At 46.4% G+C, this 57,671-nt stretch carries 49 protein-coding genes (1 of these 49 cut by a window edge); 14 read left to right on the top strand and 35 right to left on the bottom strand.

Annotated features, from left to right (window positions below):
• The 12 genes from F3I09_RS23140 to F3I09_RS23195 all read right to left on the bottom strand — a co-directional run.
• A protein-coding gene (locus tag F3I09_RS23140; RefSeq protein ID WP_149697429.1) for a cupin-like domain-containing protein crosses the window boundary here: on the bottom strand, window positions 1-615 show its 5' portion. The gene continues 261 nt to the left of window position 1, outside the view; the window shows 615 of its 876 coding nt (coding positions 1-615); its start codon is at window positions 613-615; the stop codon falls past the left edge of the window.
• A 251-nt stretch (window positions 616-866) separates the two neighbouring features.
• A complete protein-coding gene (ftsY, locus tag F3I09_RS23145) occupies window positions 867-1,829 on the bottom strand; it encodes a signal recognition particle-docking protein FtsY (protein WP_149697430.1) in 963 nt (320 codons plus the stop codon).
• 124 nt (window positions 1,830-1,953) lie between these two features.
• The gene (locus F3I09_RS23150) at window positions 1,954-2,127 is read right to left on the bottom strand and encodes a DUF4295 domain-containing protein (RefSeq protein ID WP_089835999.1); all 174 of its coding nucleotides are present in this window, start codon (window positions 2,125-2,127) and stop codon (window positions 1,954-1,956) included.
• Between the two features lie 109 nt (window positions 2,128-2,236).
• A complete protein-coding gene (rpmG, locus tag F3I09_RS23155) occupies window positions 2,237-2,419 on the bottom strand; it encodes a 50S ribosomal protein L33 (RefSeq protein WP_012790733.1) in 183 nt (60 codons plus the stop codon).
• 31 nt (window positions 2,420-2,450) lie between these two features.
• The gene (gene rpmB, locus F3I09_RS23160; protein ID WP_149697431.1) at window positions 2,451-2,687 is read right to left on the bottom strand and encodes a 50S ribosomal protein L28; all 237 of its coding nucleotides are present in this window, start codon (window positions 2,685-2,687) and stop codon (window positions 2,451-2,453) included.
• A 243-nt stretch (window positions 2,688-2,930) separates the two neighbouring features.
• A complete protein-coding gene (locus tag F3I09_RS23165) occupies window positions 2,931-3,518 on the bottom strand; it encodes a carboxymuconolactone decarboxylase family protein (RefSeq protein WP_149697432.1) in 588 nt (195 codons plus the stop codon).
• Window positions 3,519-3,604: 86 nt separating this feature from the next.
• The gene (locus tag F3I09_RS23170; RefSeq protein WP_089836006.1) at window positions 3,605-4,168 is read right to left on the bottom strand and encodes a peroxiredoxin; all 564 of its coding nucleotides are present in this window, start codon (window positions 4,166-4,168) and stop codon (window positions 3,605-3,607) included.
• 890 nt (window positions 4,169-5,058) lie between these two features.
• Window positions 5,059-5,790 (bottom strand): bacillithiol biosynthesis deacetylase BshB1, encoded by a 732-nt coding sequence (bshB1, locus tag F3I09_RS23175; RefSeq protein WP_149697433.1) that lies wholly within the window; start codon window positions 5,788-5,790, stop codon window positions 5,059-5,061.
• A 41-nt stretch (window positions 5,791-5,831) separates the two neighbouring features.
• Window positions 5,832-6,302, bottom strand: coding sequence for a hypothetical protein (locus F3I09_RS23180; protein WP_149697434.1), 471 nt, complete (start codon window positions 6,300-6,302; stop codon window positions 5,832-5,834).
• A 119-nt stretch (window positions 6,303-6,421) separates the two neighbouring features.
• On the bottom strand, window positions 6,422-6,688 hold the full coding sequence (locus F3I09_RS23185) for a hypothetical protein (RefSeq protein ID WP_188133928.1): 267 nt from the start codon (window positions 6,686-6,688) through the stop codon (window positions 6,422-6,424).
• 224 nt (window positions 6,689-6,912) lie between these two features.
• A complete protein-coding gene (locus tag F3I09_RS23190) occupies window positions 6,913-7,533 on the bottom strand; it encodes a DUF4294 domain-containing protein (RefSeq protein ID WP_149697436.1) in 621 nt (206 codons plus the stop codon).
• A gap of 201 nt (window positions 7,534-7,734) precedes the next feature.
• On the bottom strand, window positions 7,735-8,706 hold the full coding sequence (locus F3I09_RS23195) for an AraC family transcriptional regulator (protein WP_149697437.1): 972 nt from the start codon (window positions 8,704-8,706) through the stop codon (window positions 7,735-7,737).
• A 93-nt stretch (window positions 8,707-8,799) separates the two neighbouring features.
• Here F3I09_RS23195 and F3I09_RS23200 point away from each other — a divergent pair, with 93 nt between their 5' ends.
• Window positions 8,800-9,963, top strand: coding sequence for an NAD(P)/FAD-dependent oxidoreductase (locus tag F3I09_RS23200; protein ID WP_149697438.1), 1,164 nt, complete (start codon window positions 8,800-8,802; stop codon window positions 9,961-9,963).
• Between the two features lie 1,059 nt (window positions 9,964-11,022).
• Here the strand turns inward: F3I09_RS23200 and F3I09_RS23205 are convergent.
• From F3I09_RS23205 to F3I09_RS23215, 3 genes are all read right to left on the bottom strand, one after another.
• Window positions 11,023-12,027 carry a carboxylesterase gene (locus tag F3I09_RS23205; protein ID WP_149697439.1) on the bottom strand — a complete coding sequence of 335 codons (1,005 nt, stop codon included), beginning with the start codon at window positions 12,025-12,027 and terminating at the stop codon, window positions 11,023-11,025.
• 67 nt (window positions 12,028-12,094) lie between these two features.
• The gene (ccsA, locus tag F3I09_RS23210) at window positions 12,095-14,605 is read right to left on the bottom strand and encodes a cytochrome c biogenesis protein CcsA (protein WP_223233349.1); all 2,511 of its coding nucleotides are present in this window, start codon (window positions 14,603-14,605) and stop codon (window positions 12,095-12,097) included.
• A gap of 84 nt (window positions 14,606-14,689) precedes the next feature.
• The gene (locus tag F3I09_RS23215) at window positions 14,690-15,082 is read right to left on the bottom strand and encodes a cytochrome c maturation protein CcmE (RefSeq protein ID WP_149697440.1); all 393 of its coding nucleotides are present in this window, start codon (window positions 15,080-15,082) and stop codon (window positions 14,690-14,692) included.
• Between the two features lie 317 nt (window positions 15,083-15,399).
• Here F3I09_RS23215 and F3I09_RS23220 point away from each other — a divergent pair, with 317 nt between their 5' ends.
• From F3I09_RS23220 to F3I09_RS23230, 3 genes are all read left to right on the top strand, one after another.
• The gene (locus tag F3I09_RS23220) at window positions 15,400-16,443 is read left to right on the top strand and encodes an agmatinase family protein (protein ID WP_149697441.1); all 1,044 of its coding nucleotides are present in this window, start codon (window positions 15,400-15,402) and stop codon (window positions 16,441-16,443) included.
• A gap of 120 nt (window positions 16,444-16,563) precedes the next feature.
• Window positions 16,564-17,154 carry a hypothetical protein gene (locus F3I09_RS23225; RefSeq protein WP_149697442.1) on the top strand — a complete coding sequence of 197 codons (591 nt, stop codon included), beginning with the start codon at window positions 16,564-16,566 and terminating at the stop codon, window positions 17,152-17,154.
• A 47-nt stretch (window positions 17,155-17,201) separates the two neighbouring features.
• Window positions 17,202-18,497, top strand: coding sequence for a radical SAM protein (locus tag F3I09_RS23230; protein WP_149697443.1), 1,296 nt, complete (start codon window positions 17,202-17,204; stop codon window positions 18,495-18,497).
• Between the two features lie 448 nt (window positions 18,498-18,945).
• Here the strand turns inward: F3I09_RS23230 and F3I09_RS23235 are convergent, their stop codons facing one another.
• Window positions 18,946-20,190 carry an MFS transporter gene (locus F3I09_RS23235; protein WP_149697444.1) on the bottom strand — a complete coding sequence of 415 codons (1,245 nt, stop codon included), beginning with the start codon at window positions 20,188-20,190 and terminating at the stop codon, window positions 18,946-18,948.
• 156 nt (window positions 20,191-20,346) lie between these two features.
• On the opposite strand from F3I09_RS23235, the gene F3I09_RS23240 reads away from it, so the two are divergent.
• The 3 genes from F3I09_RS23240 (at window position 20,347) to F3I09_RS23250 (ending at window position 24,202) form a co-directional block, all read left to right on the top strand.
• Window positions 20,347-21,234, top strand: coding sequence for a hypothetical protein (locus tag F3I09_RS23240; RefSeq protein WP_149697445.1), 888 nt, complete (start codon window positions 20,347-20,349; stop codon window positions 21,232-21,234).
• 129 nt (window positions 21,235-21,363) lie between these two features.
• On the top strand, window positions 21,364-22,833 hold the full coding sequence (locus tag F3I09_RS23245) for a DUF5723 family protein (RefSeq protein ID WP_149697446.1): 1,470 nt from the start codon (window positions 21,364-21,366) through the stop codon (window positions 22,831-22,833).
• Between the two features lie 82 nt (window positions 22,834-22,915).
• Window positions 22,916-24,202: a folylpolyglutamate synthase/dihydrofolate synthase family protein gene (locus F3I09_RS23250; protein ID WP_149697447.1), complete on the top strand. Its 1,287-nt coding sequence runs from the start codon at window positions 22,916-22,918 to the stop codon at window positions 24,200-24,202.
• A 123-nt stretch (window positions 24,203-24,325) separates the two neighbouring features.
• On the opposite strand, the gene F3I09_RS23255 is transcribed toward F3I09_RS23250, so the two are convergent.
• The 6 genes from F3I09_RS23255 to fbp all read right to left on the bottom strand — a co-directional run bounded on the left by F3I09_RS23255 (window position 24,326) and on the right by fbp (window position 30,183).
• On the bottom strand, window positions 24,326-25,726 hold the full coding sequence (locus F3I09_RS23255; protein ID WP_149697448.1) for a hypothetical protein: 1,401 nt from the start codon (window positions 25,724-25,726) through the stop codon (window positions 24,326-24,328).
• A gap of 255 nt (window positions 25,727-25,981) precedes the next feature.
• Window positions 25,982-26,539, bottom strand: a complete 558-nt coding sequence (locus F3I09_RS23260) for an NUDIX hydrolase (RefSeq protein WP_149697449.1) — start codon at window positions 26,537-26,539, stop codon at window positions 25,982-25,984.
• A 22-nt stretch (window positions 26,540-26,561) separates the two neighbouring features.
• The gene (locus tag F3I09_RS23265) at window positions 26,562-27,095 is read right to left on the bottom strand and encodes a YfiT family bacillithiol transferase (protein WP_149697450.1); all 534 of its coding nucleotides are present in this window, start codon (window positions 27,093-27,095) and stop codon (window positions 26,562-26,564) included.
• A 180-nt stretch (window positions 27,096-27,275) separates the two neighbouring features.
• Entirely contained in the window at window positions 27,276-28,040 is a 765-nt protein-coding gene (locus tag F3I09_RS23270) for an ABC transporter ATP-binding protein (protein ID WP_149697451.1), read from the bottom strand.
• 501 nt (window positions 28,041-28,541) lie between these two features.
• The gene (locus tag F3I09_RS23275) at window positions 28,542-29,072 is read right to left on the bottom strand and encodes a CAP domain-containing protein (protein ID WP_149697452.1); all 531 of its coding nucleotides are present in this window, start codon (window positions 29,070-29,072) and stop codon (window positions 28,542-28,544) included.
• A 103-nt stretch (window positions 29,073-29,175) separates the two neighbouring features.
• Entirely contained in the window at window positions 29,176-30,183 is a 1,008-nt protein-coding gene (gene fbp, locus F3I09_RS23280) for a class 1 fructose-bisphosphatase (protein WP_149697453.1), read from the bottom strand.
• A 177-nt stretch (window positions 30,184-30,360) separates the two neighbouring features.
• Between fbp and F3I09_RS23285 the strand changes: the two genes are divergently transcribed.
• From F3I09_RS23285 to F3I09_RS23295, 3 genes are read left to right on the top strand one after another with little or no spacing between them, the layout of a single operon-like run.
• Window positions 30,361-31,626, top strand: coding sequence for an aspartate kinase (locus tag F3I09_RS23285; protein ID WP_149697454.1), 1,266 nt, complete (start codon window positions 30,361-30,363; stop codon window positions 31,624-31,626).
• 60 nt (window positions 31,627-31,686) lie between these two features.
• Entirely contained in the window at window positions 31,687-31,884 is a 198-nt protein-coding gene (locus F3I09_RS23290) for a hypothetical protein (protein ID WP_149697455.1), read from the top strand.
• A gap of 4 nt (window positions 31,885-31,888) precedes the next feature.
• Window positions 31,889-34,306: a TonB dependent receptor gene (locus tag F3I09_RS23295; protein WP_149697456.1), complete on the top strand. Its 2,418-nt coding sequence runs from the start codon at window positions 31,889-31,891 to the stop codon at window positions 34,304-34,306.
• Here the strand turns inward: F3I09_RS23295 and F3I09_RS23300 are convergent.
• Entirely contained in the window at window positions 34,303-34,743 is a 441-nt protein-coding gene (locus F3I09_RS23300) for a CBS domain-containing protein (RefSeq protein ID WP_149697457.1), read from the bottom strand. The two genes, F3I09_RS23295 and F3I09_RS23300, sit on opposite strands and share 4 nt — an antisense overlap.
• Before the next feature lie 187 nt (window positions 34,744-34,930).
• Between F3I09_RS23300 and F3I09_RS23305 the strand changes: the two genes are divergently transcribed.
• Window positions 34,931-36,061, top strand: coding sequence for a glycoside hydrolase family 105 protein (locus tag F3I09_RS23305; RefSeq protein ID WP_149697458.1), 1,131 nt, complete (start codon window positions 34,931-34,933; stop codon window positions 36,059-36,061).
• Window positions 36,062-36,100: 39 nt separating this feature from the next.
• Window positions 36,101-38,047 (top strand): glycoside hydrolase family 97 protein, encoded by a 1,947-nt coding sequence (locus F3I09_RS23310; RefSeq protein WP_149697459.1) that lies wholly within the window; start codon window positions 36,101-36,103, stop codon window positions 38,045-38,047.
• 119 nt (window positions 38,048-38,166) lie between these two features.
• Here F3I09_RS23310 and F3I09_RS23315 read toward each other — a convergent pair whose 3' ends face one another.
• The 9 genes from F3I09_RS23315 to F3I09_RS23355 form a co-directional block, all read right to left on the bottom strand.
• Window positions 38,167-39,972: a beta-galactosidase gene (locus tag F3I09_RS23315; protein WP_149697460.1), complete on the bottom strand. Its 1,806-nt coding sequence runs from the start codon at window positions 39,970-39,972 to the stop codon at window positions 38,167-38,169.
• A 159-nt stretch (window positions 39,973-40,131) separates the two neighbouring features.
• A complete protein-coding gene (locus F3I09_RS23320; protein ID WP_149697461.1) occupies window positions 40,132-43,680 on the bottom strand; it encodes a hypothetical protein in 3,549 nt (1,182 codons plus the stop codon).
• Window positions 43,681-43,931: 251 nt separating this feature from the next.
• Window positions 43,932-44,393, bottom strand: coding sequence for a hypothetical protein (locus F3I09_RS23325; RefSeq protein WP_149697462.1), 462 nt, complete (start codon window positions 44,391-44,393; stop codon window positions 43,932-43,934).
• A gap of 107 nt (window positions 44,394-44,500) precedes the next feature.
• The gene (locus F3I09_RS23330; protein ID WP_149697463.1) at window positions 44,501-46,198 is read right to left on the bottom strand and encodes a GMC oxidoreductase; all 1,698 of its coding nucleotides are present in this window, start codon (window positions 46,196-46,198) and stop codon (window positions 44,501-44,503) included.
• 82 nt (window positions 46,199-46,280) lie between these two features.
• Window positions 46,281-47,978, bottom strand: a complete 1,698-nt coding sequence (locus tag F3I09_RS23335) for a GMC oxidoreductase (protein ID WP_149697464.1) — start codon at window positions 47,976-47,978, stop codon at window positions 46,281-46,283.
• 52 nt (window positions 47,979-48,030) lie between these two features.
• Window positions 48,031-48,606, bottom strand: coding sequence for a gluconate 2-dehydrogenase subunit 3 family protein (locus tag F3I09_RS23340; protein WP_149697465.1), 576 nt, complete (start codon window positions 48,604-48,606; stop codon window positions 48,031-48,033).
• Window positions 48,607-48,767: 161 nt separating this feature from the next.
• Complete coding sequence (locus F3I09_RS23345; RefSeq protein WP_149697466.1) at window positions 48,768-49,544, bottom strand: murein L,D-transpeptidase family protein; 777 nt, start codon at window positions 49,542-49,544, stop codon at window positions 48,768-48,770.
• 432 nt (window positions 49,545-49,976) lie between these two features.
• Complete coding sequence (gene hppD, locus F3I09_RS23350; protein ID WP_149697467.1) at window positions 49,977-51,113, bottom strand: 4-hydroxyphenylpyruvate dioxygenase; 1,137 nt, start codon at window positions 51,111-51,113, stop codon at window positions 49,977-49,979.
• 384 nt (window positions 51,114-51,497) lie between these two features.
• Window positions 51,498-52,082 (bottom strand): TlpA disulfide reductase family protein, encoded by a 585-nt coding sequence (locus F3I09_RS23355; protein WP_149697468.1) that lies wholly within the window; start codon window positions 52,080-52,082, stop codon window positions 51,498-51,500.
• Window positions 52,083-52,234: 152 nt separating this feature from the next.
• Here F3I09_RS23355 and F3I09_RS23360 point away from each other — a divergent pair, with 152 nt between their 5' ends.
• Window positions 52,235-52,831, top strand: coding sequence for a TetR/AcrR family transcriptional regulator (locus F3I09_RS23360; protein WP_149697469.1), 597 nt, complete (start codon window positions 52,235-52,237; stop codon window positions 52,829-52,831).
• 23 nt (window positions 52,832-52,854) lie between these two features.
• Window positions 52,855-54,003 carry an NAD(P)/FAD-dependent oxidoreductase gene (locus F3I09_RS23365; RefSeq protein WP_149697470.1) on the top strand — a complete coding sequence of 383 codons (1,149 nt, stop codon included), beginning with the start codon at window positions 52,855-52,857 and terminating at the stop codon, window positions 54,001-54,003.
• Here F3I09_RS23365 and F3I09_RS23370 read toward each other — a convergent pair whose 3' ends face one another.
• The 3 genes from F3I09_RS23370 to F3I09_RS23380 form a co-directional block, all read right to left on the bottom strand.
• The gene (locus F3I09_RS23370; protein ID WP_223233350.1) at window positions 54,004-54,141 is read right to left on the bottom strand and encodes a fatty acid desaturase; all 138 of its coding nucleotides are present in this window, start codon (window positions 54,139-54,141) and stop codon (window positions 54,004-54,006) included.
• Between the two features lie 220 nt (window positions 54,142-54,361).
• Entirely contained in the window at window positions 54,362-55,354 is a 993-nt protein-coding gene (locus F3I09_RS23375; protein WP_149697471.1) for an aldo/keto reductase, read from the bottom strand.
• Window positions 55,355-55,541: 187 nt separating this feature from the next.
• Window positions 55,542-56,699 carry a homogentisate 1,2-dioxygenase gene (locus tag F3I09_RS23380; RefSeq protein WP_149697472.1) on the bottom strand — a complete coding sequence of 386 codons (1,158 nt, stop codon included), beginning with the start codon at window positions 56,697-56,699 and terminating at the stop codon, window positions 55,542-55,544.
• Window positions 56,700-57,671 lie beyond the last annotated feature (972 nt).

Here is a 57,671-nt window from a genome sequence, read left to right on the forward strand (position 1 = left end):
AAGCGCCTGCGCCTGCTCCAGTGCCGGGAAATGGTCAGTATCCAGCCGTTCATGCCAGTTCACAAAACTGGCGGCACTCTCTACCGTAAAAGGCATACGGTAAATGTAGGGCGACTGCCTGTTCTCCAGCAGCAATACCCGCTTCCGGCCGATAAACTGGGTATGAAAGATATGCGACATATCTATGTCATAATGCATATGGGCTATCGAACCAGCCCCTCCTACAAACAACATGGGGTACTTTTTCAGAAAACCGGAAGCCAGCTGGTCAGGCCAGGTAAAATCATCCACCAGTTGCGGTACATGCTGAAAGATGTTAAAAAGGAAGATCCTCAGTTGCACAGGTCCCTTTTTAACCATGTCAAGGTATTCTCCGAAAGGAATATAGGCATCGGCGCCATTTACCAGGGTCCGGGCCCCGGCACGTTCATTATTGTATAATGCGACCGTTTGATGCCCTACGATGGATTTGAAATAATCCCAGGTCCATTTCTCATAAGCTGGCCAACTTCTGCTCAGGCCTGTCATTACCACTGGTCTCCTCGGTTCAAAATACTGTTTTCTGAATACTTCCGCGGAGATACCCGCTACGCGATCTATGGAGGTTAAATGCATAAAGAACAAACATTAAGAAGTCCTAAAACAATAATTCCTTTAGATTAAGTATGCTGAGGTTTAATAGCCCATAATGTGCCGGGTCAAGCAAACACCGCAATAATAGTGCCGCTGCTGTCGGTAATAAAAAGAAGACCTGGGTTTTCGGCCCTAAACACTGTAATAATAATGCCCAGCTGTAGGGTAACAAAAAAGAGACCTGTTATGGTCTCTCTTACTATTTTAGAACAACTAACACAATCTGTTAATTATCAGTCATTTAAACTAAATAAAGAATCTACGAATTCTTCCTTATTGAATACCTGCAGATCTTCCATCCGTTCGCCGATACCGATGTATTTTACCGGTATTTTGAACTGGTTGGCGATAGCCAGTACAACACCACCTTTGGCAGTACCGTCCAGCTTAGTGATAGCCAGTGCCGTTACTTCCGTAGCTGCGGTGAAATGACGGGCCTGTTCCAATGCATTCTGCCCGGTAGAACCATCCAGCACCAGCAGTACTTCATGAGGTGCGTCGGGTATTATCTTTTTCATCACGCGTTTGATCTTGCTCAGTTCATCCATCAGGTGTGCCTTGTTATGAAGACGCCCTGCGGTGTCGATAATGATCACGTCTGAGTTTCTGGAAGCCCCGCTCTGTACGGTATCGAAGGCAACAGCCCCCGGATCGGATCCCATTTGTTGCTTTACGATAGGTACGCCTACCCTATCACTCCAGATGGTCAGCTGATCAACAGCGGCAGCCCTAAAGGTATCTGCAGCGCCCAGTAGTACGCTCTTGCCCGCCTTTTTAAAGTTATAGGCCAGTTTACCGATGGTGGTTGTTTTACCTACCCCGTTCACGCCTACTACCATGATCACGTAAGGCTTTTTACCCTCCGGTATATCAAAATCACGGAAACCGCTGTCCGGGGCATCCACCAGCAATCCTGCGATTTCCTCCTGCAGGATCTTGTTCAGCTCACCGGTACCGAGGTATTTATCTTTCGATACGCGTTTTTCTATTCTGTCAATGATCTGTACGGTAGTATCTACCCCAACGTCAGCAGATACCAGCGCTTCTTCCAGGTTGTCCAGTACTTCTGTATCAACACTGGCCTTTCCGGCAATGGCCCTGCCTATTTTGGTGAGAAAACTCTCTTTTGTCTTCTGTAATCCCTGATCCAGGCTTTCTTTCTTCTCCCTTGAAAATAGCTTATTGAAAAAACTCATGACGATAGTCGATTGTTAACGGTGCGTAAGTTACAGAAAATACTTGACGGGGTACCATTTTGAGAGAACACAAAAAGCTGTCCTGATAACGGACAGCTTTTTTAGTATAATTGGTAAAGCCGAATTACTTCTGGTTCATGTGCTCCTGAACCTTATCCTTGTGCACGATAGCTTCTTTAAAAGTATATGCACCGGTTTTAGGAGAACGTACCGCTCTGATCACTTTAGTCCACACTTTAGATTCCGCGGCTGCCTTAGCATCTTTTACTTTCGCGTTCTTGGAGGCTGCTTTTGCCATAATATTCTAGATTAAAAGTTAATGTTAAAGTCAAAGGTTACCTGTTAATTGCTAATCGCGAAGGAATGCACTAACATGCTAACGATTAACGCTCAACAATAACGATCAATTACTTAATTTCTTTGTGTACAGTCACCTTTCTCAGGATAGGATTGTACTTTTTCAGCTCCAGACGCTCTGGAGTGTTCTTCTTATTCTTGGTGCTGATGTAGCGAGATGTACCGGGCTGACCAGAAGTTTTATGTTCTGTACATTCCAGTATCACTTGCACCCTGTTACCTTTTTTTGCCATTTTGTATACAAATTAAGTTGAATGCTTACAATTAGATGTGTTGTCCAGCTGCACGCAAGTCCTTTACTACTGCATACAAACCATTCTTGTTGATAGTTCTTAAACCATCAGCAGATACTTTCAAAGAAATCCAGCGATCCTCTTCCGCCAGGAAAAAACGCTTTTTCTGCAGGTTAGGCAGAAATCTTCTCTTTGTCTTAATATTAGAGAAGGAAACATGGTGACCCGTGATCGGCTTCTTTCCTGTCACCTGACATACTCTTGCCATGATAGAAAAATTTTGGATTGCAAAAGTCGCTCTTTTTTATTGATTTTGCAAATAATTACAATCCGATTTTATTAACAATAACGGAATGTGTAAATGTAAATTACAAATCACACTTCCTAACCAATTGAATATCACTAGTTATAATCATTTAAAAAAGACTTCAAACCAAGATATCCACATTTTAAAAAAAACATAAAATCAGCTATCTATTTTACAACAGGGCCGCTTTTATGGCAATTACAGTTACAAAAGTACAACTAAACTTCTCAGCACAGCACCTAATCTAACACCTTCCAGCACACGCTGTTGGGAAGTACCATGTTTCAGCAGCGCCTCTTCATGGGAAGTCACACACATCTCACAACCATTCAGTGCAGATACCACCAGGCTTACCAGCTCAAAGAATTCCTTACCTAAAACCGGGTTGGCCATAATGCTCATACGGATACCCGCCGGTGTTACAGTATAAAACTCCTTATTTACGAAGTGACGGAAACGATAGTACACGTTGTTGGCATTCATCAGGGAAGTACAGCTGTAGATCTCAGCGATCTCCTTATCTGTAGCGCCTTCCTCTGTAGCCAGCTTTTCAAAAGCTGCCTGCAGTTCCGCATGTTTCTCATTGGCGGCTACAGACAATCCCAGCAGGAAAGCTTCCTTTTTGGTGAGTGTAGTAGCTGATAATGAGTTGGTTACATTTATTTTAAGATCTTTCAGATAACGGGCGTCTGTATTAGCCAGGGTACGCAGGCGATCGGAAAGATTAGCTTCCGTCAGCCCTACTGCCTGCAATAACTGCACAGCCGTATCTGTATTTGAAGTTGCGAACATAATATTATTTTTCTAAATATTTAGCAGAAATAAAAAGTCCATAGCCGGACCCTGTGAAGGGAACATAGACTATGGACCATTAAAAATTAGTTAGCCTTGCTGGTCAGTGTAGCTTCACCTTTTTCCCAGTTGCAAGGGCACAGTTCGTCTGTCTGCAGAGCATCCAGTACGCGCAGTACTTCCTTCACGTTACGACCTACGTTCAGATCGTACAGGGAAACCCAACGTACAATACCTTCCGGATCAACGATGAATGTAGCGCGGTAAGCGATCTTCTCGTTAGCTTCCAGGATACCCAGTTCGTCGGCCAGAGACTTGGAAGTGTCAGCCAGCATTGGAAACTGCAGACCACGCAGATCATCGTGATCTCTTCTCCATGCAACGTGTACATATTCAGTATCAGTTGAAGCACCGATCAGGATAGCATCACGATCAACGAAATCCTGGTAGTGTTTGTTGAACTCAGCGATCTCCGTAGGACAAACGAACGTAAAGTCCTTTGGCCACCAGAACATCACCAGCCATTTGCCGGAATTCTTCAGTTCTTCGGAAGACAGTTCATAGAACTCCTTACCTTTTTCGATAGATACTACTGCAGTCTTCTTGAACTCAGGAAATTTTGAGCCTAATGATAATGTTACATTCTTCATTGCGCGTATATGATTTATTTACGTTAATACATTGCTTACATGACGCCACGGGCCTACCGGTATCCTGTTCATATGATACGCCGGTTGGTTTTGCTGAATATCGTGTTTACGTGATATCTCGCTGCCTTACATTCACCTGAATGGCTATATGTCTTCGCTGGTTAATTCGGGTGCAAAATTGCGGCTCTATTCATTATTAATCAAATAGATTTTAAAATTCCTGACATTGAAAATCTCTATATAGGGCTAAAAACTGCTATCGTATTGCAATTCCCGTTTTTTCTCTGTACAAAACCTGCGCATTAATACAATCTTAACATAAATTCCAGCCAAACGGAACAATTTGGCACGTTATTTAGTTATTATATAGAACCCGAATTTTAACAAAAAATAATAAAACGACAGGCTATGAAACTAAAAAACGTACTCTTGGTGATCTTTACGATTGGAATTGCACTCATCCCGTTAATTAAAAACAGTCTCGGCAAAAATGATGAATTTGACGCTACGCAAGACCTGTTCATATAATGGTTAACGCGCAAGATGGTGCCATGTCCTGTAATGTTCGGCTTCTCCCCGGAGAAGGTGGCATCTTATTGCAATAATTTCAACAAGGTTCCCTGCCGGCGCAGGGTAAAATATATAAGCCCAGCCTAAGGCCGGGCTTTATTATTTGTGATAATTCGTGTTCAGTTGGTTGGGGCCCAGATCTACAAACACGCCCCCGGGGTTGCCTCCCGCGTTACAAACACGCAATCCCTACGGGGTTGATTGATGTTTTGTTGTGGTCGGATTTCCGGGTTTATTTCCCGGAACACAGCATTTAACCGTACCGATAGCCGGGGATGCTCAAACCCTTGAAAATAATGCAGTTAGGTGCCCAGTGAATATCACGTAACATTGTTAATGACATCCTTAAAACTACTGATTCCCAGTACTTTAGCCGTTTTAAATCCTTCTGCATGAGACACCCCGACTATCTTCCCAAACGTCACATCCCGGTTGATCACACTATCGAAAAACGCGTTGGAAGAAATATATGTCTGTGGTTCCTTGTCTGATCCCTCCCCCAGAAACTGTGTCTTATAACATTTAATCGCTTCTTTCTTACGCTCGATCACCGCGCTCGTATCTACCACGAAATCAGGGCGTTCATAACGGTCCTGCATAAAGTGGAAGACCTGCTTCGGACGCCATGCCGCCTGCAGCTTTCCATCTTCAAATGTCTCAACCTTTCTCAAACCCGCCAGAAAACAGCTATCCGCAATCAGGCGGGCTGCCCTTCCATGGTCCGGGTGACGGTCTTCAAACGCATTGGCCAGTACGATATCGGGCTGGTACTTACGAATTGCTGCGATTAGTTTCATTTGCTCTTCCGTATCGTTACGGAAAAAGCCGTCGCGTAATCCCAGATTATCCCTTACGGTTAATCCCATTACTTTGGCAGCTGCTGCCGCCTCTTCTGCTCTTGTTTCAGGAGTACCGCGGGTACCCAGCTCTCCCCTTGTCAGGTCCAGTACGCCTACCTTCATCCCCTGTGCCGCATGTACCATGAGGGTACCTGCACAGGCCAGCTCCACATCGTCAGGATGTGCAGCTATCGCCAGTATGTCTAGTTTCATCGGAAATATCCTTTCTTTTGGTGGAGTGCAAAGATAAGGGTTTACTTCGTCGTCTTGCTTTGGATCAGCACCCACAAAACCTTGTCATTGGGTTGATAGTCGTCTACAAGGCCTTCTACCATGTGAGGGGACATGACAACCAGGCTTAGTATGTTTTTCCGCTCCATGGCCGCCAGCATCTGCGGTACACTACTATTAATCATGGAACCGTCCAGCACATACTGAAAACAGGTATCACTTCCATACGACTTCAGCTCAATTTTATACGCCGGATTGATTTCACTGAACATCCGGGTATAACGTTTACGGGCAAAATCGACGGTTTCTATGAAAATCACCCCGTTCTCACCCCGGGGGCCATACTTTTCCTTTAGTTTCGCGCCTTTTACAATGTCAATCAGGGCTATTTTACTAGGGTCTAGTCCTTCCATTCCCTTTTTACTCTCTACACTGTCTATGAAGATCAGGGCGTTCTCCGGAACACCTGGTATTGAACTCAGGTCTTGTGCCATAGCAGCAGTCCTCCATATAAGAAGGCATACAATAATGATAAATCGTAAATGCATTCGTGAATTTACGGCAGAATTGTCAGAAAGCCGCCGCCCCCGGTATAGATGGCAGGAAAGCTATGTCACTCGGCTCTCAGGCTTTTTACGGGGTTCATCATCGCGACCTTCACTGCATGATAGGAAATGGTCGCCAGCGTCAGGCCAATATTCCCCAGGCCCGCCAGCACAAATATCCACCAGGGGATAGATATCCGGTAGGCAAATGCCTCCAGCCAGTTACTCATCACCAGCCAGGCCAGTGCCGTTGCCAGCAACAGGGCCAGCCCTATCAATTTGAGAAAATCATTCGAAAATAAGAGGATGATGTTTATGACTGATGCTCCAATCACCTTACGGATGCCAATTTCTTTGTCCGCTGCACCGTCAGTAAGGAGATCAGTCCCAGTAATCCCACACAGCTGATCACAATAGCAACCTGATGCGCCATGTTCTGTTTTTGAAATAGCAAAAAAGCAACTGCGGAAAGGTTCTTAACAGGCAGAAAATGAAGTAGTAGTAAAACAAACAAGGCAACCCGGGTAAAATGCTGAAATACCTTGAAAATAACGCGTGATCAATTATACGCTCTGTAACCCCTATACATCTCGATCTCCTGGATAATCGCCTCGATATCCTTGTCTTCCTGAACATCGTACTCACTCTTCAGGTTACCACCAAAGAAGAAAGCCACTGTCTGCCACATCCTGGCAGAAAATCCACCTTTCAGTTCCTTGATGATCTCATAACAGTTCTCTCCCGTTTCCCGGTTGATCAGTTTCATGAGCACCTTACCCTGGTACACAGAGAGGTTTTCCAGTTTGTCCCCGAACTCTGCCTTCATCTTTTTCTCGATGTCAGCCAGGTATTTCTTCCGGTCCCGTTTCTCCGGCAGGGAGGCCAGGTGACTATTCACATCTTTCAGGATACGGGCGGCTGATTTGGCGTATGGGTATGTTACATACACCGCGTTACGCAGTCGGGTCCAGGCTTCTCTTTGTTTACGGAATTTTTTGGGGAGCTTATCTACCACTTCCACGATCTGGAGAGTGATGAAAGGGATGGTATCGGCGCCTACTACAACAGCACTCACCGCAATACTGTCCGCCCCGCGGCGCGTCTGAGCACAAACCTTATTGCGCCCTGCAAGGCACATGAAGCTGGCTGACAGGATGATAAAAGCGATGAGACGACGCATAAACTCCTAAACTAATCTTAAAATTATACTAAAGATATGCTAAAAAGTCGATTGATGACATTATCTTATTGCAGCCCATCTCCACCCCTGAAATGGCAATGTTTCAGTGATAATTTTCAGCATTCAGGCCAGATAAAAAGGGAATTCAGACCACTCTCTCCCCACATCCTGGAACCAGGGACTTCTGCCCACCTGTTATACTCAATTCGTGTATAAAGCTGAATACTTCTTCGGTTTGATGCCTGTATGCGCTTCAAAAACCCTTGAGAAATGACTCAGGTTAGTAAATCCCAACTGATAGCCTACCTCCGAGACGGTCAGCCGCTTTTCTCTCAGTAATTGAGCAGCTTTCTGCATCCGTGCAGACTGGTAATATTCAAAGACTCCTTTTCCGAAAGTCTGTTTGAAAAGCTTTCGTAGTTTGGGTTCACTCATACCCGCTTCCCTCGCCAGGGCGGCGATAGCTGGTGGTTTATCGTGATGCGATTGTAATTTGTACTTAACAGCATATATCGCTTTGATATCGTCAATGTGCATAGCGCTCGCAGGTACCTCTTCCCGCTGCATCAGGATTACAAAAATATAGCACAGCAGCTCTTCACATTTCAATTTATAGTAATGGCTCTCAAGGCTTTCCGGAACGGGTTGGTGCAGCATTTGGCCGGCGGTATTGATTATTTCGGAAGAAATGCCGGTTTCAAGCACAAAGTTATCACCGGCCTCTAAAACACTTGCCACCACCGGATGACCTATTTGTCCAAAAAGCTGATGCAGATATTGTTTGGAAACTGCAATTGTCACACTTCCGAAAACCGTATTCGAAGGCATAGCAATGATGGAAGAGACCGCATGTTTGCAGATAAATACATTCACCTGTTCAGGCAATAATTTTTCGCCGGGCTGTGTCAGCGACGGAAAAATGCCGCTAAGCAGAAAGACAATATCCTCCTGCCCTTCTGCCAATTCATTTGTCCGTTCTACAAAAACATCCTCTTTCAGATAATAATGGCGGATCATCATACGCAGATCGCTACCCCAGGAAAAGCCGGTGATGTAACCCGCTCCCCTGCTTTCAGGGATATATATAAAACGCCCGCTGACAGTGGCTCCAATAGCCCGGGCAAGTTCAAGCGCAATGCCCGACCGATGCTTATCAGTGACGGATATTTTCATTTACGACTATTTCATTAACGATTACGGCTATTTTGATCGTAAAGGTAAATATAATTTTGCAGGCATTAGAAGAATTACTCAATACAATAACATATGTTGTTAGAAAACAAACAGGTGGCCATCGTAGGCGGTGGTCCGGGAGGCTTAACACTAGCAAGGCTTTTGCAGCTTAAGGGTGTAGATGTAAAAGTCTATGAAAGGGACTTTAATAAAGACGCACGCGTGCAGGGTGGTACCCTTGACCTGCATTTTCAATCTGGCTTGAAAGCACTTGAAGATGCCGGGCTAATGGATGCTTTTAAAGTCAATTACAGGCCGGGCGCCGGCAAGGGGCGCATTGTTGATGAACATGCAAAAATATTCTACGATGAGCATAACCAGGTATCCGACGAAGATTTCAGTAATGAATGGTTCAGGCCAGAAATTGACAGAGGCCCCTTAAGGGATATTTTATTACATTCTCTTCAATCTGATACTGTTGTCTGGGATAGTCAGTTTGTTGCTATGTCGAAGCCTGGCGATGCATGGAAACTCGAATTTAAAAATGGCACGACCGCTATCGCGGATATTGTCATAGGCGCAGATGGAGCCAATTCTAAAATCCGTTCTTTCATTACGCCTGTCAAACCTTTTTACACAGGAGTAATAATCGTGGAAGGAAGTGTATACAATGCAGAGACAATGGCGCCCAGCATGCATCAACTACTAAAAGGCGGAAAAATCTACGCTTTCGGTGCTGAGAAATATTTACACGTGTCTTCAAAGGGAGATGGCAGCCTGGTATTTTACATCTGTACTAAAGAGGATGAAAACCGGGTACAAACCAGCGGGATAGATTTTTCGGATAAGCGGCAGGTCTTAGCATGGCTCAAAAAAGAGTTCCGGGAATGGGATAATGTATGGCTTGAGTTATTTGAAAATGCAGGTCTGCCGCTCATACCACGTCCGCAATATTGCATGCCATTCGATCGAAGCTGGAGTACATTACCGAACCTTACAATGTTGGGCGATGCGGCTCATCTTATGCCACCTTCCGGCTCGGGCGTAAATATGGCCATGCTGGATGCATTGGAATTAAGCGAATGTCTTACAGGTAATGACTTTGAAGATATTCCCGCAGCCATTGCGGCCTATGAAAAAGAAATGCAAACAAGAGCAGCCAAAGAAGCACAGGAATCACTGGAAATGACACAATGGATGCTTGCAGAAGGAGCCCTGGCTAAGATGGTACAGATGCTTAGTCAAATTCAGGATTGAAACGCAAAGAAGCTTCAGCGATAAAAATCTAAAGCCCTCCGGATTTCGGGGGGCTTAGATTTTTTTTATAGTACAAACCTGATAGGCCATAGTGCGTGGCGCCCTCACCGGTGATTATCCCGGCATTCTATTTGAGCCGATAAGGCCCGATAAAAGTCACTATACCCTCCAATGGAATGGTTAGGTATTCTCCCCGGTACAACATCCTTCACGATGTTCCATTAATAAGGCTAATGAACTCCCTCTTTTTCCGGGTTTTCCATATTTCCCTCACGACCAAACCCTCTGCGGTCAAATGATTCACGAAAACTTCCATTCAAAATGCTTGTTTGGTACATGTTTTCTCGTTTTTTCCATATCACTTCACCGGCATTTCCATATCACTTTACCGTCATTTCTATATCGAAGGGATATACATATGAGCCTAAAGTGATATCCAGATGACGGTACAAGGATATGGAGATATAGAGACCAGTGCTTATTCAGTCTGGGATTGAGGTAAAAAGGCATGGTAAAACAGAGGCTCTGAAAGCATGGTGAGAGGGTTGTTGAATTGTTACAGGTCCAAGGTCCAACTTAAAAACATAGCAAAAGCAGGGTAAAGGCAGGGCAAAGTCAGGATAAAGGCTCCCGGATTATGGTTCAGATTGAAAACGCATCATGGGGTTCCAAACATTGTTAAATAGAATACGGAGCACGATGCATAAGGATGAAAATGTGGCAGCTATGATCGAAATAGTCAGCCGGGAAGCAGCGGCGGTTCCAGGTGGAGACCACTGGCCTTAGTTTTTTGAAGTATGCTAATACGCCCTACCAGGAGTTTAATGAGATATTCCAAAGCCCAATACGACCATCAGCGTTTCATAGCAAGGAACTTCTAAAAACTACAGCCAGTGGTCCACCTGGAACCGAAGCAAGGATCAGCGACTTTGCTTTCTTCTTTTGTACACAATGATACCAATTGTTACTACTATGGCAATTACGATAATGAATATCGGCCCCGGGCCAATTGTAATTAAATCCATTTTACAAATTTTAAAAATGTTTGATTTTTCGCAACTACCTCACTGGAAATAACCCCAGTTTCCTCTCCGCAAACGAATCAATCGCTTTTTCTACCGAAGGAATATCTTTCCCTGTCAGATAACACCCCATCACGTGCGCCCCTGCATTAGGAATAGCAACCGCATCTTTCAATGCAGCCGGTGTTCCCAGCTGCTGCTCCATATCCAGGATGGCAGATACCCTGACCGTTGGGTCCTGGTGCTCTTCATCCTTGTAATAATACAGGTTCAGCGCCGGCTGTTTCACCGCCCGGAATACAGACGGCTCCATAGTGGTCTCCAGCAGGTTTTGCAGCTCGGAGATTGCTTCCAGGCGGTATTTACTATACCAGTACTTGCTCACCTCCGGATTTTCCGGAACAGATTGCCGGTATTTGCCTTTGCTGACAAACCGGGCCAGTTGCAATCCCCAGGGATTATTGCTCAGGAACGCCAGATCATTATTGATGGCGATGTTGGGCGACATATTAATGATCGCAAATATATCATTCGGATAGGTAGCCGCCAGTTTTAAACCCAGGGTGCTACCTGTGGAGCAGGTTACCAGGATCACTTTCTCTCCCAAAGCCTTCCCGATACTCAGGGCCTCTTTGGCATCATTCCAGAGGCCGGTGGCTGTCATGGTCAGGAGTGGTTCGGAGGTATCCAGGCCATGACCATCCAGGCGGGACAGATACATGTTACAGCCATATCTTCTGGCAAAGTCGCGATGTACAGGATCGCCCTCTTCCTGGCTGGCGGAAAAGCCATGCAGATATACCACGCTGTAAGGTGTTTTATGACGCAGGGAATCATACCATACAATACGGGCTTCGTTGTTGGGCTTTAGCTTGTGTTGACGCTCTTTGACACTAATATAATGTTCCAGGGCCTGGGATTGCTGGGGTACAGCGGGTAACAGAGGATCGTACCGGGGACTAACTGGTCTTGGACCCAGGTAATATATAATTACCAGGATTGAAACTACAATAAGGGATATTCGCAGCCAGCTGCTTTTCATAGATGTGTGGTGTTATTTTGATCCGGGGATGCAGGATGTTCTGGCCCCTGCATCCCGGATCAAAACGTTATGACTTAATAGTTTTTGCCTTATTCGCCTTCACCCTGTATACGATACTCATTACAAATCCGACGATCATGATCAGAATGCCTATCCATAGTACATTGATGAATGGGAAGATAAAGGCTTTCATCACAATATAGTCCTTAAAAGTATCCGATTCTTTTACTTGTAATAGGATCTTTTTTTCTTTCGGCAGAATCTTGCTGAAGCGTACATATAACGACAGCGGCGCTACGGTATCAGCGACGGATATCTCACGGGTACTGTCACGCAGGCAATATACCGGCAGCAGGTTATACTGTTCGTTATTTTTGGTATACACTTTCAGCTGTGCACCCACAGCAAGATCATTTGGCTCCGCCTGGTAATTCCGGTTGTTCGGCTGTGGCTGTATGCCTTCCAGGATCATATAACCGTTAGCAAAGAATACCGAATCGCCCGGCGCTACTTCATGAGAGCTGTACTGGGCAGTGTCACTGGCTTCATCCTTGATAGGCACTGCTGTGATATAGGTGAAGATATCTTTTGTCAGATAGTGTCTGGAATCAGGATTCGGCGTTAACTGCTGCTGGCCCCTGTTGCTCAGGAAGGCATCAGGATGCAGCGTGAATTTCTCCAGGATATTTCCATTCTCCGGGTCACGACGTTCGTACCTCACCAGGTAGTAAGTTTTCGCATCACCGGCAGCCAGGGAGTCTCCCGCATAAGTCACGTGGTAGTCGCCCATCTGCACCGGGAAGTTCTTAGGCAGCATCAGGTTTTCCCTTGGATTCTCCTTACTTTCCTTTCCGAAGAACCCACCGTCCAGCATCTTCATACGGTCGATAGAGATCACTTCGCGTTTGGAAGCGGAGATCAGGATACCCAGCAGCACCATACCGAAGCCTACGTGCGCTATGGAAGCACCCGCCGCTCTCAGTTTGCCTTTCTGGCCGATGAATATATATGAGGCATTACCGACGATAGCATATACACTGCAGAACAGCATGATATAAATAGCCACCAGGAAGCCGGCGCCGTAAAGATCATAGTTGATATTGCCGAAGATCCCTATCAGGCCTGTTATCACAAGACTCAGGATGGTCGGGATGGCTATTTTCTTCGTAAAGAAGCCTTTCGGCGTATCCTTGTATTTCAGGTATTGTACTACAGCGGTCAGCAGGCCCAGTACAATGGCGATCCAGATCTGGATCTTATTGTAGTGGAATACGCCGTCGGACGGTGGGGCAATATCCTGCTGCAGATTCAGCAGTTTTTTGATACCCAGTCCGTTAATGATCTTGTTCCATACCGGGATGGAAGTCGTAAAAGTGATCTGTATAGCGCCGATCATCAGCACCAGAGATCCGATGAACAGCCAGAACTCACGTGAGTAAGTACTTTCTTCTTTCACAACAGAAGGGATCTCCTTCCTTCTCGCGATCAGCATCGCGAAACCGGGCACCACAAATACCACCATGTACAGCAACAACTGACCACTCATACCCAGATCGGTAAAGGAGTGTACGGAAGTATCGCCCAACACACCGCTACGGGTCAGGAAAGTGGAATACAGGATGAGGATGAAGGTGATCAGGAAAAAGAAAAAGGTAGACTTCAACGCATGACCGGAGGATTTAAATGCCAACAGGGTGTGAATACCTGCTACCAGCGTTAACCAGGGCACCAGGGAGGCATTCTCTACAGGGTCCCATGCCCAGTAACCGCCAAAGGTCAGTGATTCATAAGCCCAGGCGGCACCCATCATGATACCTGTACCCAGCACCATGGCTGAGAACAGTGACCACGGCAATGCCGGTTTGATCCATTCTTTGTATTCGCGGGTCCACAGACCGGCAAAAGCATATGCGAAGGGGATAATGGTAGAGGCAAATCCCAGGAACAGCACCGGCGGGTGGATCACCATCCAGTAGTTCTGCAGGGAAAGGTTCAGGCCATTACCATCGGTGATGAAGTCGAGGTAGTTTGCGTTGGATACCCAGGGCAGGCCCAGGTTCTCTTCCGCCTGACGCAGCAGCAGGAAGGGGTTGCTACCCACGCGATACCCTAATATATAGATACCGATCAGCATACTGCCCAGGCATACCTGTGCAAAGGACAATACGGTCATTACAGGCGCTTCCCATTTCTTACCTACGCGTAAGAGGATCAGGCCCAGCACACTGTGCCAGATGGACCACAGCAGGAAGCTTCCTTCCTGGTCGGCCCAGAAGCTGGACAGGAGGTAACTTACCGGCAGATCGCGGGAAGAGTTCCTCCATACATATTTGTACTCGAAATAGTGATTGTATAAAGCGTAATACAGACTGCCGAAGGTGGTGAAAACCGCCAGCGCCTGTATGATGAAGGCCCAGCGGGCCAGTTTCTTCCATGAATCTTTTAACAATTCCTCTTTGGACTGCACCGACATGAAATAGCTGACGGTAGCTACCATCGATGCAACAAAAGCCAATACCGCTGAAAAATGCCCTAACTGTCCGGGTAACAGATGTTCCCCTATGTAATTTGTATTCAAAGCCTGCTAGTATGAAAGCCCGTGAACGGCAGTCCACGGACAATAGAATGAATAATGATTTTCCGCAATGATCCCGCGGGCTACCTATGCTTTGCCAATAGCCACCTGGTCATTCTTATATTTGGACGGACATTTCATCAGAATCTTGCTGCATTTGAACTCTCCGCCTGACATTTTACCGGTCAGTACCACGCTTTCCGCCTTCTCGAAATCAGTTGGTTTGGTGCCATAGAAAACAACAGGTCTTACTTCCCCTGTTTTATCAATTACATAAAAGCGGAATAAGTTGGCATCCCTCTGTGGATTGTATTCCATTACTTTAGTGGTATCCAGTTTTCCGATCACCTGGAATTCTTTTCCCTCTTTCTGTCTCGCAGTGGCAAAAGTCTCATAAGTACTGAAATCGCCTGCTACCGTTACAATTATTCCTATAGCCACAGCAATAAGTATCAGCAGGATAATGTTAGATTTCTTCATATCGCAAATAATTCAGATTCTTCCTTAATGCATTCCTTTGTTAAAAAAGCCGTACACTTTGTGTTACAATCAATATACAGTCTAAATCAACCGCAAAATTACACCAAATTGAAGTTCAAGTTCATTTTTTTACATAAAAGAAGACATGATATTTGTCATAAAAAGGCCATACATCCATGCAGGCCCAACAGTGGACTGTATCCTATGGTCGGTGGTGCATAAATTACTATCTTTGCGCCGGAAAAATCGTTTTAAACGGTTGATCCCCTACGACAGGACCTCCTCGGGGTGGCCTCTTTTTATCAAATTACATTATCATGGCGGATTTATCTCAATTTGATCCCAATTCGGTCAGCCTGTTGTCCAACAATATATTCGGGCTGCCTACAACTGAGGAAGATGCGAAACTGGTATTATTACCTGTTCCCTGGGAAGTAACGGTTTCTTACACCCACGGCACTGCCAGGGGCCCCGAACAGATCTTCAAGGCCTCTCATCAGGTAGACCTCTACGATGCAGATGTGAAAGATGGATGGAAAAGTGGCTTTTTCATGCGCGACATTGACAAACAGCTCCTGCTGCGCAGTGATTACCTCAGGAAAGAAGCGGAACTCTACCTCAAATTCCTCACCGAAGGTGGCGATATCAGTGATAATGAATTCCTTAAGAAAACGCTCGTAGATGTAAACGCCGGTACCGTTGCTATGAACGAATGGGTGTACCGCCATACAAAAGAATTACTCAGAAATGATAAACTGGTGGCGCTGGTGGGCGGTGACCATAGTACTCCCCTCGGCTTTTTTAAGGCGATCGGCGAGTACAAGGGCGATTTCGGCATCCTCCAGATCGATGCCCACTGCGACCTGCGCGAGGAGTATGAAGGCTTTCAGTATTCCCACGCCTCCATTATGTATAATGCCATCAAGGAAGTACCTCAGCTCACCAAACTTGTACAGGTTGGCATCCGTGATTACTGCGAAGAGGAAGTGGACTACATCAATGACAGCAATGGTAAGGTAGTGACCTTCTTCGACAAGGACATCAAAACCCGTCAGTATGAAGGAGATACGTGGAAAATGATCTGTGACGATATCATTGCCGCATTACCGGACCAGGTATATATCAGCTTTGACATAGACGGCCTGGATCCCAAGCTCTGCCCGCATACCGGTACACCTGTAGCAGGTGGCTTTGAAACAGAACAGCTGTATTATCTTTTCAGGAAGGTAATAGAGAGCGGCCGTAAGCTGATCGGCTTTGACCTGAATGAGGTCAGCACCTCTGTTAATGAGTGGGACGCCAACGTAGGAGCGCGGGTACTGTTCAAACTGTGTAACCTGCTGGTATGTTCGAATCAATGACCCGGGATTGAAACCCGGGACTACAAACACTTAGCCCCTACAGGGCTGTTCGTAGCGCAGGCCAAACAGTATTATATAAGACAAACGATTAATTAAGCCCGACAGCTGATCAACGACGATATGAAACAATATAAGTTACGGATACTTCACCCTAATGCGGTAACACGTCTTCGCCTGCAACCAGTAATGCATGGCCTTGCAGGCATCCTGTTTTTAATGAATGGAATAGGTGTTTACAACAGCCCTTCTCCCAACTGGAGTATGGCCATCTTTTTTATACTGCTGGGGTTAGCGAGCCTGGCCTTCCCGTTTTTCATGAAGCGCTTCCGCAACATACAGGCGGCCAACAGCCTGGCGCGTACGGTACAGGCCTTTGTGAGCCTGACTGGTTGCCTTTATTTTCTGAGCCATATGCAACCGCTTATCGGCGCGCTGCTGTTCCTGACAGGTATCGCTTCTGCCTATATCGGATGGGCCGAATACAAGATCTTCCAGCCCTGTTTTGTGAAGATAGACATGATGGGCGTACTGCTGCCGGGCACCTTTTCAGACAAGCTGATTGGCTGGAACCAATTGAATAATGTAATTTTGCGGAATGACCTGCTCACAATAGACTTCAAAAACAATAAAGTATTGCAGCTTGAAGTACTGGACGAAACAGGCGCCGTTACGACGGAAGAAATGAACGCATTTTTCAGAAGCAGACTCTGATCACTGCAAGGGAATATTACCAATTCAACAAGAAACGATTTGATCATTTGAAACAGTCTCCATACATACTTTACTCTGACGGGAAAGGCAACATCTTTGAAGATACAACTATGCTCACCACCGGCCGTAGTGGCTGGGATGCATGGCCTATCGAGCCTGACGAATGGATAGAACTGCCCGATGGCGGTTCACTGTACGAGCTGCCTGGCCGCCGTGGTATAGGTATCAACGCCCAAACAGGCGAAATGGAGCTCTGTGATAAAGGATGGGCTGTAGCCGCCTTCATTCCTCCTGCACATACCGGCTATTACCTGGCTGCATATGAAACCATGCCGGATGCACCTACCCTTCCGCTGTTCTGCTATACCGCAGTGGGCTGGCTGGATGGGAAATTTTACGTGCCTGCTACCCGTATTGAACAGGACATCCGCCAGGAATGCGCCGGTTTCGACGACAAAAAAGTAAAGCAGGGCGTAAACCAATTGCTGGAAGCATACCCGCATAACCGCCTGGTAAAACACCTGGCCGACAATTGTGCACTGACATATCATTGTCCTGCTGCCCGTAACTATTTCATGGGCCGCTGGGAGTGCCCGATACCTTCTTCTCCTGCCTGTAACGCCAACTGTATCGGTTGTATCTCTTTCCAGCCGGAAGAAGAAAGCATCGTCTCCACACAGGACCGCCTGCGTTTCAAACCTACAGCGGAAGAGATCGTGGAATATACTGTTCCCCACCTGGAAACAGCGCCTTTCCCTATCGTTAGCTTCGGACAGGGCTGCGAAGGAGAACCGCTGCTGATGTGGGAGACTATCCGCGATTCCATCATCGAAATACGTAAACACACTCCTAAGGGAAGTATCAATATCAATACCAACGGCAGTAAGCCCGACGCAGTGCGTGAGCTCTGCAAGGCAGGTCTGAACAGCATCCGCGTAAGTACCAACTCTGCGCAGGAGAAGTTCTATACACCTTACTACCGTCCAAACAACTATGTGTTTGAAGATATTATCGAGAGCCTGAAAGTAGTGCGTGAATTCGGTGGATGGACGAGTATCAACTATTTCACCTTCCCTGGTATGACGGACAGTGTGGATGAATATGAAGCGCTGCGTAAACTGATCAGGGATACCGATCTCCAGATGATCCAATGGAGGAACTTCAATATCGATCCTGACTGGTACTTAGGCCGCCTCGGTGTGACCGAAGTAGGCGACTGCCTGGGTATTAAACAGTTACAGGAGCTGATCCATGAGGAATTCCCTCACCTGAAATACGGTTATTTCAATCCTCCCATTGAAAGGATCAAGGGCGACTATACTCAGGACTTTGCACATTACTAATAAGCGACATTGAGCTCAGGAAGCGATGTATTTCTTACGCGGCATTGAGCTCAGGAAGCGACGTATTTCTTACGCGACATTGAGCTCAGAAGGAACGATGTATTTGTAGCGCGGGGTGCAACCCGGGATTCTGAATAGGCCCCCGGATCGGGAACCGATGTAACGCCGGAACCAGAATGGGTGCCCCCCGATCGGGAATATAAAACGTTCATGTCCACCTCTGTGTCGGGGATACGCCCTGTATACATCGTATTTAATGCGTACTGCATAAACGGATCATTCGCGGCAATAGGCTCCGCAGGAGCCCCGTGTTTGTAGCCCGGGGTGCAACCCCGGGAATCGAAATGCCCCCCGGGAAAATGGGGCAACGCATTAGACGCGTTTCCCGCAAAATCAGTTGGGAGAGGGATAGCAGTTACAAACATTCGCGAAGCGCTATCTATAACAACTATCGCGAAGGCTCGTGTACAACAGTCGTCATACTATTAGCTACTACCTTTTTGTATAAGAAATAAAAGCCGGCGCCTGTGCTCATACACAGGACCGCCGTGCAATACCACCAGGCGGAAAAGCCGAAGCGACCTACCATATAAGACCCCAACGTAGGCGCACAAATGCTGGAGATCGAAAATGCCATGGTATATAAACCCGCGTATTGTCCGCGGTTATGCTCACCACTGCGATGCACGAAGAAGGAATTCATAAAAGGAATACTCAGCATCTCTCCTATCGTAAACATCAGGATAAAGATCAATCCCGCTGCCGCAACGGGTGGCAGAATATTAAAGCTCAGGTATCCCAATCCTGCCAGCACTACACCACGGGTAATGTATTGCAGACTATGCATCTTTCCTTCCAGTTTATACACCAGCACCATCTCGATAAATGCCACGATCAATCCGTTCAATCCCATCAGCATACCAATATGCGCTTCCTCCATATGCACAATGGATTTCAGGTATAAAGGCACCATTGTGGACAATTGCAGGAAACCTGTCGTGAATATAGTGATCAGGGAAATGAAAGCGATATAGATCCAGTCTTTGTATACACTGGGAGCACCCGGAACTACCGTACAATCCGGCGTTGCCTTTGCCTGCGGTTTCGCGTTTACAGGAGGTAGCAGGAAGCGCATCACGGTCACCGCTATGATACAGGTCAATCCATCCACCCAAAACAGCAGATGATAACTATAGCCCGCCAGTATACCGCCTAATGCAGGCCCTACAGACCATCCCAGGTTGGAGGCCAGCCTGTTCAGCGAGTAAGAACGCGTACGGTTCTCTACAGAGCTGTAATAAGCCGTAGCCGCCACGTTGGCCGGCCTGAACGTATCGCCTACACAGCTGAGCACGAATATGCAGATACAGAATTGGGGTAATGTCTGCATCTGTCCCAGTACGAGGAAGATCAATCCCTGCATTAATAAGCTCCAGAACTGTACGGGGTAAAAACCGATCCTGTCAGACAATCTTCCCCCGATAAATGAGCCGCAGATAGCTCCCATACCGAAACAAGCCATCACCATACCCGCCTCCTGCACGGAGAAGTGTAATTTTTGGGTGAGGTAAACCGTCATAAAGGGAATTGCCATCGCACCACTGCGATTGATCAATAAAACAACCGCCAATAACCAGGTAGAAGGAGATAAGCCGGCATATGCTTTTCTATACAGAGAAAAAATGAGTGACATCGTATCGTAAAACTCTAAGGCCTACACAAAAGTAGTTCAATAAACCCGATGCCCGTAATAATAATTCTACCTGGAAAACAGTTATTAAGTTGATAAAGCTCCAAACTGAGACAGGCAGACGATGTACACTTTAAAAAATATCCTTACTTTTGGTGTATGCCGAAAAAAGAAGACAATACAGACAAGAACTTAAAAGCAGCGGGCGCCACGATTGCCGTACACGCATTGGTGTTAGTTGTGCTGCTGCTGGCAGGCTTCTCTGCCCCGCCCCCATTACCAGATCAGGATCTTGGTATGGAGGTAAATCTCGGTACTTCGGATGATGGTATGGGAGAAGAACAACCCCTCAACCCGAATCCACCCAGCACTGGTGAAGCCAGCGCTTCCACCCCGCAGAATGAGCCTGTGCCTTCTGCAGACAATGCTACACAGGAAGATATCGCTACCCAGGACAATGAGGATGCCCCTGAGATCACCAAACCGGAAAAACCGGTAGAAAAACCAAGGGAGACACCTAAAAACCTGGAGCCAAAACCGTCCAAAACACCACCTAAAAAGAATTCAGATAATCCTCCGGCGCCAGTACCGCCTTCGCCGAAGCCTAAAGCCGTTTATAGCGGTGGAAGCTCCAGCAGCAGCAATAGTGGTAACAATGCCCAGAGCAGTAATAACTCTACCGGAGAAGGTAATACCGGCAAACCCGGCGACCGCGGACAGATCAATGGTAATCCTGACGGCGGCGGTTATACCGGTGGCGGTCTGGGTGGTGGACGCTCTGATTTCCGCCTCAACGGACGTTCCTTATTGAGTAAACCCTCTCTCACCTACGATGGTGATGAATCGGGTTATATTGCCATCAATATCAAGGTGGACAGACAAGGAAACGTGATCGCGGCATCCCACTCCCTGAAAGGATCTACGCTGAATAATTCCCGTCTGATAGAGATTGCCAAAAGAGCAGCTACCCAGTTAAAATACAACGTCAACGACGATGCTCCAGAAGTGCAATTCGCACTTATAAGATTTTATTTTAAAGTACAATAATTATATTTAAATATATTTGCATAGGAAAAGACTGACCGTCTTTTCCTATTTCTTTTGTCGTGACCGCCAATAAACGGCCAGGTTTTTGCGTTATTGGGGAGAAACCGAACTGCCAACTAATTACTGTTTATGCCATTTAGACTGTTTAGAGCCGCCTACTTGTTATGTGCTATTATCGTTATGTCATTATTCGGGCCGTTCAAAGCCCAGGCTCAATTTACTTTAGGGGGATATTCCAATAGCCACTATGCTGGTATACACGGTGTTCCAAACAACCCTGCTTCAGCTGCAGGTACACACTATAAATGGGATGTCAACATCGCCGGTATCAACGCTGCTGCCGGAAATACGTATATCCGTTTCCCACGCTCTATCCTGCTGCATCCACCGGATTCACTGGAGTCGCTGAAAAAGAACCGTGACTATTTCCTGGACACTACCGGTTCCGGTAAACAGTTTGGCTGGGGCAATATAGACCTGATGATGCCTTCTGTGCTCTATTCTATAGACGAATTGCAGTCAGTAGCATTCACCTGGCGTGTACGCGCCATGGCGAATGGCGGTAACGTGACTACTGAGGTGGCCAACTTCTTTGCACAGGACTTCCCGAATCCAAGCTTTGCAAAGCGTCGGTACGATATGGAAATCGCCAATGGCAGCTTCCATTGGTGGAACGAATTTGGTTTCACCTACGCCCGTGTGCTCAAAGATGATGGTTCGAACGTACTGAAGGGAGGCGTTACCCTGAAATTATTATCAGGTGTTGCGGCTGGTTATGCGCAGGTTGATAATGCTACTTTCATGATGAATTCCCGCACAAGTGGCGAGATCAATGACGGTACGCTAAAAGTAGGCTACAGTGAAGGGATTGCCAATTGGGAAAGACCTAATGCCAGCAACTATAAAGTGTTTGGTAACATGGGGCTGGGTATGGACATCGGTGTTACTTACGAATGGCGTGAAACGATGGATGGTCTCACCGGTTACGATGACTCACAGTGGAATCCTGAAGCCGACGACTACCGCCTGCGTTTAGGCGTGTCCATTACCGACCTTGGTGGTATCACCTATAAAAAGGCGCCTAATGTTACTGACCTGGACCTGCGTACAACAGATGTCAATCCGGATGATCTACGTCTCCGTAAAGGCGAAAGCTGGCAGCAATATTACCGTCGTATCCAGACTTACTTTACGCCGGTTGCTTCTGCTGAAAAATTCCGTATGAATACGCCTGCGGCATTAAACCTTACGGCGGATTATAATATCGATGGCCGTTTCTTCGTCAACGCTGGCGGCAGAATTGCCCTCAATGCCGGCAAATATGATCCGAGCAAAACTTACGTGGTGTCTTACTTCCAGGTAACGCCCCGTTATGATTCCCGTTACATCGGTGGCTACCTGCCGCTGTCTGTCAACAGGAATGGTCAGTTTGATGCGGGTCTTGGTCTTCGCCTGGGACCGCTGGTGATCGGTTCATCTACCATGTTGTCCAACCTGTTCCAGAAAAACAAGAACCGCCTGGATGGCTTCATTGCCCTGCGTATCATCCCTATCAAGCGGGGTGAAGGCAAACTGGGATGTCCTGCAGCTCAGTTCTAAGTATTTTTAACGATAATTTTCCCGGTTAATTTACATTTGATGCCGGAACAAATAACTTTGTTCCGGCATCATTATTTAGTATATGAACTACCAGGAAACGCTAGAATATCTTTATGAGCGGCTACCCATGTTCACCCGGGTAGGCGCAAGCGCCTTTAAAAAGGACCTGCATAATACGATCGAATTATGCAAACAGCTGGGCGATCCCCAGCATCAATTCAAAACCGTCCATGTAGCAGGGACCAATGGCAAAGGTTCTACCAGCCATATGCTGGCGGCCGTCTTCCAGCAGGCGGGCTATAAAACAGGTTTATATACCTCTCCTCACCTCCTCGACTTCCGCGAAAGGATCCGGATCAATGGAGAAATGGTACCGACCACCTTTGTGACTGAGTTTGTAGAGCAGCTGAAGCCTACTATCGAATCTCTCGAGCCTTCTTTTTTCGAACTGACTGTAGCAATGGCTTTCCAGTACTTTGCGCTGGAACAGGTGGATATTGCTATTGTCGAAGTTGGTCTTGGCGGCAGACTGGATAGCACAAATATTATCACGCCAGAACTGTCTATCATTACCAATATCAGCTATGACCACATGCAGATACTGGGTAATACCCTGCCGGAAATAGCTTCCGAAAAAGCGGGTATTATCAAGGCGGGTGTGCCGGTGGTGATTTCAGAAACACAGTCTGACATTGAGGCTATATTCATTGATAAAGCCAAAGCACTCGGAGCGCCTATTCATTTTGCAGATCAGGAATGGCTGGTGCAGCAGTCTGAGTTTTCCGAGGGCCATCTCAAACTGGGATTACAGCATACTCATAACGGAGATCTTAAAACTATCCGTACTGATCTCACCGGTCAGTACCAGATGAAAAATATCATGGGCGTTTTATCGGCGGTGAAGATCTTGCAACATGCGGGTTGGGAATTGCCGCCGCAGACGGTGATGACAGCACTGTCGCATGTTAAAAAACTGACTGGTCTGCGTGGCCGCTGGGAGATCATCTCCCGTGATCCGCTGACGATCTTTGATGTGGGTCATAATCAGGCGGGGATTACAGAGGTAGTTCAACAGTTAGAGCATATGGTATACCGTCACCTGCATATTGTGACCGGTTTCGTGAAGGATAAAGAAGTGAGTAAGGTGTTGCCCTTATTCCCTCCTGCTGCTACCTATTACTTTTGTAAGGCGCAGATACCGCGCGCAATGGATGAGAAAGAACTGGCGGAAGCGGCGCATCAGCACGGATTACGCGGACATGATTATCCGACAGTGCAACAGGCGTATCAGGCTGCGAAGCAGCATGCGCATAAGGATGATATTGTGCTGGTGTGTGGGAGCTTTTTTGTTGTGGCGGAGGTGATGTGATGAATGAGCTGACTACATCGGCTGCTTTTACACACATGGTAAGATCTATTCGAAAAAGGCCCCGGAACGCTATACTTCCGGGGCCTTTTTATTATTGAGATATGCTGTTCGCCGCCACCAATATTAATCTTTTGAAACCGCCACCCACGCTGAACCAGTGCTTCGCACTGTTGTACAACCTAATGCTGGTATAGTATTATCCTCTCCTGCCCCAAGACCATTAATATTTACAGTATTGGTTGCATGTAGATTTTTAATGCGGATCTCCCGCCTGGGGAATGAAGCTGCGCCAGGCAAATTTACAGAGGCTGTTCCTGTCGTATAATTTACATATACCATACCAATGCCTGAACTTACTGTTCCACTTGATGTTGTAATGCTTTGATCCTGTGGCTCATATGGTATATACCGGGAAACACCGTCCTCTTTCAGCACTATCTGGTAGCGCTCATCGTCCGTACCCGAAAAGCCTTTCAATGATATGGCGTCATTGATGGTACTACTATAACCAGAGGCAGTATAGTCTCCTGCCAGTTGATAGAATTTTCCAGAGGTGGGATTGGAAAGACTAATATCAGCTATTGCAGCACTGGTTGATGTTAACATAGGACCAAGACAAACAGTGCCAATACCATAACCGCCAGTTACAAAATAATCCTCGTACATCAGGACACCGATAAAATAATTCTTTACGCATTGTTTGATAGATGCAGTATCGGTTGACAGATTGATCTTGTTGGTAACAGCGCCCGGTTCCAAACGTGCGCCAATAAAGAAATTGTAATGTGCATGTTCTGCATAAAGCCCGTTCACCAGGCCTTCAAAACCGGTATGATAAAAATAATTCTGATTGTAAGTATTATACTGTCCCTGATCCACTCCCTTAATAAACCGAATGCCATAATTACCGCCGTTTCCTGGGGTAGTACCGTTGCCCAGCTGGCCGCCATAAAAAACATTGGAATTACTCCAGGGGCCGCTTTGGTTATCTGTTCCTTTAGCTGTAATATCTATCTGCGAATAATTAAAAGCAATACGGCTGTACCAGATCTTGTTATACTGAGAACCATTGGCATTAGTGCCGTTACTTAGCCCTCCTACTTCAAGACCTGTGTAAAAGTCACGTATAAAGCTGAGGCGCACATCGCAATTATAAGCGTTTCTTAAATACAATCCCACACCTGTATAGGAAGCAAAATTACCGCCGGAATTACCACCATATAGTTGGCCCTGCAGGTTGATCTCATGCCGGTTACCCTCCACTATTATACCATAGCCGGCTGAGAAATGAAGATCGCCTGTTACGAGCAGATTGTACTTCTTTGAAGTTGAGGCGAGAACAAGATCGGCATTAAAGCCCCATTTCCCGTCAGGGATTACAATGAGCTGGTCATCTGCCGCTGCACTGACCATAGCGTTAAATGCAGAAACATTAGTGGCTACAGACCCGGGAGAACCAATACTTACCCAGTCAGCAACGCCGCCATAATCAACAATTGATAAAGCATTCAAAGGATTTGCCATGATTTGATTTTTTAATTAAAAATGGGGTTATATAATTCAATACGAACTATTGCTTATTGATGCTCCGGACATCGCTTAAGGAGATATCCTGAAAGGAAATGTGGAGTCGGGTTAACAGGTACAAAGTTATTATATGCTGCTGAAAAGTACCAGCAGTTAGAATTAGCGGATAATCAATACTGTTATATTTTTCTATAATGGAAAAGCCGCCATATCAGTAGATATGACGGCTTTTAATATTGTCATTAGTAATAACTATAACTTCAATTCTTTCAACTTCAACAACGCATAGAACAGGCATGTTACGTGCAGGCTTTGCAGGATCTTATTTTCCTTCAGCAGTTGTTCTACATCTTCCAGGTCCATCAGCACGACTTCGATCTCTTCATGTTCATCCAGGTCCTGATCCTGTACTTTTCTTCCGCCTGTAGCCAGGAACATGTGCGTGAGATTATTGCTGGATGCCGGATTCGGTGCTACTGCTCCTAATGGGATCAGCTTTTCGAAATCGTATCCTGTTTCTTCCAGTAACTCCCTGCGCATCGCAAATTCCGGATCGGGATCAGTATCATCCATTGTGCCACCGGGAATTTCCAGTATAGTCTTTCCTATCCCCTGTCTGAACTGCCGCACCATCACAATACGCCCATCGGCTGTTACTGCTACACAATTCACCCAGTCATTGTATTCCAGTACATAGTAAGCGTCTACAATCTTTCCGCCGGGAGTTTCACATGTGTCCTTACGTGCTGTTAACCAGTTGCTTTTGTAAATGTATTCAGAACTTAATGTCTTCCACTCTAAAGATGCCATAATTCTTCGGTTTGACGATTTATTACCAGTTATTTCTCTCCTTCAGTCTTTCTATATGTGCAAGGTGATGTTTGCCGTGCCAGGAATAGGTACCGGCAACAGCCTTTAATACAAAGGTCTTTCCGCTTTCAGGATGAACAAAGGTACGCTGCCATTGCTCTTCTGTCAGATTCTCCATCAGGTTCACCCAACGTGTATGTAAAGCATGTAATAAGGTCAGTGATATATTGATCGGCGTCTTTGCCACATCCGGCAGCTCCGCCCAGGCAGCTTCGTTATATGCCTTGATAGTAGGATTATCCTCTGTCAATGCCCACTTGAAACGTGTCAATGCGTTGGTATGACTATCTACCAGATGGTGTACTACCTGCACCACCGTCCAGCCATCAGGCCTGTAAGGTGTTGCGAGTTGTGCGGCATCCAGGTTCTGAACTGCTATTTCCACCAGCGATGGCAAATACCTGATGTCGTTGATATATCCCTTTAGTACGGCAGCACTGATTTCAGCAGGCGCCTCATATTTTCCAATAGGATATTTTAATTGCTCAAGATCCATTATCTAGTTATTAGGAATTAAAATTGAACTATGTGTGAAGCAACATCCTGAATTATTATTCGGAACTGATTGCCATTTGCAATTTGCATTTTACCCAGTGTTTGCAACCAGGGGCTACAAACACGGGAATCCTACGGAGGCGTATTGAATCAGACATCATGATAATTGCAGAAGTATCCTCTACTCTTCTCTCAACCCCTTTCCTGTCATATGGATAAACACATCTTCCAGGTTTGCCTTTTTCACCTCTTTCTTTCGCTCAAAACCGCCCGCAACCAACTGATCAATCAGGGCATCAGGAGATTCCAGCGCGATGATACGTCCGCTATCGACAATAGCGCAACGGTCGCACAGGAATTCTGCTTCATCCATATAGTGAGTGGTGATGACAACTGTAGTACCTTTTGAACGTACTTCCAGGATCAGGTCCCAGAGGTTGCGTCTTGCCTGCGGATCCAGACCGGTAGTAGGTTCATCCAGGAAAATGATCTTGGGCTTGTTGATTAGGGTTGTAGCGATGGAAAACCGTTGCTTCTGCCCGCCGGAGAGGTTTTTAAACTGGGCTTTGGCCTTGTCTTCAAGGTTGAAGGAGGCTAATAGTTCTTTTGGATTCACATCCTGGTTATACAGGCCGCAGAAGAGGGTGATCAGTTCAGTCAGATTGAGTCTTGGATAGTAACCGGAACTTTGCAACTGTACCCCTATCACCTTTTTAATGGCTTCCGGGTCCTTGTCCAGGTCGATACCGTCCACGATCACCGTTCCCGAGGTCTTATCCCGGAGTGTCTCAATGATCTCAAGGGTGGTGGATTTACCCGCCCCGTTGGGACCTAATAATCCGAAGATCTCATGTTCGTATACATCGAAGCTGATGCCTTTAACTGCCGTAAAATCGCCGTATGTCTTTACCAGGTCCTTTACTTCAATAATCTTCCTCTTTTCCATGCGTCTAAATTAATGCAAATAGCGACAGGCTGCAAGCCCATACGGTAAAAAGCAACTTTATGACGATAAAAGAAGGAATTATGACAATCTCAGGGCCGGACATATTGGTTGAGAGAACAACTTAAAACGTTATCAGAAATAGAAAACCAGGCATTGTATTGCCCCTGATAGGAAGGACACAAATATCATCGTTGGGAGAGCATAAGTAGCTGCGGTTTCAGATGGGAATGCCGGGCCTTCGGCTCTCCGGTGACACGACCGACGCTGTTCAATCTGTATTCAAAATCCTATTCGCTTGACAACGCCCAATAGTCTTCCAGAGAGGCGCCGACCGACATCCCATACTGAAACCGGGCTACTTAGCGTAAATAAGATAATTACCAACATATTCAAGACAAAGAAGCGCCCTTTTCCAGTTAGACTTAATTGGACATAACCAACTAAAATTCAACCGAAAAAGGGCGCTTAAATGAATATTCCGACGCCTTGCAGGCTACCCGCTTATTTCTTTACAAAAAACTGCGTAAAGTAAGTGATGCTCCCTTTAGGCGCAGCCCCAATACCGATCATATTGAAGTCGCCCAGCATATTGCGGCGGTGACCAGGACTTTTAATCCAGCCATCCACAACACCTTTCGCATCCAGATTCCCGTAGGCAACATTCTCACCCACGCCAGATACACCATGGAACTTCAGTGTCACAGCGTCATTACGGATCTCAAACTGGTCATGTCCGAAAGCAACCTTACCAGATGCCATGTTCTCACTATGCTTCTGGGCCAGCAGGGAACAATAAGATTCCAGTTTCAGCGGAGGCAGTCCTTTCGACGCCCTGAACTCATTCGTGTAATAAAGGATATCCTTTATCAGCTTGGCTTCCCCTCCCGCAGGCGGGTCTTCACTTACAGCTGCCGGAGGATTCCCCTTAGCAGGTGCTGTTTTGGCTGGTACTGCCGACCTTGAACAGGAAAATACAAGCAGATGAAAGGCCAGAGAAAATAAAAATACGGTCAATGTGAGCTTCCGGGTCATAGTAGTGTGTATGGTAATAGATAATGAATAATTTACATTAGACAAATATAACTAGTGCTGGTTTAGCAATAGTTATACCAAAAGCTCATATTTCACTTTTTTACTAACTATTTACTATTCGTTGCCATACATCCATCATGTTTTTTGATCCTAAAAAGACGGGGACCCGCTGGTGTAATTTAGATGGTTTCAGCTCCAGGAGGCGTTGTCTGCCGGTAGCCATAGCCAGTCCGCCAGCTTTCTCCATGATGAAGGACATGGGATTGCACTCATAACATAAACGCAAACGCCCCCCTGCATATTTTCCAAAGGCCGGATACATAAAAATACCTCCCTGGATGAGCGTACGGTGTACCTCAGCCACCATACACCCTACAAAACGGTGACGGTAGATCTTGTCATGCGCATCTTTGGCCAGGAAATAGTCGATCGCCTTACGGATCTTATCCTCATAGAGATGGTAGTAACCGATATTGACGGAAAAGATGTCGCTTTCTCCGGGGCACTTCAGGTTCGGATGCGACAGGCAGAATTCCCCGATGGAAGGATCGAGGGTAAAGCCCTGTACGCTACGCCGGGTAGCATATACCAGCATGGTAGAGGAACCATAAATGACATATCCTGCGGCGATCTGCACATAACCCGGCTGGAGGAAGTCTTCCAGTTCGCAGACACTGCCTGTTGGCGTGAGCCGGCGATATACTGAAAAGATGGTCCCGATAGACACATTCACGTCTATATTACCCGATCCGTCCAGGGGATCCAGCAATACGACGTACTTAGAGTTTTTGGAGTACTCATCGTCAAATGCAATGAAGTTCTCCTCTTCTTCCGATGCCACGCCGCAGCAATAGATGCTGCTGCGCAGGGAGCTGATGAACTGATCGTTGGCGAATTCATCCAGCTTCTTGACCGATTCCCCCTGTACATTGATCTTTCCTGCCTCTCCAAGGATATCGGCAATACCGGCCTTGTTCACCTCCACATTGACCCGCTTCGCGGCCAGACCAATATCACGCAGTAAACCAGATAGTTGTCCTGTTGCACCGGGGTAGTTCCTAAGCTCCTGGATAGTAAATTCGTCCAGGGTCATTACTTTTCTGTTGTTCATGTATAATGGATTAGTTTTTCTCATAACTGTGAGCTGCCACATGCATTCTTCCTTTAGCTAATTTACCGAAACAGGCGCTATTTTAATGGAACTGTCATTTTCAGGTAAACAAATTTTAAAACAAATTTAAAGTTGCCTTACTTTGCCCCGTATTTTTTCACGGAAGATTAAGCATATATGAAGGTTTTCAAATTTGGCGGTGCAAGTTTAGAAAGTGTTGAACGTATTCAACAGGTAGCTGCTATCGTACAGTCATTCCCGGACCAGCAACTCCTGATCGTAATATCGGCCATGGGTAAGACGACGAATGAGCTGGAAAAGGTAGCCCAGAACTTCTATCTGCGTAAACGTGAAATTGCTGCCCAGCTGCTGCATAACATTGAGCAACAACACCTTGATGTGGCAGACAAACTGTTGGGTACCCGTGATAATCCCCTCTTCGACCAGTTACAGCAGTTCTTTACCGAAGCGGAATGGACCCTGGGAGAAAAACCAGTCCGTTCATTCGACTATTATTATGACCAGCTGGTAAGTCTGGGTGAGTTGCTCAGTACTGCCATTGTCAGCGCATATTTTAACCTGGCAGGCGTAAACAACGTATGGCTGGACGTAAGGGATATATTCCGTACTGACGATACCTTCCGCGATGCTAATATCGACTGGACAGTAACCGGCCAGAACGTACAGGAAAAGGTGTTACCGCTTCTTAAAAAGAACAATATCGTGATCACACAGGGATTCATTGGCAGTACCGACCAAAATGAAAGTGTGACCCTGGGCCGTGAAGGCAGTGACTATTCCGCAGCCGTATTTGCTAACCTGCTGAATGCTGAAAGCCAGACCATCTGGAAGGATGTGGAAGGCCTGAAAAATGCGGATCCAAAATTATTTCCCAATACGATCAATATACCCGAGATTACTTACAGTGAGGTGATTGAAATGGCCTACTACGGCGCACAGGTCATCCATCCGAAGACGATCAAACCGCTGCAGAACAAGCAGATCCCCCTGTATGTAAAGAGCTTTCTGAATAAAGATCTTCCCGGTACCGTTATCAGGGAAGAATCCGACACAAAGCAGCTACCGCCCATCATAGTATTGAAGAAAAATCAGGTACTGCTGACCATCACTTCCCGCAACTTCGACTTTATTACGGAAGACCGGATCAGTGACATTTATGAGCGCTTTCACAAGCTGAAGATCAAGATAAATTTAATGCAGAATGCAGCCATCAGTTTCTCCTGCTGTATCGACAATAGCCCTGAAAAGATCGAACAGCTGATGAAAGAGTTACATGATGATTTTAAAATCTCATATAACGAAGGTTTGGAATTACTGACCGTTCGTTATAACCAGGACGGCCTGCTGGAAGAACTGAGTAAAGGCAGGACTGTGCTGTTGGAGCAACGATCACTCATCACAATTCAGCGCTTACTGAAATAATTTTTCATACCTTTTTGCAACCTTTTCTGTACCCGGTCGTCTATTTTAAAAACAACCTGCATGAAAAAGGTATCCATATTAGTCATCATAACCCTGGGTATCCTTGCCATTATTGCACTGGAGGGCAGGGCTTTGCATCAACTGAGACCGGAACATGCAGGCACCAACCCTGAAATGCTTCCTTTCTACCTGCTCAGCATAGGGCAAGAGTGGGTAGCACCAGTTAAGACAAAGTCATGCCGTCACTCTGAGATCTGAACTTATGAAAAGAATTTTGCTTATCATGTTCCTGGCCATCGCCGGTACAGGGACCATCTATGCCCAGCATGTTTCGGGAAAGATTACTGTTAAAACCGCGGAAACAAACGGGCAACCCCTTCCCTTTACAAACGTATTGTTACGTCATGTAAAGGACTCCTCCCTGGTAAAGGGAGAGCTCAGCTCCCAGGATGGTAGCTGCTCCTTCGATAAAGTTACCGAGGGCAGATACTTTATAGAAGCTACCTTAATGGGCTATACCTCCGCCAGTACATCGGCCTTCACCATTGATGCCAGCCACCAGCTTGTTCAATTGCCCACTTTAAGTCTGTCACAGGCCAGCAAAACACTACAGGCAGTAAATGTAACCGCACAGAAGCCTTTCATTGAAAGAAAGAACGGTGCTACCGTACTAAACGTGGAAAGCAGCCTTGCTGCTTCCGGCGGTACTGCCCTGGACGTTTTAAAAAGAGCACCAGGAGTGCAGATAGACAAAGACGATAATATCATCCTCCAGGGTAACCAGGGTGCTACTATCATGCTGGACGGTAAGCTGACCTACTTGTCCGGCGAACAGCTGGCCAATCTGCTGAGAAGCCTTCCTTCAGAGAATATCGCCACCATAGAGATCATTACCAGTCCTTCCGCCAAATATGATGCCGCCGGAAAAAGCGGCATCATTAACATCAAAACCAAGAAAACCATTATCACCGGTATCAATGGCTCCATTAACCTGGGTGCAGGCGCCGGTAAATATGGCTTCTATAATGCAGGCATGAACCTGAACTGGAGAACGGAAAAATTCAATGCCTTCGGTAGCTACAACAACGGTAGCAGAGGCTTCTTCCAGACCCGCTATCTGGCACGTCATATCCAGGGAGATGTTCCGCAGTTCTTTGAACTAAATGCATTTAACAGACGCCGTTTCAAGAACAATAACTATAAAGTGGGGCTGGATTATTTCCTCAATTCCAAACATACCATCGGTGTAATGATGAGAGGATATGATAACTCCTTCCAGCAGGAGGGTTTCAACCACACGCCTATCACCAGCAACGGTAAACTGGATTCGACACTGTACGCCGGAACCACTTCCAGGAACAAATTTTCCAATGTCTCTTTTAACCTGAACTATAAAGGCCAGCTGGATACTTTGGGAACAGAGATCGGCTTTGATGCCGACTGGGCAAGATTCAGGGACAATAACCGCATGACGCTGACAGACAGCATGTCTTATGTTGTAAATCCTGTTAAAAACACGCATGCTATCCTCAACAGACCAGTTAATGAAGTGACCATCCGGAGCGTGAAAGCAGACCTCATACTGCCATTCAACAAGACCACCAAAATAGAGACCGGCTTCAAGTTCAGCTCCGTTAAAACGGATAATGATCTCAGGTATGATTCCCTTATAAACGGGAAGTACGTGAACGCCATTACCCAAAGCAATCAGTTCATTTATACCGAGGATGTGTATGCCGCGTATGCCATCTTCAAAAAGACGATCCATAATACAGATCTCCAATTGGGTCTGCGTGCGGAACAAACAAAATCTGACGGTTATTCCGTTACGCTGCAATCACATGTGAAACGGTCTTACCTGGACTTCTTCCCCAGCTTCTCGCTGGATCAGAAACTGAGTGAGTCGCATAAGATCGGGCTGAACTATTCCAAGCGTATTTCCAGGCCGAATTACGGCGACCTGAACCCCTTTGTATTCTATATTGATAAATACAATTACTTCAAAGGAAATCCTTACATGCTGCCGGAGTACACACACAAGGCGGAGGTGAGTTATACATTCAAACAGAAATACGTGATGGCCCTGTCTTACAGTCAGACCAAGAACATCGTGCTGGAGTATATGATACAGAATGATACAACCAAAGTAACGACTTACTACGACAGGAATTTCGAACGCAGTCATGTGTATAATGTCTCACTGACCATTCCGATCGATCCTTTCAAGTGGTGGAATATCACCAACAACATCAATGGCAACTACAATTACTATAATATCAAGGATAGTATTGTCAACCTGAAGACCAATACATTCGGCCTGAACTATCAAACCACACACACATTCACATTACCGGACGACTGGAAATTTGAGATCAACGCGTATTATGAGAGTCCGTTCGTATGGGGAGTATACAAAATAAAGCCTTCCTATGCCATCGGCTTAGGCGTACAGAAGCAACTGATGAACAAAAAACTGAACATCAAACTGAACGTCTCTGACATCACCAACAGAGAACAATTCCGCGGTAGCGCCAAGTTTGACAACATCAATATGTACATCAACAACCGTTGGCAGAACAGGCGCGTGAACCTGGCACTAACATGGAACTTTGGTAACAGCAATATTAAGGCAGCCCGCGACAGGGAAACGGGTAGCGAACAACAAAGGGTAGGCGGTTAACGCGTACCCTTTATGTAACCTTCCAGGTTGTCAATAATGAACTGCTGTTCATCAATCACATATTTTACGACATCACCAATGGAGATCATGCCGACCAGTCTTTGCTGGTCATCTGTAACCGGTAAATGGCGGATATGTTTATCCGTCATTTTTACCATACAGTCCTGAATACTGTCGTCTTCCGTCACCGTGAAAGGATTTTCCGTCATAATTTCGCTGATCAGCGTTTCTTTGGATGCCCTGCCTTTGAGGATCACCCGGCGGGCGTAGTCACGTTCTGAAAAGATGCCCACTACTTTGTCTTTGTCGCTGAGGACGACCAGTGCCCCTACATTCTTGTCTACGAGCACGCTTAAAGCGTCAAACACAGTATCATTTGGCTGGATTGAATAAACCACATGGCCTTTCACCCGAAGGATGTCACGCACTGTTCCCATAACGAGGTATTTTAGGTGTGAAGAATGGAATATGACCCTATATTTCTAAGTTAAGATTTTCTCTTCAAATTTGCCTCCGTCATATAAATTTTCCCCCACATCTTGCATTGAGAATATTAATATATTACTTTACGCGATCGTTCGTCATTTTTATGTTACTATTTACAACCCTGATAATTAGCATTGTATGCGCAAATTGAGAATACACCTGGCAATCACGGCCTTAACCGGCCTGCTGGTACCGTTTGGTACTGTATCTGCTCAGAAAAGTTTTAAAGACTGGCCAATGGGGACAGAGCCAGCAGCAATTGGGTTATTTGTTGCCAACCACTATGTGGCTGGTCCGTTTTCGAATTTTGGCAATCCCGGCCTCCCGCAATCTATTACCTATCCCGAAGTATGTACCTGGTATGGCGCTCTTCAGTTTGCAAAAGCGAGCGGTAACAAGGAACTGGCAGAAAAACTGGCCGCACGTTATGAACCATTACTGGCGCAATCCCACAGCCTGATGCCTAAGCCAGACCACGTAGACCACAGCGTATTTGGCGCTGTTCCACTGGAACTGTATGTGCAGACCAACCAGTCCAAATACCTCGAAGAAGGTAAAAACTTTGCTGACAAACAATGGGAACTGCCCGAAAATCCCCTGCCCAACCAGCAGGAACTGCAATCCAAAGGCCTGTCCTGGCAAACCCGCATGTGGATCGATGATATGTACATGATCACACTGCTGCAGGTAGAAGCTTTCCGTGCTACCGGCAATAAGGAGTATCTGGACCGCGCCGCCCGCGAGATGGTCGTATACCTGGATGCCATTCAACAGCCAGATGGCCTCTTCTACCATGCCACAGACGCTCCCTTCCTTTGGGGTCGTGGTAACGGCTGGATGGCCGCTGGTATGACAGAACTGCTCAGCGTCCTGCCTGCGGGTCATACCGACAGAGCAAGGATCATGGACGGCTATAAGAAAATGATGGCCTCCCTGAAGAAACTACAGGACAAAAACTATCTGTGGCACCAGCTGCTTGACGATCCTACCTCCTTTACAGAAACTTCCTGCTCCGGTATGTTTACTTACGCTATCGTAACCGGCGTGAAGAAAGGCTGGCTGGAAGAAAAAGAGTATGGCATTGTAGCCAGGAATGCATGGACCGCACTAGTAAGGTATATCAATGAAGCTGGCGACGTGAAAGACGTTTGCGAAGGCACCAATAAAAAGAATGATCAGCAGTATTATCTGAACCGTTCCCGCGTGACCGGAGATCTTCATGGCCAGGCGCCTGTATTATGGGCTGCCGCCGCGCTGCTGGCCAATTAATTGATCGCGCTCCTAAAAGACACTAAACTTCCACTTATAATGACGTACAAAGGCCTGTCCATAACAGGAATTTTTCTTTTTTGCTTATCCGGAATCCATGCCCAGCAGAAATACACGGTTGTTTCTCCTGATAAATCGGTCACTCTTACAGTCACCGTTGGTACAGACATTTCTTATAGCCTCTCGCAGGACAATAAGGAACTGATCGCGCCATCTGTCGTATCGTTCAGAACAGATGCCGAAAAACCAGGCGCCTGGAAAGTCAGCAAGGCCCGGCCAGGCGCTCATAATGGTATTCTCACTCCTGTTATTATGCAGAAAACGAAGACCATCGCCGACAAATACAATGAACTGCATCTCGATTTTACCAATGGCCTGGCGCTGGAATGGAGAGCCTATGATAACGGGATCGCCTGGCACTGGATCACGAGCAGCAAAAAGCCTTATAAAGTACTGGACGAACAGGCCAGTTTTGTGATGGATAAAGAAGGCCGCTCCTGGTATCCCCAGGAAGAGGGCATGTTCTCCCACAACGAACGCAAATACATCAATTATAAGCTGAACAGCCTGGACGATAAGAAACTGGCCAGTCTGCCCGCATTATTCGAAATAAAAAACACCAAACTACTGGTGACGGAATCCGGGCTTTTCAACTATGCCGGTATGTGGCTGCTGGGCCAGGGTGGCGGTAAATTAAAGGCTGTCTTCCCGGCCTATCCGCATGAAAAGAAAATCACCAGCGATAGGGACGAACAGGTAAGCTCCCGCGAGGATTATCTGGCTACCATCCAGGGCCCGCAATCCTTTCCATGGAGAATTGTGATGATAGCCCGCCAGGATGGCGATCTGCTGACCAATCAACTGGTATATCAGCTGGCGCCGCCGGCTACCGGCGATTACAGCTGGGTAAGCCCCGGGAAAGTGCAGTGGGACTGGTGGCATTATAACAATATCTACGACGTGGATTTCCGCGCCGGTATCAACAATGATACTTACAAGTATTATATCGACTTTGCATCTAAATACGGCATTGAATACGTGCTGCTGGATGAAGGTTGGTGCGATACCCGCGACCTGATGAAGTTAACGCCCGGTATCGATGTTAAAGAGCTGGTGGATTACGCCAAAGTAAAGAATGTGCGCATCCTGCTCTGGACCAGCTGGCTGGTACTGGATAAACAACTGGACATGGCCCTGGACAAGTTCCGGGAATGGGGCGTAAAAGGTATTAAAGTTGACTTTATGCAGCGCGATGACCAGGAGATGGTCAACTATTACGAGAAGGTATCAAAAGCCGCTGCTGCCCGTAAACTAATGGTGGATTTCCATGGCGCCTACAAACCTACAGGCTGGCTCCGCACCTATCCAAATGTGCTGACCTCCGAAGGCGTATTGGGCAATGAGATCAGCAAGTTTGCCGACTGGATCACCCCACAACATACTACTACCATTCCCTTCATCAGAATGGCTGCAGGCCCGATGGACTTTACACCAGGCGGCATGCTGAATGTACAGCGGGACGACTGGGCAGCAGTGCCTGCCGAGCCTATGACCTTGGGTACCCGTTGCAACCAGCTGGCGATGTATGTGGTGTTTGAAAGTCCGCTGCAGATGCTGTGCGACCTGCCTACACATTACTATCATGAGCCGGTGGCCATGGAGTTCCTGAAAACGGTACCTACCACCTGGCAGCAAACCATTCCTTTACACGCTAAAGTGGGTGAATATGTTGCCGTTGCCAGACAGGCCCCTGACGGTGACTGGTACATTGGCGCAATGACCAACTGGACACCGCGCGAGCTGACCATCGATCTTTCTTTCCTGCCTGAAGGCAGCTATAAGATCGATAGCTGGAAAGACGGGATCAATGCAGACAGGAATGCAAAAGATTGTAAAATGGAATCCGGCACGGTAGACAATCACTCGAAGATCACTGTAAAGCTGGCAAAGGGTGGCGGTTATGTGGCAAGGATCACGAAAGGATAATCAGCTGTTTTAAAATAAAAGCCCCCAGGATGCAGATGCTTTCCCGGGGGCTTTTTCAATTTTAGACAATCTCCTTTCTCTTACTTCTTTGTTTTTCTATTATTCCTATACTTTATCTCTTACTCCAATGTCTTCTCTCCTTTCACTGTTGCTGCTTCCAGCTGGTGCTGGTCCAGCACTATAATCTCATTCTCTCCTTTCTTCAACCACGGTGCAGGGCAGTACAATCTCTTCTGCGGACCGATCTCCCAGTAACGGCCGAGGTTATGTCCATTTACCCATACCATGCCCTTCTTGAAATTGGTCATGTCCAGGTAAGTATCTCCTGTGTTTGTAAGGGTAAATGAGCCTTTAAAGAACTCTCCGGGTTTCACCGCTGTTGACTTTGCAGACTGCAGCTGCTGCACAAATTCGCTCTTCATCGGCAAGCCAGACACTTCCCAGTTCATCAGCGTCATGCCATTCAGTGTCACACGATCAGTAATACCCTTACGGTCTATCAGTGCCTGTGCAAAGTTGATACGGCCCATGCCTTCCACCAGTATTTCCAGTACAGGATCTTTCACGTCTGACTTAGGCAATTCGATGCTGTGTTCTCCCAGGCGGCGGTCTATCTTACCTACGTATTGCCCGTTCAGAAATACCGTCGCGTAGTCATGCAATTCAACTATATCCAGCTTGCCGCTTTTATGGCCGACAAGGGTTGTTTTATATACCATGAAGCCATAATCCTGTCCGTAAGCCTCAAATGTTTTAGGCTGAACGGACTTCACCGCAGCAGGCAGGTTTTCCCATATGCTGGTGTAAGGTTTCAGTGTGATATCCGGGATGGTGATAGTAGGAATAGGCGCCGGGATTGCAGGCAGTTTCTTTTTGCTGTAGGAACCGATTGCCTCACGCAATGCCATGTATTTCTCAGTAGCTCCGCCTTGCTCATTTATAGGCGCATCATAGTCATAAGAGGTGAGGTCCGGCTCATACCCCTTACCTCCGGAGTTAGCGCCCGCAGTGAAGCCGAAATTGGTGCCTCCGTGGATCACGTAAAGATTGAAGGAGCGTTTTGTATCCATAAGGAACTTCACTTCCTTCACGATACCTGCTTTATCAGGACGGGCCCATTTCTCTCCCCAATGTGTCAGCCAGCCGGGATAAGACTCGCTGCTGAAGGATGGAACATCCGGATTCTGTTTATTGGCAGCGGCAAAGTCGCCTTCGGAGCTACCGGAATCCAGTCCGATGGCTGCACCCGGTACTGTTCCCGCTTCCAGTAGTGGAGATACAGGACCATCTGCCGTATAGAATGGTACATTGATGCCGTTCTGTTCCCACAGCTCTTTCAGTTTGTATAAATACTGCTTGTCGTTGCCGAAGCTGCCATATTCGTTCTCTACCTGTACCATCAGGATAGGACCGCCATTTGTTACCTGCAGGCCTTTCACCTGTTCTGCCAGTGCCTTCACATACCGTTCTGTCGCCGCCATATACCGCGGATCCATGCAACGCACTTTAATGTCCGGAATTCTTAACAGGTAAGGTGGTAATCCGCCAAACTCCCATTCCGCACATACATAAGGCCCCGGACGTAATAACACCCACATCCCTTCTTCCTGTGCCAGCTTCACAAAAGCGGCTATATCCCTGTTCTCAGAGGAGAAGTCAAACTTGCCTTCCTCCTGTTCGTGATAGTTCCAGAATACATAAGCCGCGATGGTATTACATCCCATGGCTTTCGCCATTTGAATCCTGTGTTTCCAGTATTCTTTCGGGATACGTGCCGGATGCATTTCCCCACTGATGATCTGGTAAGGTTTACCATCGAGCAGGAAGTCTTTTTTTGCGAGGGTGAAAGAGTGCTTTGACTGGGCGGATACCGTAGAGGTAAGCGCGCACAATGCCAATGCGCTCATTACTACAATCTTTCTCATTGAGCCTGTAAACTTGAGTGAGGAAGTAAAATAGGAAATGTGGCGGGCATAATGAAAAGGTTGGGAAGATTATTGGGAGATGGGTGAAAATAGTATTGATTATCCTCCGGAAGCGTTTTAGCATTGCTTCATGGAGGATAATGCATAGTATACAGACGTCTATTTTGTGACAGCCCCCTGATACTGATACTCCATCTGCTTCAATATCTTTCCATCCTGGTCCTTTATTGTCACCAACCTGCCATCATTATCATACAGGTAATAACTGGTCTTATTTCCTTCATTGCAGACACCTGTCACGCCCACCAATGGATCATACGTATAAGTGATCGCTGATCCATCCGCAGGATAGAGACGCAACTCATCAATGAACCCGGTACCACTGATAGTCACCGCCGACTGAGCGTTTATTTTGTGTTCATAACAGGTCCAGCCATTGGTAGTTTCTCCTTTCAGCGGATAACCTGCTACAGTTCCTGTAATGTTATATGGCGCCGCATTTTTTGTCCAGTAAGACACCGTGTAATTTTTAGCCGGTGTCAGGCCTGTTCTGCTGATTGCCCCTGCCGCCAGGTTATAACAATACTTCCCGGTGATGGTTGTAGCATCCTGAACCGCCGCACCGGCATATGTCCAATTCCCTTTACCATCTGCTTCGAAGCCTGCATAAGCCACATCTGCCTGGCGGGCATTCCTGAACTGCGCTACCATGTAACTGCGGTTATAATCCCATATATAAGCACTCAGATCATTTCCCGGCTTTTCAGCTTCAATAATATTGTAACTGGCATCGTATTTATGTGCTGTTGCTTTTAACACATAAACTGCACTCTTCGTTATGCCATTACCTGCAACAGCTGATGGAACAAAAGTCCCGGAGAGTACATCCACTTCAGCATTGTACTGTTTATCAAACAGCACTACAGGACCTTCCGTCGTAGTAACAGACTTGTAAGTCATATAAGTCGCCACGCTCGTCTGCAATGCCTGCGACGCCAGTTTCCGCTGTTCATACGATTCAATGACCGGGTGCATATTTGCTGCCTGCATATTTTTTATTGCCTGTGCCTCCTGCGTAAGCGTTCCGGCAGGCAGCGTATAATCAAGCGGATATCGCATTGTTGTGATCAGTGCTGTTCCATCGGAAGCCTTCCCGACAATTTTACTTGTCTGCAGGTGTGATACATTGTCATAGGAAAACGCCTTTGAAGTCGTAAACACCCTGGAAGGAACATCCATATCATACGTTTCAGTTATTGTAGAATCCAGATGGAACCACTCTGCAGGATATAACCAGTTCTTCCCTCCTGCAAAAACAGGTTTATCACTTTCAAAATTGTTGAGAGGCGCACAGGGGTGTTTGACATAGTAGTCGACAGTACTGCATGCAAAAGACGTAAAGCCCCGGTTATCCTGGCTATATACGTTCCGTTCTTTACTTAGAGGCTGCGATTTGCTGTTGTAAGTTGTCTTGGAACGCAGATAGCCATTCCTCCAGCCCGGATTAAATTCTCCCTGAAAGCTCATGCTGTTTTGATAGTTGTAGAGGATGTATCCATTCGCTGCCCCTTCTCCTATATTCTCGTTTACATAAGAATATCCTATATGGCTTCCTGCACCCAGTGATATCATACTATTAGAAGATAAGCGGATACCTGTATACATTGCATACGCACATCCTGTGCCTGTCTGCACAAATTTCACGACCTGTCTGTTGTACATCGGCATTCTGTATAATCTTCCGCTGGAACGGGCAGTATCGCCGGGTATTCTGTATGTATATGATTTAACAATGGACTTAGCTGCCACAGGATCCCAAAAGGTCATTCTCTTCAGTCGGCAGCCTCCTGCTATCTTATTCGGAGCAGCATTAACGATTGTTCCCACCTTGCCACTCAGGTTGCCTGTTACAGAAAAGCCATTATCTCTCACCTCCGTCATTAGAAAATAATGCTGGCCGGCATCCAGCGTAAGGTTGCTGGTCTGGTTATACTGATTATTCTCATTGTAAGGAAATACAAACGTAGCAACGGCCATTCTATCTGAACGCCTGTAAATAGTAACACTGCCCGCTGCATGATCAATCCTGGCAGCATCGTCTATAGCATTGGCAGGGATACTCAGTCTGCCGGTAAATGTAGCGCAGATGCCATAAGGATTGGCTGCGGGATCAATATAATAATCCGCAGAACTATCCCTTTTAAAAGTGGTACTGGTAGGATAAGATCCGGTGGAACCAATATTCCTGGTCTGGTAAGTGGTAACAGGTGCATCGTAGTTCACCACATCATGCGGTTCCCATTCAAAATTTGTATATCCTCCTGTCGGATAAGTGATTCTTTCCAGCATACCAGCTGCTGCATAGCCGCCATTCGTTTCCCTGTTAGCACCATTGAAACGCAGGGTACCCGGCTGTGTAGAACAACTATTACAATCAGGTGGAGACGGACGGTCAATACAATTCGTATAGGATGGGATCAATGTTGTATTACCATCAGCGCCATTGTAATATCCCCAATGATCCTCCCCTCTGGAACTTTTTGACGGCAGCGCCATTCCGTTATACAAGAGGTTATACCGTTGTGCTTTCAATGTATCCGTGCTATTACCGCCGTTGATGTATATGCCGCTTAATTTAAGCCGCTTATTATCTGTTCCGGTACTATTATTGGTAAAATAACCGTACCTGAAACCAATCGTCCTGAGTATCCCCCCTGCCTTATTTTTCACCACCATGGCATTGATCAGCGGCACCATTCCGCCATCTCCTGCCGCTATATCCTCTCTTGTATTCCAGGACACAGTAAACTCAACACTTCCCTGGCTGAATTCAATTTTTGTGAGCTGTTTACCGCTCAATGTATTCGTAAAGAAACTATGCGCCGCGGCTCCTTCACCATCCCATGCACCAGTACCGCCCTGATAGAATTCCTCTATAAAACTCTCTCCTCCGCTACTTATGTAACGGGTATTGGCATAAGTGAAAACAATAGAGTCTGCCCTGTCTGCAGAAAGGATCTTCGTGAGGTACCATCCAACAACATTCGTGTTTCCGGCGCCATCCGATTTATTATAACTGCTTTCTATTGCACTGAAAACATACTTATTGCCATCAGGCGTTACAATATGAAATTCATTATTGCTGACCTTCGTTATCCTTACATTGGTCATCGGCAATTGCCTGATCTGATCTGCAATAATAAACTTCCCGCTATAACCGGGGATATTATACATATAGAGATCGGGCACACCATCAATTGTGTTCTGTGAAAGAGAATATGCCTGCTGATAATCTACAGGGTCCCTGACGTCAAAAGCATTTTCCCTACCCATTCTGTATAGCTGCCAGGTGCTGTTATCAGCACTGCCACATACAGTCCGGGATATAACACCACCCGCGTTCAAAGCCCAGCCAAGACCGATATTGGACGCCTCCTGGCCGACAGTAATACCAGCCGCATGATAACTCAGTGAAACAGGTACTTTAACAAAGGATGTACTGATCTCGTACAAGGGAATATTAATATCAGGCATGCCCGTAAAGCCACTTACAGGAATATCTGTGAACTTCACTAAGGATGCTGTAGTAGGTGATGGTGCAGACAATCTGGAAAAAGGATCAGGTATAACAGGCTGCTGCCCTGATACAACTTTCACAAACAATATTACCGCTACGATTGTGTTAACAAGCCATTGATGGTATCTCATAGTATGGTTATTTACAGGATTAACTTTTTAACTTGTCCGTAGTAAATACATCATATCCGGCAGGCTGGTACTAATAATACTACGCAGCATTCGTTATAAGGGAGCTTATAACAATCCCACTATTCACATGTATGGCGCGTAAGTTCAGATTGGGAATGATGATTGTACCCGAACAAAAAGGATTAACAGAAAAAGCAACGTTGATACGAAGTAAATAAATTTACAAACATCCAGCAAAAAAAATTATCCGGCTAAAAACTCATTTCTCTAAAGAACCACTTCACCACCTTACCATCTTCCCGAGCTATTTCAATGAAAAAACTGTTGAAGAACCTGTATCCATTAAGTTCGATCCCTACTATGCAATGACCATTCATTAATGGTATTCTTGTATATACCTCCAGGTACAGATAATATGTATTATCTACTATTCCCTCATAGTGTTCGGCAATCTCAACATCCGATGGCGCCACAGCAAGCAGGCGCTTTCCGCTCAGATCAGGAATGCCGACCGATCTGTCTGTCTTATATGCTTCTTCAGACAATCCGCCATCGAAGTCGGACCGACGGAAATGAAACTGACCAGGATTAATAACAGGCTTATAATAAACCATGTCATAGAAATAATCCCTCTCCAGGAAAATATGCTGTAGAAAATAATCGAGCGCAATCTGTTCATACAGTGCGGCATCGTGGCTAACATTCTCTTTCATAAAATATGGTACAGGTAATACTTTGCGATATTACCATTATTCCTTCAAACAAAAAAAGCCTGCCGGTCATGACACCAACAGGCTTACTATTTATTAACCTCAACAAACTACAGGTTACCTTTCTTCAGCTCTTTCACCGCATAATCACACGCTCTTGCCGTCAATGCCATATAGGTGATGGACGGGTTCTGACAAGCCGAAGACGACATACATGCGCCATCAGTAATAAACACATTCTTTGCAGCATGTACCTGGTTCCAGCCATTGAGCACGGAAGTCTTCGGATCGCGTCCCATTCTTGCAGTACCCATTTCATGGATACAGTGTCCGGGAGGCGGCATGCTATCGTAAGTGCCCACATTCTTCAAACCCGCTGCTTCCATCATCTCTTTTGCACTGGCAGCCATATCCTTTCTCATCGCCAGTTCATTCTCTTTGAAAGAACAGTCAATGTCCAGGGTTGGCAGGCCGTATTTATCTTTTTTCTCTTTATTCAGCGTTATTTTATTCTCATAGTAAGGCAGATGCTCGCCCCAGGCACCTACCCCGAATGTCCAGGTACCGGGTTCTGAGAGTGATTCCTTGAAAGTGACACCTACGCCATCAAAAGAAGTACCACGGCCACGGTCGGCACCTCCCTGATAACCGAAACCACGCACGTAGTCCGTACGTTTGGTAGCCGCATTCACATTACGGAAGCGGGGGATGTAGATACCATTTGGCCTGCGTCCGCTGCTATAGTACTGGTCCTGGAAACCATCATATTCCCCACCGGCGCCAACACCAAAATGGTGGTCCATCAGGTTATGCCCTACCTGCTCACTGTCATTACCAAATCCGTTAGGGAAGCGGTGGGAAACAGAATTCAGCAGGATAGATGCGGTACCCAGTGTAGATGCATTCAGGAAAATAATATTCGCATAGTACTCTACCGTCTGCATGGTATGTGTATCGAGTATCTTCACGCCGGTAGCCTTCCCTTTCTGTTCATCATAGATCACTTCCAGCACGATAGAATCGGGCCGCAGGGTCAGATTACCGGTTTTAGCTGCCGCCGGCAGTGTAACCCCGTTACTGCTGAAATAACCCGTAAAAGGGCATCCGCGGGCGCAAAGATTACGGAACTGGCAAGGGCCTCTGTCGTTATGTTTTTCTGTCACATGGGCTACACGACCGATGGTCATGATGCGGTCATTGAACTGCTCCCTGATCCTGCCGGCTACATGCTTTTCCAGGCAGTTCATTTCCATCGCCTTGAGGAATTTCCCGTCGGGCAACTGTGGCAGACCTTCTGCCTGTCCGCTGATACCGATATACGTCTCCACGTAATCATACCAGGGCTCAATATCTTTATAACGGATCGGCCAGTCAACCCCGAAGCCGTCTTTCGCATTGGCTTCAAAATCAAGATCACTCCAGCGGTACACCTGGCGGCCCCACATCAGGGAACGTCCGCCTACATGATAACCACGGAGCCAGTTGAATGGCTTTACCTGATTGTATGGATTTTCTTTATCGTTTACCCAGAACTGCTGGGTTGCTTCGTCAAAAGCGTAGCATTGACTCTGTATAGGATAATTGTCCTTCTGTTCAAGCGTTTGGTTAAGGCGGTGCGGGAACTCCCAGGGCGCCTTCATGGCGGTGTTGTAATCCTTAATATGCTCCACATTACGGCCACGTTCCAGCACCAGTGTTTTCAATCCCTTTTCGCACAGCTCCTTTGCTGCCCATCCTCCGCTTATACCCGAGCCAACCACAATAGCATCATAGGTGTTTTCTTTCTCTGCTCTAATGTTGAGATGCATAGTCTAAAATTAAATTAGGAATTAAGAATCAGGTACCCGGATCATCTTCCGGAAAACACCAATTCCTAATTCCTAACCGATATTAAATATTTCCTTTCTTCAGTTCTTTCACCGCATAATCCACTGCCCTGGCAGTCATCGCCATGTAGGTCAGTGAAGGATTCACGCAGGCTGCTGACGTCATGCTGGCGCCATCTGTTACAAATACGTTCTTTACAGTATGCATCTGGTTCCAGCCGTTGAGGATGGAAGTTTTCGGATCACGTCCCATACGGGCAGTACCCATTTCATGGATCGCCATACCAGGATAAGAACCGGCATCATATGTTTTTACATCTTTCATACCGGCGGCTTCCAGCATTTCCGCTGCATCATTCATCATATCCTTGCGCATCTTCATTTCATTCTCCTTGAATTCAGCATCGAATTTCAATACCGGTTGTCCCCAGTCATCCTTAACAGATGTATCCAGTGTTACTTTGTTGTCTTCATATGGCAGACACTCTCCGAAACCACCCAGCCCCATGCTCCAGTAGCCAGGTTCAGACAGCATATCTTTGAAGTCCTTACCCACGCCCAGTTCAGCAATACCACGTGCCCAACCGCCACGGCTGGCGCCTCCCTGGTAACCGAAACCGCGGAGGTAATCGCGTTTATCACTGCCAATGTTACGATAACGGGGAATGTAGATCCCGTTCGCACGGCGGCCAAAGAAATACTTATCGTCAAAACCTTCTGCACGGCCGGAAGCTCCATTACGGAAGTGGTGATCCATCAGGTATTTACCCAGCACACCGCTATCGTTACCAAGACCGTTCGGGAAACGGCTGGAAATAGAGTTCATCAGCACGAAAGTAGTACCCAGTGTAGAACCATTCACGAAAATGACCTTCGCATAGTATTCGGTCATCTGTTTGGTGTGCTTGTCTATCACACGTACGCCTGTAGCCTTGCCCAGTTTCTCATCGTAGATCACGGAGTTTACGATACTGTCTGGTCTCAGCGTCAGGTTGCCGGTAGCCACTGCCGCCGGTAATGTAGAAGACTGTGTGCTGAAGTAAGCGCCGAAAGGACAGCCCCTGCTGCACAGGTTGCGGAACTGGCATTGGGTACGGCCCGGTAATGGCTGCGTAATGTTAGCCACACGGCCCATAGTGATCTTACGACCCTGAAAAGCCTTCTCTACCTTCGCCTTCACATCCTTCTCCACACAGTTCATTTCCATGGCAGGCATGAAATGGCCGTCTGGTAATTGCGGCAAGCCTTCCGCCTGACCACTGATACCCGCAAATTTCTCTACATAGTCATACCAGGGGGCCAGGTCCTTATAACGGATAGGCCAGTCAATAGCAATACCATCTTTCAGGTTCGCTTCAAAATCTATATCGCTCCAACGGTAAGACTGACGGCCCCACATGATGGACTTACCACCTACGATGTCAGGACGGTACCAGTCAAAACGTTTTACTTCATTATATGGACTCTGGGAGTCGTTGATCCAGTATTTCTCGTTATGTTCACTATATGGATAATCGCGGCTCAGTTTAGGATGCGTTTCACGCTGATCAACGGTAATACGTCCGCGATGTGGAAATTCCCACGGATCTTTTGTTGCAGTTTCGTAATCCTTAACGTGTTCTAATTTCTTCCCTCTATCCAGCATTAATACTTTGAGACCTTTTTCGGTGAGCTCTTTGGCAGCCCATCCTCCGCTTACGCCGGAGCCAACTACGATTGCATCATACGTGTTTTGCTCCTGAGCTTTCATATTCAGATTCATGGAATTCTTTGTTTTTTGTTGACATACTTATTCTGCTCTTACTGACGAGGACTTACACAGCCCAGGCCTTGTCCCCTTTCTTGTAAGGGATACAACCTTCGTATTTACCAGGTACAGGTACATAACGCAGGGCCTTCGTAGCGCCCGGTTCTGAAGTGAAGTAACCGGTCAGGGTCAGTTCTTTCAGGATCTGGAAGTAATGGGTAGGATCTCCTTCCTTCTTATTCTCCCTTTTATTGTAGTCAACACGTTCTTTATCGATTGCAGTCAGCACCATGTTTTTTTGCTCGGCAGACAGGTCTACAAAAGGCTTCTTGAATTGTTTTTCACTCGCTTCATCGATCTTTTTCAGACCGTCCAGTACTATTTTCTGGTCTTCTGCCTTATAACAGTCATTCAGCATCGTAACGATGAATTTATCCACTTCTGCAGCTTTAGCTCCTGGTGTAGTCGTTTCCGGAATGATCGTTTCCGCTATCTCTGCCAGGATATTCTTCGTCTCAGACGCCTGCAGGGCATAGTTCTCAGGTGCCTTCGGGTTACAGCCTTCCAGGGCTGACAACGTAGACGCGGAAATAGCGGTGCCCAGCAAAAGGGCAACGTTCCGGATGGCTTCTCTTCTATTCATAATAGTAAATTGATTTGACCTTTCGCCCTAAGTTTCAAAAAAAATTTGACTTTTCATAAAAAAATAATCAAACGGAAGGTTAAAATATGAAAAATGTAAAAAAGCGAAAGGGCGTTTCATTCAAAACGAAACGCCCTTTCTATCCATTTTTGTTGAGATATCTACATGATATATTTGCCCTTTTCATCCACCAGTATAACCGGTAATTTATGATGGGACTCGAAATAGTCGTAAGCCCATTTCAGGTCAGCCCACAGCTTTTCGGCTGTAGATGTACTGTCTTTGTCCTTCTCTTTCTCTCTCATGGCAAAATTGTTCAGATAGTCCAGAGAACGTGCATTTCCGAACTTAACAGGGAATACGTGCACCGGGATGAAATCCTGACCCGCATTCTTGGCGTTCACCGCCAGGATATATACTTCTTCGATAAAATCGTCGGTTAAAGGAATACAACCTATGGTCAGGCAGCTGCCATGGATATAGATCTCACCACCGGGCTTTTTAGGATCGCTCAGGATCTTGTCTGCAAAGTTGGGATAGTTGATACCCAGTGATAAGTGGTAATTGCTGTTTGGATTGAAATCGTTGATGTAGTAGAAGCCTTCCGGTACCTGCCTGTCCCCTTCCTTCCGTTTAGGGCCCATTTTTCCTGACAGGGTACATACCCGGTATGATTTGAACAACCGGAATGTATCTGACACACTATTCTTTACCCAGATCTCCAGTTCACTGTCCAATTTAAAAGACCGCAAGAAGATGTATTTAGCCGGATAAGCGAGCCCTTTCTTCTTGAACTCCTCCTTCAACTGCTCTTCTTTGTCCCTGTAGGCATACCCTACTTTCGGAAACATCTTCTGGTTATCCAGGAATGATTGCTGCTGGGCCTGCACCTTGCCTATCCCCAACAGCATTAAAACTGCTAAAACGACCTGCTTCATAGATATTTTAACACAATTTTACAAGTTCACTTACGCTTCAACCTATCTTACGGGAGCATTTTGCTGTGATTGCATGTTAAAAGTCCGGTAAGCCAGGAAGAAAAGCAACAATGCAAAAATAGCGTATATAATCATTCCAACCTTCCGGTTAGCAAAACGCAGAATGTAATGGCGCTCGCCCTGGTAGATTAATACAGCCGTTATACATTGAAATATCCCTCCTAACAGAAATAATACCCCTAACAAAGTTTGTACTCTCATAAGAAAACGATCTCTTATGCAAATTATTTTAAATTCCGGAACATTTACAATACCATGAAATGGTCAGATAAAAAAACAGGAACCGGTATGCCCTGTCCCTATCTCTGATAAAGGACATAGTATACCGATTCCTGATCATATTCAGGTATATAAAAAGCTTTACAGATGACCTTACAGGTTACCTCTCAGGGCCTGTTCCCTTTCTATCGACTCAAACAGCGCCTTAAAATTGCCTTTTCCGAAGGATTTAGCTCCTTTACGCTGGATGATCTCAAAGAAGACAGTAGGACGGTCCTGCACCGGCTTTGTAAATATCTGCAACAGGTAGCCCTCATCGTCCCGGTCCACCAGGATGCCTAATTGCTTCAATGGCAGCAGGTCTTCATCAATATGCCCTACCCTGTCCAGCAAAGTGTCATAATAAGAACCCGGAACTTTCAGGAACTCTACTCCCCTGTTCTGCAGTTCGGTGACTGTCTCGATGATGTTATTGGTAGCGATAGCAACGTGCTGTACGCCCGGACCACGATAGAAATCCAGGTATTCCTCTATCTGGGACTTCTTCTTACCTTCTGCCGGCTCATTGATGGGGAATTTCACACGGCCGTTGCCATTACTCATTACCTTACTCATCAGTGCGGAATATTCCGTGGAAATGTCCTTGTCGTCGAACGACAGGAGATTACGGAAGCCCATCACCTTTTCATAAAATTCCACCCAGGTATTCATTTCATGCCAACCTACGTTACCCACGCAGTGGTCCACATACAGTAAGCCGGTATCTGTCGGGTTATAGGTTGTTTTCCATTCCTTATAACCAGGCAGGAAGGGACCGTTGTAGTTCTTACGTTCTATGAACATGTGTACGGTATCGCCATAAATGCGAATACCACTGCGCACTACCGTACCAAACTCGTCTTCCTCTGTTACAGGCTCCAGGTAAGGCTTTGCGCCTCTTTTAACCGTCTCTTCAAAAGCAGAACGGGCATCGTCTACCCACAGCGCCAGCACCTTCACACCATCCCCATGTTCCAGGACGTGACGTGCAATGTCACTGTCGGGATTCAGAGGAGTGGTCAGTACAAAACGCAGCTTATTCTGTACCAGCACATAAGAGGTCCGGTCTCTTACACCGGTTTCCGGACCGGCATATGCCAGCGACTGGAAGCCGAAAGCTGTCTTATAAAAATGGGCCGCCTGTTTGGCATTTCCCACATAAAACTCAACGTAATCTGTACCATTTAATGGGAGAAAATCCTGTACATCGGCAGGAACAGCCGAAACGACGGCATCTGAAGTTGTATGCATGATGGATTGGTTTTAGAAGTTTTGGTGTATGAAATATTTTTAACTACACGTAATAGTATGTTGAAACAATGCCTCAGCGCATTGAAGAGATGACAGGTAGAACCACTGTAAATGGGCGTGGAGAAAAACAGTAAATAGAATATGAAAAGGAAAACAGAACGCCCGTAAAGGCAGTATCATACCTGCACTAGGACAGTGCGGAATCCATAGCCAGCGTAGCCATCAGGAAGTAGTACTTGCTGTGACGCTGATCAGATATTTTATGGTATGTATGCAGATGAAGCATAAATTAGTTGCTAATGCAATATTAGCATTTCGGGATATGAAAACCAAATAAATACTGTAGAGGATGGAAATGGAATAGTATAATAACTTTATTACGTATTACTTACGGATGTATTTCTCAAAATAACTCATGAATCTTTCATTGCCATAATCAGCCGCCCCTTCATGCCGGTATGCAATCTGTCCCTTTTTGTTGATGATCACGGTAGTAGGAATAGATCTGCCCAGCAGCTCTCCGGGTATCTGGCTGTCAGCCACATATAAAGGCAGGCTATATTGTTGCTTCTTCAGGAAGTTATTGGCCTTCTTATAGTTGCCGTCTGTATCCACCGTCAGGAAAACCACGTTCTTATCTTCCCTGAACTTTTCGTATAAAGCATTGATAGAGGGCATCTCTGCACGGCAGGGAGGGCACCAGGTAGCCCAGAAATTCAGGAATACCACCTTCCCTCTCAGGGAAGATAACGTGAACGTCTTTCCATCTCCATCCATAAAAGACATATCAGACGCCATCTCACTTTCCGCGCCCACTTCTTCAGGCATTCCCGGCTGGAACAACCCCACCTTCATCAGTCCCTGCATCACACCCGCCTTTACAGAGGGATTCACCAATACCAGTACAAGGAAAAGGACCATGATGCCCGTCGTAATATTTGACAATGAGAATAAACGTCTCAGGTTCATAAGCGCATAGCTGTTTACAATACTAAATTACGACTTTAGAAGGTAACAGCCACTGCAACAGTAAGCAGAGAAGCCGGCAGCACAAAAAATAATTCATAAGTAAACAAACATTTACTTACTTTTGCTCTATCAAAAGAGAAACGACGTATTTCATGAGACCTAAAAACCTGGAGAAGGAAGAAGCTATCCGCACCATCGCGCTGCAGATCATTGCTGAAGAAGGCCTGGAAAACCTGAGCATGCAGAAGCTGGCGAAAGCGGCCAACATATCGCCCCGTACCATCTACATTAAGTATGAGAACAAGGAAGACCTCCTGATCAAACTGTTCGTAGATGAAGTGCTGGGCGCCTATGAAAAAGCGATACTGGAGAAATTCGATCCGGACATGGATTTTGCTGAAGGCGTAAAAAGGCTCTGGACAAACGCTTTCCGCTATTTTAAAAACAACAGGCATGCATTTGCATTAATGCAATATGGCAAGTCATCGCCACTACTGCATAAAGCATACCAGGAAAGAGATATAAAGGAAGGCGACTACTTCGCCCCTATCCACCGTTTTCTCGAACGGAACGCAAAAGCAGGCGTCATCAAAAAGCTTCCGCAGGAAGCTTACAGGGCTATCTTGTTCTCTCCTGCGTTCGACCTGATCAATGAATACTTTGAATTCCAGGATCGGCCTAAACAGGTCATCACAGACAAGGTATTTTCCGACTGCTGCGAGGCTGTTATAAAAGGCCTGCTGAAATAAGTCAAGCACTAATAAACCAACATATGAGTATCCTCAAAAACAAGAAAATTGCCATCGTCGGAGGTGGCCCGGGAGGCCTTACCCTTGCCCGTATCCTGCAAATGAAAAATGCAGACGTTAAAGTCTATGAAAGAGATGCCGGTAAAGACGCAAGAGCACAGGGCGCTACACTTGATCTTCACTATGAATCAGGATTAAAAGCATTGCGCGAAGCAGGGCTCATGGATGCATTCATGGCCAATTACCGCCCGGGAGCTGACAGAATGCGTGTTACGGATAAACACGCCAACCTGATGATGGAAGATGCTGATAGAGAAAAAGGGAATGAAGAATATTTCCGCCCGGAGATAGATCGCGGTCCACTAAAGAAGATCCTCCTGGAATCCCTGCTTCCTGACACTGTTATATGGAACAGTCATTTTGTATCCCTCACCCGACTGGACAGTGGCTGGCAACTAACATTCCGTGATGGCACTACCGCTACTGCCGATATCGTGATTGCTGCAGATGGCGCCAACTCAAAGATCCGCCCCTACATCACACCCATTAAATCTTTCTATGCAGGGATCACAGTGGTGGAAGGCGCCGTGTATAATTCCGCTACAGCCAGTCCCAACGTACATCATCTGCTCCAGAACGGAAAGATCTTTGCCATGGGTGATGATAAAACTTTGATCATAAGTTCCAAAGGAGATGGTAGTCTGGTGTTTTACACTGGTTGTAAAACTGATGAATACTGGAGCCGGGATTGCGGGATCGACTTCTCCGACAAGGCACAGGTCTTCGCCTGGTTCAAAACTACGTTCGCAGGCTGGGCGCCGGTATGGGATGAGCTGTTTGAAAATGCATCAGCACATTTTGTAACCCGTCCGCTATATTGCATGCCTTTAGACCAGACATGGGAAGCTTTCCCTGATCTCACTATGCTGGGTGATGCAGCACACCTCATGCCACCTTATGCAGGTGAAGACGTCAACATGGCTATGCTGGATGCACTGGAACTGGGCCAATGTCTCACCAGCAATGCATTTCCTGATACCCTTTCGGCCATTGCATTTTACGAACAACAAATGCGCATCAGAGCGGCAGAAACTGCAGCGATGTCACTCGAATCAACAGATGCACTACACTCGCCAGATGCTATCCCTTTTATCAGGCAGGTAGTTAGTTGATCAGAAGGTATTCTTCTTCTCCAGCTCCGGCAACACCTGATCTATACGCTTCGCCAGTTCCGGCAATTTAATGGTAGGCTCCGCAGGGAACAGATGATGTTCCAGGTGATAGAACATGCTGAAAGTAATTTTATTCATCCAGCCGCCCCGCTGTAAAAGTCATCTTCAAAAAAAAACCGGGCCATCCTTTCGGATCGACCCGGTTTCGTTTCACTGTTCAATTGACCTGTAACAGCTGTAGATATGAATATTTGATCAATTGCAGCGATCAGTCATTAGTAAACTGATACGTCATAGTTATACAATCCTGAATTAGCCCTGACAAATTTGATTCGCATTCAATATTGATAGCCATCTTTTAGACCAGCTGTACCTGGTACAGCTTATCATTGATGAATTTTATTTCTTCCGCGCTCAGTTTTACATTGATCGCCCTTGCATTCTGTATGGCCTGCTCTGCATTGCGCGCGCCCACCAACGCCACAGTAATACCCGGACGGTCTATTGTCCAGCGGATCACCAGCTGTGCCAGTGTCACACTTTTGCTTTCCGCCATTGGCCTGATCTGATCAAGGAAAGCATTGATACGCTTCAGGTTTTCCGGCTGGTAGAACTTTGTGTTGGGACGATGATCTCCCTCCCCAAACTGATGACCAGCTTTGATCTTACCGGTCAGGATCCCTCTCTGCAAAGGACTATAAGCAAGGATACCCTTTTTGTTCTCTATACAATATGGCACCAGCTCTTTCTCAATCTCTCTTTCCACCATACTGAAAGGCACCTGGTTGGAGGCCAGTTTCATTGTTTTTTCCGCCTCCTTCATCTGTGCTGCATTGTAGTTGCTTACTCCCGCTTCGCGGATCTTTCCCTGCTCCTTCAAACGTAAAACAGCTTCAAAGGTTTCGTCAATCGGTGTCGTCACATCCGGCCAGTGGATCTGGTACAGATCAATGTAATCTGTTCCCAGTCTTCTGAGGCTGTTTTCACATTCCAGTATGATACTTTCCTTGGCGGCATATTTGTAAACATCGATGTCGTTCCCGTCGTTATCCTTGCTTTTGAATGCCAGTGTTCCCAATGCCAGGTCCCAGCGCATACCGAACTTCGTCATTACCTGGATCTTACTTCTGTCCAGACCTTTCAGCGCATCTCCTGTCAGTTCTTCACTCAATCCCTGTCCATACACCGGTGCAGTGTCAATGGAGGTAACTCCCTCATCAACAGATGCGCGGATTGCTCTTACGGCATCGTTATGCTCAGTTCCACCCCACATCCAACCTCCAATGGCCCATGCTCCAAATGTAATTGCTGATACTTTCAGTTCGCTTTCTCCTAATTGCCTGTATTCCATTAATTATCTGTTTCTGTTTAAGTTGTCTGTATAGGCTGGTATAAAAATATAGATTCCGGTTGAGTACTCTTTACTACGAATTAAAATAGTTGCCCCACCATAACACAAATTTAGTACGCTCATGGGGCGCTATCTATCTGGATGGAGCCTGAAGAGGACTACCCTTCAGACTCCGGATGAATTCCCATTATTCAGCCCAGCTCATCACATATTTTTCGTCTTCTATTCCAAGCGCATCCTGTGTGATCTGCAAAGGATGGAAGGTATCTACCATCACGGCCAGTTCCTTTGTTTCCTTTGCGCCTATGCTCTTTTCAACAGCACCGGGATGCGGTCCATGCGGAATACCACCCGGATGCAGCGTGATCATTCCTCTTGTCACATGTTTGCGGCTCATGAAATCGCCGTCCACATAATACAATACTTCATCACTGTCTATATTGCTGTGATTGTAAGGTGCGGGGATAGACTGCGGATGATAGTCAAATAACCGCGGACAGAAAGAGCATACCACAAAATTATGTCCTTCAAAAGTTTGATGTACTGGTGGTGGCTGGTGTACACGTCCGGTGATTGGTTCAAAGTCATGAATGGAAAATGCAAAAGGATATTCATATCCATCCCAGCCTACCACATCAAACGGATGATGCGCATAGTGGATAGGATACATCATTCCTTTCTTTTTGATACGGATCAGGAAATCACCTGCTTCATCAATGGTTTCCAGATTCTGCGGCTGCCGGATATCGCGTTCGCAATAAGGCGCATGCTCCAGTAACTGTCCGTACTGGCTGAGATAACGCTTTGGATAACGGATTGGACTGAATGATTCAACAATGAACAAACGGTTCTCTGTACCCGTAAATTTCATCTGGTAAATAGTCCCGCGGGGCACCTGCAGGTAATCCCCATATCCGAAAGGCAATTGCCCATATTGCGTATGCAACACGCCTGAGCCTTCATGTACAAATATCAGCTCATCAGCATCTGCATTTTTGTAGAAATAGTCTGTCATACTCTGCCGTGGAGCAACCAGCACGATATGACAATCGTTGTTCACCAGCACCGGTTTCCTACTTTGCAGATAATCATCTTCCGGCTGGATATTAAACCCCTGGAAGCTGCGGTGCTTCAGCATCTTCTCTTCCGCGACGCGCGGAGCAACACTATAAGGCGTATCCACCTTCACAATCTCTGTAGGCGGATGGCAATGATATAACAAGGTAGAATTGGACGAAAACCCTTCCGTAGAGAATAGCTGTTCGGAATAAAGCGTACCGTCGGGTTTGCGAAACTGTGTATGACGTTTATGAGGAACGTTTCCCAACTTATGATAATGCGGCATGATGAATTGGTTTTTCAGCCTCTGTACCTTCCGGTAACAGGCCGTGGAAATTGAATGGAAACTGAATGACAATTTAATGACAATAAGATACGACAGTATAACTGCCTGACAAGTATCCGTACCCGTCATCTGGTAGATCAATTGTAAAAGGAAATGCGAACCCCTTACCGGGACAGCCAGATAAGGAACGGAGACCGGGAAACAAGGCCTATCGGCTTACAATGCCCTCCAGCAGGAAGCAATACTTCCAGCGGCGCTTGTCTATATGATATGTGAAATTGCGGAAATAAGGCATGAATTAACGTGGTTAAGGCAAATGTAAGGAATCGGATCGAAATAGCCCCAAAACGGGTAAAGGGAGGATCAAGTCCAACCCAAAGGCATGGTAAAGGCATAATAACAATACGGAATCATCCGCCGGGCCCATTTGTTTGTAGTGCATACATAAGGATATCCATCCTGATGTGATGACAGTATACCCATCATCGTCCTGATAAGCAGCCCCCAATGCATAGTCGTAGGGAGAGCGGAAGTAGCAGCGGTTTCAGATGGGAATGGCGGGCCTTCGGCTCTCGGGTGACACGACCGCTGCTGTTCAATCCATATTCAAAACCCATTCGCTTGACAACGTTCAATAGCCATCCAGAGAGGCGCCGACCGCCATCCCATTCTGAAACCGGGCTACTTAGCGTGAATAATCAACAACCCTCAATAGCTATCCAGAAAGCCCCATGCTACTTAGCGTGAATAATCAACAACCCTCAACCGCTATCCAGAAAGCCCCATGCTACTCAGCGCGTATTCGCTTAATATCCTGTTGATCCTATAGCCTATAGACGCTCTACAATAGCATTATAGGCACTGTTCTATAGCCAACGCTATACAACAGCTATGCTAAAGCAGGACTACAGCCCCTTTAGATAGGAAGTCGCAGGCCATCTCAAGCGAAGCCGGCCCCTATTTATACCACAG

This window comes from Chitinophaga sp. CF418 (genome assembly GCF_900142925.1).
Lineage (GTDB): Bacteria > Bacteroidota > Bacteroidia > Chitinophagales > Chitinophagaceae > Chitinophaga.

Excerpts from the sequence above, each read along its gene's own strand:
- F3I09_RS23370 (WP_223233350.1), bottom strand. The coding sequence starts at position 54,141 with ATGAATAAAATTACTTTCAGCATGTTCTATCACCTGGAACATCATCTG.
- F3I09_RS23365 (WP_149697470.1), top strand. The coding sequence starts at position 52,855 with ATGAGTATCCTCAAAAACAAGAAAATTGCCATCGTCGGAGGTGGCCCG.
- rpmG (WP_012790733.1), bottom strand. The coding sequence starts at position 2,419 with ATGGCAAAAAAAGGTAACAGGGTGCAAGTGATACTGGAATGTACAGAA.
- F3I09_RS23150 (WP_089835999.1), bottom strand. The coding sequence starts at position 2,127 with ATGGCAAAAGCAGCCTCCAAGAACGCGAAAGTAAAAGATGCTAAGGCA.
- F3I09_RS23300 (WP_149697457.1), bottom strand. The coding sequence starts at position 34,743 with ATGGGAACAGTGCGTGACATCCTTCGGGTGAAAGGCCATGTGGTTTAT.
- F3I09_RS23320 (WP_149697461.1), bottom strand. The coding sequence starts at position 43,680 with ATGAGATACCATCAATGGCTTGTTAACACAATCGTAGCGGTAATATTG.
- F3I09_RS23215 (WP_149697440.1), bottom strand. The coding sequence starts at position 15,082 with ATGAAGAAATCTAACATTATCCTGCTGATACTTATTGCTGTGGCTATA.
- F3I09_RS23305 (WP_149697458.1), top strand. The coding sequence starts at position 34,931 with ATGCGCAAATTGAGAATACACCTGGCAATCACGGCCTTAACCGGCCTG.
- rpmB (WP_149697431.1), bottom strand. The coding sequence starts at position 2,687 with ATGGCAAGAGTATGTCAGGTGACAGGAAAGAAGCCGATCACGGGTCAC.
- F3I09_RS23240 (WP_149697445.1), top strand. The coding sequence starts at position 20,347 with ATGCCGAAAAAAGAAGACAATACAGACAAGAACTTAAAAGCAGCGGGC.
- F3I09_RS23325 (WP_149697462.1), bottom strand. The coding sequence starts at position 44,393 with ATGAAAGAGAATGTTAGCCACGATGCCGCACTGTATGAACAGATTGCG.
- F3I09_RS23360 (WP_149697469.1), top strand. The coding sequence starts at position 52,235 with ATGAGACCTAAAAACCTGGAGAAGGAAGAAGCTATCCGCACCATCGCG.
- F3I09_RS23235 (WP_149697444.1), bottom strand. The coding sequence starts at position 20,190 with ATGTCACTCATTTTTTCTCTGTATAGAAAAGCATATGCCGGCTTATCT.
- F3I09_RS23265 (WP_149697450.1), bottom strand. The coding sequence starts at position 27,095 with ATGGATCTTGAGCAATTAAAATATCCTATTGGAAAATATGAGGCGCCT.
- F3I09_RS23245 (WP_149697446.1), top strand. The coding sequence starts at position 21,364 with ATGCCATTTAGACTGTTTAGAGCCGCCTACTTGTTATGTGCTATTATC.
- F3I09_RS23315 (WP_149697460.1), bottom strand. The coding sequence starts at position 39,972 with ATGAGAAAGATTGTAGTAATGAGCGCATTGGCATTGTGCGCGCTTACC.
- F3I09_RS23200 (WP_149697438.1), top strand. The coding sequence starts at position 8,800 with ATGTTGTTAGAAAACAAACAGGTGGCCATCGTAGGCGGTGGTCCGGGA.
- F3I09_RS23270 (WP_149697451.1), bottom strand. The coding sequence starts at position 28,040 with ATGGAAAAGAGGAAGATTATTGAAGTAAAGGACCTGGTAAAGACATAC.
- F3I09_RS23220 (WP_149697441.1), top strand. The coding sequence starts at position 15,400 with ATGGCGGATTTATCTCAATTTGATCCCAATTCGGTCAGCCTGTTGTCC.
- F3I09_RS23340 (WP_149697465.1), bottom strand. The coding sequence starts at position 48,606 with ATGAATAGAAGAGAAGCCATCCGGAACGTTGCCCTTTTGCTGGGCACC.
- F3I09_RS23225 (WP_149697442.1), top strand. The coding sequence starts at position 16,564 with ATGAAACAATATAAGTTACGGATACTTCACCCTAATGCGGTAACACGT.
- F3I09_RS23165 (WP_149697432.1), bottom strand. The coding sequence starts at position 3,518 with ATGTTCGCAACTTCAAATACAGATACGGCTGTGCAGTTATTGCAGGCA.
- bshB1 (WP_149697433.1), bottom strand. The coding sequence starts at position 5,790 with ATGAAACTAGACATACTGGCGATAGCTGCACATCCTGACGATGTGGAG.
- F3I09_RS23170 (WP_089836006.1), bottom strand. The coding sequence starts at position 4,168 with ATGAAGAATGTAACATTATCATTAGGCTCAAAATTTCCTGAGTTCAAG.
- F3I09_RS23380 (WP_149697472.1), bottom strand. The coding sequence starts at position 56,699 with ATGCCGCATTATCATAAGTTGGGAAACGTTCCTCATAAACGTCATACA.
- F3I09_RS23345 (WP_149697466.1), bottom strand. The coding sequence starts at position 49,544 with ATGAAGCAGGTCGTTTTAGCAGTTTTAATGCTGTTGGGGATAGGCAAG.
- hppD (WP_149697467.1), bottom strand. The coding sequence starts at position 51,113 with ATGCATACAACTTCAGATGCCGTCGTTTCGGCTGTTCCTGCCGATGTA.
- F3I09_RS23335 (WP_149697464.1), bottom strand. The coding sequence starts at position 47,978 with ATGAATCTGAATATGAAAGCTCAGGAGCAAAACACGTATGATGCAATC.
- F3I09_RS23195 (WP_149697437.1), bottom strand. The coding sequence starts at position 8,706 with ATGAAAATATCCGTCACTGATAAGCATCGGTCGGGCATTGCGCTTGAA.
- F3I09_RS23330 (WP_149697463.1), bottom strand. The coding sequence starts at position 46,198 with ATGCATCTCAACATTAGAGCAGAGAAAGAAAACACCTATGATGCTATT.
- F3I09_RS23190 (WP_149697436.1), bottom strand. The coding sequence starts at position 7,533 with ATGCGTCGTCTCATCGCTTTTATCATCCTGTCAGCCAGCTTCATGTGC.
- F3I09_RS23290 (WP_149697455.1), top strand. The coding sequence starts at position 31,687 with ATGAAAAAGGTATCCATATTAGTCATCATAACCCTGGGTATCCTTGCC.
- F3I09_RS23260 (WP_149697449.1), bottom strand. The coding sequence starts at position 26,539 with ATGGCATCTTTAGAGTGGAAGACATTAAGTTCTGAATACATTTACAAA.
- F3I09_RS23205 (WP_149697439.1), bottom strand. The coding sequence starts at position 12,027 with ATGAAAAGCAGCTGGCTGCGAATATCCCTTATTGTAGTTTCAATCCTG.
- F3I09_RS23295 (WP_149697456.1), top strand. The coding sequence starts at position 31,889 with ATGAAAAGAATTTTGCTTATCATGTTCCTGGCCATCGCCGGTACAGGG.
- F3I09_RS23285 (WP_149697454.1), top strand. The coding sequence starts at position 30,361 with ATGAAGGTTTTCAAATTTGGCGGTGCAAGTTTAGAAAGTGTTGAACGT.
- F3I09_RS23275 (WP_149697452.1), bottom strand. The coding sequence starts at position 29,072 with ATGACCCGGAAGCTCACATTGACCGTATTTTTATTTTCTCTGGCCTTT.
- F3I09_RS23250 (WP_149697447.1), top strand. The coding sequence starts at position 22,916 with ATGAACTACCAGGAAACGCTAGAATATCTTTATGAGCGGCTACCCATG.
- F3I09_RS23180 (WP_149697434.1), bottom strand. The coding sequence starts at position 6,302 with ATGGCACAAGACCTGAGTTCAATACCAGGTGTTCCGGAGAACGCCCTG.
- ftsY (WP_149697430.1), bottom strand. The coding sequence starts at position 1,829 with ATGAGTTTTTTCAATAAGCTATTTTCAAGGGAGAAGAAAGAAAGCCTG.
- F3I09_RS23310 (WP_149697459.1), top strand. The coding sequence starts at position 36,101 with ATGACGTACAAAGGCCTGTCCATAACAGGAATTTTTCTTTTTTGCTTA.
- F3I09_RS23355 (WP_149697468.1), bottom strand. The coding sequence starts at position 52,082 with ATGAACCTGAGACGTTTATTCTCATTGTCAAATATTACGACGGGCATC.
- F3I09_RS23375 (WP_149697471.1), bottom strand. The coding sequence starts at position 55,354 with ATGGAATACAGGCAATTAGGAGAAAGCGAACTGAAAGTATCAGCAATT.
- fbp (WP_149697453.1), bottom strand. The coding sequence starts at position 30,183 with ATGAACAACAGAAAAGTAATGACCCTGGACGAATTTACTATCCAGGAG.
- F3I09_RS23255 (WP_149697448.1), bottom strand. The coding sequence starts at position 25,726 with ATGGCAAATCCTTTGAATGCTTTATCAATTGTTGATTATGGCGGCGTT.